The 55,340-nt window shown below is 69.6% G+C and carries 59 protein-coding genes (1 of these 59 running past the window's edge); 30 read left to right on the forward strand and 29 right to left on the reverse strand.

The genetic code is table 11. The features are described 5' to 3' along the window. Positions 1-26 precede the first annotated feature (26 nt). Positions 27-1,196, forward strand: a complete 1,170-nt coding sequence (locus tag EPN98_RS00760; protein WP_293358880.1) for a CoA transferase — start codon at positions 27-29, stop codon at positions 1,194-1,196. Positions 1,197-1,415: 219 nt separating this feature from the next. Here the strand turns inward: EPN98_RS00760 and upp are convergent, their stop codons facing one another. The 3 genes from upp to EPN98_RS00775 are packed head-to-tail and all read right to left on the reverse strand — an operon-like array spanning position 1,416 to position 4,494. Then, positions 1,416-2,045, reverse strand: coding sequence for a uracil phosphoribosyltransferase (gene upp / locus EPN98_RS00765; protein ID WP_293359431.1), 630 nt, complete (start codon positions 2,043-2,045; stop codon positions 1,416-1,418). Positions 2,046-2,070: 25 nt separating this feature from the next. Then, positions 2,071-3,237, reverse strand: coding sequence for a URC4/urg3 family protein (locus EPN98_RS00770; protein ID WP_293358883.1), 1,167 nt, complete (start codon positions 3,235-3,237; stop codon positions 2,071-2,073). Beyond that, entirely contained in the window at positions 3,238-4,494 is a 1,257-nt protein-coding gene (locus EPN98_RS00775; protein WP_293358886.1) for a GTP cyclohydrolase II, read from the reverse strand. Positions 4,495-4,698: 204 nt separating this feature from the next. Here EPN98_RS00775 and EPN98_RS00780 point away from each other — a divergent pair, with 204 nt between their 5' ends. The 9 genes from EPN98_RS00780 to ureG all read left to right on the forward strand — a co-directional run bounded on the left by EPN98_RS00780 (position 4,699) and on the right by ureG (position 10,271). Further along, positions 4,699-5,085 (forward strand): nuclear transport factor 2 family protein, encoded by a 387-nt coding sequence (locus EPN98_RS00780; protein ID WP_293358889.1) that lies wholly within the window; start codon positions 4,699-4,701, stop codon positions 5,083-5,085. A 97-nt stretch (positions 5,086-5,182) separates the two neighbouring features. Further along, positions 5,183-6,016: an urease accessory protein UreD gene (locus EPN98_RS00785; RefSeq protein ID WP_293358892.1), complete on the forward strand. Its 834-nt coding sequence runs from the start codon at positions 5,183-5,185 to the stop codon at positions 6,014-6,016. Then, on the forward strand, positions 6,016-6,318 hold the full coding sequence (locus tag EPN98_RS00790; protein ID WP_293358894.1) for an urease subunit gamma: 303 nt from the start codon (positions 6,016-6,018) through the stop codon (positions 6,316-6,318). The genes EPN98_RS00785 and EPN98_RS00790 overlap by 1 nt, the downstream gene beginning before the upstream one ends. 11 nt (positions 6,319-6,329) lie before the next feature. Then, entirely contained in the window at positions 6,330-6,536 is a 207-nt protein-coding gene (locus tag EPN98_RS00795) for a HupE/UreJ family protein (RefSeq protein WP_293358897.1), read from the forward strand. After that, positions 6,533-6,838 carry an urease subunit beta gene (locus EPN98_RS00800; protein WP_366558445.1) on the forward strand — a complete coding sequence of 102 codons (306 nt, stop codon included), beginning with the start codon at positions 6,533-6,535 and terminating at the stop codon, positions 6,836-6,838. Before EPN98_RS00795 ends, EPN98_RS00800 begins: the two co-directional genes overlap by 4 nt. Then, a complete protein-coding gene (gene ureC, locus EPN98_RS00805) occupies positions 6,838-8,541 on the forward strand; it encodes an urease subunit alpha (protein ID WP_293358900.1) in 1,704 nt (567 codons plus the stop codon). The genes EPN98_RS00800 and ureC overlap by 1 nt, the downstream gene beginning before the upstream one ends. Then, positions 8,538-8,993 (forward strand): urease accessory protein UreE, encoded by a 456-nt coding sequence (locus EPN98_RS00810; RefSeq protein ID WP_293358903.1) that lies wholly within the window; start codon positions 8,538-8,540, stop codon positions 8,991-8,993. Before ureC ends, EPN98_RS00810 begins: the two co-directional genes overlap by 4 nt. Continuing rightward, on the forward strand, positions 8,983-9,639 hold the full coding sequence (locus EPN98_RS00815; protein WP_293358906.1) for an urease accessory protein UreF: 657 nt from the start codon (positions 8,983-8,985) through the stop codon (positions 9,637-9,639). Before EPN98_RS00810 ends, EPN98_RS00815 begins: the two co-directional genes overlap by 11 nt. After that, a complete protein-coding gene (ureG, locus tag EPN98_RS00820; protein ID WP_293358909.1) occupies positions 9,636-10,271 on the forward strand; it encodes an urease accessory protein UreG in 636 nt (211 codons plus the stop codon). Before EPN98_RS00815 ends, ureG begins: the two co-directional genes overlap by 4 nt. Here ureG and alc read toward each other — a convergent pair. From alc to puuE, 4 genes are read right to left on the reverse strand one after another with little or no spacing between them, the layout of a single operon-like run. Then, positions 10,268-11,254, reverse strand: coding sequence for an allantoicase (gene alc / locus EPN98_RS00825; protein ID WP_293358911.1), 987 nt, complete (start codon positions 11,252-11,254; stop codon positions 10,268-10,270). The two genes, ureG and alc, sit on opposite strands and share 4 nt — an antisense overlap. Before the next feature lie 9 nt (positions 11,255-11,263). After that, entirely contained in the window at positions 11,264-11,713 is a 450-nt protein-coding gene (gene uraD, locus EPN98_RS00830) for a 2-oxo-4-hydroxy-4-carboxy-5-ureidoimidazoline decarboxylase (RefSeq protein ID WP_293358914.1), read from the reverse strand. Beyond that, positions 11,710-12,513, reverse strand: coding sequence for a dienelactone hydrolase family protein (locus EPN98_RS00835; protein WP_293358916.1), 804 nt, complete (start codon positions 12,511-12,513; stop codon positions 11,710-11,712). Before EPN98_RS00835 ends, uraD begins: the two co-directional genes overlap by 4 nt. 3 nt (positions 12,514-12,516) lie before the next feature. Then, complete coding sequence (gene puuE, locus EPN98_RS00840; RefSeq protein ID WP_293358918.1) at positions 12,517-13,428, reverse strand: allantoinase PuuE; 912 nt, start codon at positions 13,426-13,428, stop codon at positions 12,517-12,519. A gap of 111 nt (positions 13,429-13,539) precedes the next feature. Between puuE and uraH the strand changes: the two genes are divergently transcribed. The 9 genes from uraH to EPN98_RS00885 are packed head-to-tail and all read left to right on the forward strand — an operon-like array spanning position 13,540 to position 23,955. Next, the gene (uraH, locus tag EPN98_RS00845) at positions 13,540-13,881 is read left to right on the forward strand and encodes a hydroxyisourate hydrolase (RefSeq protein ID WP_293358921.1); all 342 of its coding nucleotides are present in this window, start codon (positions 13,540-13,542) and stop codon (positions 13,879-13,881) included. A gap of 1 nt (position 13,882) precedes the next feature. After that, entirely contained in the window at positions 13,883-15,331 is a 1,449-nt protein-coding gene (gene xdhA, locus EPN98_RS00850; protein ID WP_293358924.1) for a xanthine dehydrogenase small subunit, read from the forward strand. Next, positions 15,324-17,639: a xanthine dehydrogenase molybdopterin binding subunit gene (gene xdhB, locus EPN98_RS00855; RefSeq protein ID WP_293358927.1), complete on the forward strand. Its 2,316-nt coding sequence runs from the start codon at positions 15,324-15,326 to the stop codon at positions 17,637-17,639. The genes xdhA and xdhB overlap by 8 nt, the downstream gene beginning before the upstream one ends. Next, positions 17,632-18,579 (forward strand): xanthine dehydrogenase accessory protein XdhC, encoded by a 948-nt coding sequence (gene xdhC / locus EPN98_RS00860; protein WP_293358930.1) that lies wholly within the window; start codon positions 17,632-17,634, stop codon positions 18,577-18,579. The genes xdhB and xdhC overlap by 8 nt, the downstream gene beginning before the upstream one ends. Beyond that, positions 18,576-19,766 carry a urate hydroxylase PuuD gene (locus tag EPN98_RS00865; RefSeq protein ID WP_293358933.1) on the forward strand — a complete coding sequence of 397 codons (1,191 nt, stop codon included), beginning with the start codon at positions 18,576-18,578 and terminating at the stop codon, positions 19,764-19,766. The genes xdhC and EPN98_RS00865 overlap by 4 nt, the downstream gene beginning before the upstream one ends. Beyond that, on the forward strand, positions 19,763-20,251 hold the full coding sequence (locus EPN98_RS00870; protein ID WP_293358936.1) for an ureidoglycolate lyase: 489 nt from the start codon (positions 19,763-19,765) through the stop codon (positions 20,249-20,251). Before EPN98_RS00865 ends, EPN98_RS00870 begins: the two co-directional genes overlap by 4 nt. Continuing rightward, positions 20,248-21,546, forward strand: coding sequence for a guanine deaminase (gene guaD, locus EPN98_RS00875; RefSeq protein ID WP_293358939.1), 1,299 nt, complete (start codon positions 20,248-20,250; stop codon positions 21,544-21,546). Before EPN98_RS00870 ends, guaD begins: the two co-directional genes overlap by 4 nt. A gap of 55 nt (positions 21,547-21,601) precedes the next feature. After that, positions 21,602-22,630 carry a purine nucleoside permease gene (locus tag EPN98_RS00880; protein WP_293358942.1) on the forward strand — a complete coding sequence of 343 codons (1,029 nt, stop codon included), beginning with the start codon at positions 21,602-21,604 and terminating at the stop codon, positions 22,628-22,630. Then, the gene (locus tag EPN98_RS00885) at positions 22,627-23,955 is read left to right on the forward strand and encodes an NCS2 family permease (protein ID WP_293358945.1); all 1,329 of its coding nucleotides are present in this window, start codon (positions 22,627-22,629) and stop codon (positions 23,953-23,955) included. Before EPN98_RS00880 ends, EPN98_RS00885 begins: the two co-directional genes overlap by 4 nt. A gap of 10 nt (positions 23,956-23,965) precedes the next feature. Here EPN98_RS00885 and EPN98_RS00890 read toward each other — a convergent pair whose 3' ends face one another. Next, entirely contained in the window at positions 23,966-25,432 is a 1,467-nt protein-coding gene (locus EPN98_RS00890; RefSeq protein WP_293358948.1) for a hypothetical protein, read from the reverse strand. A gap of 78 nt (positions 25,433-25,510) precedes the next feature. Here EPN98_RS00890 and EPN98_RS00895 point away from each other — a divergent pair, with 78 nt between their 5' ends. Beyond that, positions 25,511-25,921 (forward strand): cupin domain-containing protein, encoded by a 411-nt coding sequence (locus tag EPN98_RS00895; protein WP_293358951.1) that lies wholly within the window; start codon positions 25,511-25,513, stop codon positions 25,919-25,921. Here EPN98_RS00895 and EPN98_RS00900 read toward each other — a convergent pair whose 3' ends face one another. The 10 genes from EPN98_RS00900 to EPN98_RS00945 form a co-directional block, all read right to left on the reverse strand. Further along, positions 25,922-26,464: a Pycsar system effector family protein gene (locus EPN98_RS00900; RefSeq protein ID WP_293358953.1), complete on the reverse strand. Its 543-nt coding sequence runs from the start codon at positions 26,462-26,464 to the stop codon at positions 25,922-25,924. A gap of 73 nt (positions 26,465-26,537) precedes the next feature. Then, positions 26,538-27,131: a nitroreductase family protein gene (locus EPN98_RS00905; RefSeq protein WP_293358956.1), complete on the reverse strand. Its 594-nt coding sequence runs from the start codon at positions 27,129-27,131 to the stop codon at positions 26,538-26,540. Beyond that, positions 27,132-27,521, reverse strand: a complete 390-nt coding sequence (rutC, locus tag EPN98_RS00910) for a pyrimidine utilization protein C (protein WP_293358959.1) — start codon at positions 27,519-27,521, stop codon at positions 27,132-27,134. An 11-nt stretch (positions 27,522-27,532) separates the two neighbouring features. Beyond that, positions 27,533-28,255, reverse strand: a complete 723-nt coding sequence (rutB, locus tag EPN98_RS00915) for a pyrimidine utilization protein B (protein ID WP_293358962.1) — start codon at positions 28,253-28,255, stop codon at positions 27,533-27,535. Further along, entirely contained in the window at positions 28,242-29,318 is a 1,077-nt protein-coding gene (rutA, locus tag EPN98_RS00920) for a pyrimidine utilization protein A (protein ID WP_293358964.1), read from the reverse strand. Before rutA ends, rutB begins: the two co-directional genes overlap by 14 nt. A 64-nt stretch (positions 29,319-29,382) precedes the next feature. Continuing rightward, positions 29,383-30,186 carry a TIGR00730 family Rossman fold protein gene (locus EPN98_RS00925; RefSeq protein ID WP_293358967.1) on the reverse strand — a complete coding sequence of 268 codons (804 nt, stop codon included), beginning with the start codon at positions 30,184-30,186 and terminating at the stop codon, positions 29,383-29,385. 9 nt (positions 30,187-30,195) lie between these two features. Further along, a complete protein-coding gene (locus EPN98_RS00930) occupies positions 30,196-31,206 on the reverse strand; it encodes a glutathione S-transferase N-terminal domain-containing protein (RefSeq protein ID WP_293358970.1) in 1,011 nt (336 codons plus the stop codon). A 14-nt stretch (positions 31,207-31,220) separates the two neighbouring features. After that, entirely contained in the window at positions 31,221-32,471 is a 1,251-nt protein-coding gene (locus EPN98_RS00935; RefSeq protein WP_293358973.1) for a hypothetical protein, read from the reverse strand. Between the two features lie 9 nt (positions 32,472-32,480). Continuing rightward, positions 32,481-33,485 (reverse strand): hypothetical protein, encoded by a 1,005-nt coding sequence (locus EPN98_RS00940; RefSeq protein WP_293358976.1) that lies wholly within the window; start codon positions 33,483-33,485, stop codon positions 32,481-32,483. Next, positions 33,482-35,722, reverse strand: coding sequence for a TonB-dependent receptor (locus EPN98_RS00945; RefSeq protein WP_293358979.1), 2,241 nt, complete (start codon positions 35,720-35,722; stop codon positions 33,482-33,484). Before EPN98_RS00945 ends, EPN98_RS00940 begins: the two co-directional genes overlap by 4 nt. Positions 35,723-35,979: 257 nt before the next feature. Between EPN98_RS00945 and EPN98_RS00950 the strand changes: the two genes are divergently transcribed. After that, the gene (locus tag EPN98_RS00950; protein ID WP_293358982.1) at positions 35,980-36,678 is read left to right on the forward strand and encodes a hypothetical protein; all 699 of its coding nucleotides are present in this window, start codon (positions 35,980-35,982) and stop codon (positions 36,676-36,678) included. Here the strand turns inward: EPN98_RS00950 and EPN98_RS00955 are convergent. From EPN98_RS00955 to EPN98_RS00965, 3 genes are read right to left on the reverse strand one after another with little or no spacing between them, the layout of a single operon-like run. Next, the gene (locus EPN98_RS00955; RefSeq protein ID WP_293358985.1) at positions 36,675-37,157 is read right to left on the reverse strand and encodes a hypothetical protein; all 483 of its coding nucleotides are present in this window, start codon (positions 37,155-37,157) and stop codon (positions 36,675-36,677) included. The genes EPN98_RS00950 and EPN98_RS00955 overlap by 4 nt on opposite strands. Before the next feature lie 34 nt (positions 37,158-37,191). Next, entirely contained in the window at positions 37,192-37,938 is a 747-nt protein-coding gene (locus tag EPN98_RS00960; protein WP_293358989.1) for a helix-turn-helix domain-containing protein, read from the reverse strand. Between the two features lie 8 nt (positions 37,939-37,946). Then, positions 37,947-39,479 carry a sulfatase-like hydrolase/transferase gene (locus EPN98_RS00965; protein ID WP_293358992.1) on the reverse strand — a complete coding sequence of 511 codons (1,533 nt, stop codon included), beginning with the start codon at positions 39,477-39,479 and terminating at the stop codon, positions 37,947-37,949. A gap of 87 nt (positions 39,480-39,566) precedes the next feature. Between EPN98_RS00965 and EPN98_RS00970 the strand changes: the two genes are divergently transcribed. From EPN98_RS00970 to EPN98_RS00985, 4 genes are all read left to right on the forward strand, one after another. Beyond that, positions 39,567-40,475, forward strand: coding sequence for a LysR family transcriptional regulator (locus EPN98_RS00970; protein WP_293358994.1), 909 nt, complete (start codon positions 39,567-39,569; stop codon positions 40,473-40,475). A gap of 72 nt (positions 40,476-40,547) precedes the next feature. Next, positions 40,548-41,540: an MBL fold metallo-hydrolase gene (locus EPN98_RS00975; RefSeq protein WP_293358996.1), complete on the forward strand. Its 993-nt coding sequence runs from the start codon at positions 40,548-40,550 to the stop codon at positions 41,538-41,540. Between the two features lie 95 nt (positions 41,541-41,635). Further along, the gene (locus tag EPN98_RS00980) at positions 41,636-42,481 is read left to right on the forward strand and encodes an alpha/beta hydrolase (RefSeq protein WP_293358999.1); all 846 of its coding nucleotides are present in this window, start codon (positions 41,636-41,638) and stop codon (positions 42,479-42,481) included. A gap of 82 nt (positions 42,482-42,563) precedes the next feature. Beyond that, a complete protein-coding gene (locus EPN98_RS00985) occupies positions 42,564-43,265 on the forward strand; it encodes an EF-hand domain-containing protein (protein WP_293359002.1) in 702 nt (233 codons plus the stop codon). On the opposite strand, the gene EPN98_RS00990 is transcribed toward EPN98_RS00985, so the two are convergent. The 3 genes from EPN98_RS00990 to hutH all read right to left on the reverse strand — a co-directional run bounded on the left by EPN98_RS00990 (position 43,210) and on the right by hutH (position 46,781). Beyond that, positions 43,210-44,052 carry a hypothetical protein gene (locus EPN98_RS00990; RefSeq protein WP_293359005.1) on the reverse strand — a complete coding sequence of 281 codons (843 nt, stop codon included), beginning with the start codon at positions 44,050-44,052 and terminating at the stop codon, positions 43,210-43,212. The two genes, EPN98_RS00985 and EPN98_RS00990, sit on opposite strands and share 56 nt — an antisense overlap. A 281-nt stretch (positions 44,053-44,333) precedes the next feature. Continuing rightward, complete coding sequence (locus tag EPN98_RS00995; RefSeq protein ID WP_293359007.1) at positions 44,334-45,194, reverse strand: SDR family NAD(P)-dependent oxidoreductase; 861 nt, start codon at positions 45,192-45,194, stop codon at positions 44,334-44,336. Between the two features lie 60 nt (positions 45,195-45,254). Further along, complete coding sequence (hutH, locus tag EPN98_RS01000; RefSeq protein ID WP_293359010.1) at positions 45,255-46,781, reverse strand: histidine ammonia-lyase; 1,527 nt, start codon at positions 46,779-46,781, stop codon at positions 45,255-45,257. 158 nt (positions 46,782-46,939) lie between these two features. Between hutH and hutC the strand changes: the two genes are divergently transcribed. Beyond that, on the forward strand, positions 46,940-47,647 hold the full coding sequence (gene hutC, locus EPN98_RS01005; protein WP_293359013.1) for a histidine utilization repressor: 708 nt from the start codon (positions 46,940-46,942) through the stop codon (positions 47,645-47,647). Between the two features lie 30 nt (positions 47,648-47,677). Here the strand turns inward: hutC and EPN98_RS01010 are convergent, their stop codons facing one another. From EPN98_RS01010 to EPN98_RS01025, 4 genes are all read right to left on the reverse strand, one after another. Continuing rightward, positions 47,678-47,953 (reverse strand): hypothetical protein, encoded by a 276-nt coding sequence (locus tag EPN98_RS01010; RefSeq protein ID WP_293359016.1) that lies wholly within the window; start codon positions 47,951-47,953, stop codon positions 47,678-47,680. A gap of 179 nt (positions 47,954-48,132) precedes the next feature. Further along, on the reverse strand, positions 48,133-48,261 hold the full coding sequence (locus EPN98_RS01015) for a hypothetical protein (protein WP_293359019.1): 129 nt from the start codon (positions 48,259-48,261) through the stop codon (positions 48,133-48,135). A 64-nt stretch (positions 48,262-48,325) separates the two neighbouring features. Then, on the reverse strand, positions 48,326-49,270 hold the full coding sequence (locus EPN98_RS01020) for an ornithine cyclodeaminase family protein (protein WP_293359022.1): 945 nt from the start codon (positions 49,268-49,270) through the stop codon (positions 48,326-48,328). 177 nt (positions 49,271-49,447) lie between these two features. Next, positions 49,448-49,651 (reverse strand): hypothetical protein, encoded by a 204-nt coding sequence (locus EPN98_RS01025; RefSeq protein WP_293359025.1) that lies wholly within the window; start codon positions 49,649-49,651, stop codon positions 49,448-49,450. 117 nt (positions 49,652-49,768) lie between these two features. Here EPN98_RS01025 and EPN98_RS01030 point away from each other — a divergent pair, with 117 nt between their 5' ends. The 3 genes from EPN98_RS01030 to leuB are packed head-to-tail and all read left to right on the forward strand — an operon-like array spanning position 49,769 to position 53,061. Continuing rightward, a complete protein-coding gene (locus EPN98_RS01030) occupies positions 49,769-51,214 on the forward strand; it encodes an aldehyde dehydrogenase family protein (protein WP_293359028.1) in 1,446 nt (481 codons plus the stop codon). After that, positions 51,207-51,965: a glucose 1-dehydrogenase gene (locus EPN98_RS01035; protein ID WP_293359030.1), complete on the forward strand. Its 759-nt coding sequence runs from the start codon at positions 51,207-51,209 to the stop codon at positions 51,963-51,965. The genes EPN98_RS01030 and EPN98_RS01035 overlap by 8 nt, the downstream gene beginning before the upstream one ends. Then, positions 51,949-53,061, forward strand: a complete 1,113-nt coding sequence (gene leuB, locus EPN98_RS01040) for a 3-isopropylmalate dehydrogenase (RefSeq protein WP_293359033.1) — start codon at positions 51,949-51,951, stop codon at positions 53,059-53,061. Before EPN98_RS01035 ends, leuB begins: the two co-directional genes overlap by 17 nt. Positions 53,062-53,064: 3 nt before the next feature. Here the strand turns inward: leuB and EPN98_RS01045 are convergent, their stop codons facing one another. Further along, a complete protein-coding gene (locus EPN98_RS01045; protein WP_293359036.1) occupies positions 53,065-54,405 on the reverse strand; it encodes a carotenoid oxygenase family protein in 1,341 nt (446 codons plus the stop codon). Positions 54,406-54,596: 191 nt separating this feature from the next. On the opposite strand from EPN98_RS01045, the gene EPN98_RS01050 reads away from it, so the two are divergent. Then, positions 54,597-55,340 carry the 5' portion of an acetyl-CoA C-acyltransferase gene (locus EPN98_RS01050; RefSeq protein WP_293359038.1) on the forward strand. It continues 462 nt past the right edge of the window, so only the first 744 of its 1,206 coding nucleotides appear in the window; its start codon is at positions 54,597-54,599; the stop codon falls past the right edge of the window.

Below are 55,340 nucleotides of genomic sequence, written 5' to 3' on the forward strand. Positions count from 1 at the left end.
GAACAACAAGTACGGGAAGGATCGCCATGCTGCTCCAGGGTCTGAAGGTGGTGGAAATGTCCACCTGGGTGGCGGGCCCCAGCTGCGCGGCGGTGCTGGCCGACTGGGGCGCCGAGGTCATCAAGGTCGAAAGCCCGATGGGCGACGTCACCCGCGCCTTCTTCGCCAATCCCGAGAACGGCCAGAGCCCGATCTACGCCAACGAGAACCGCGGCAAGAAGGGCGTGGTGCTCGACACTACCAAGCCCGAGGGCAGGGCCGCGCTGAAGAAGCTGCTGAAGGACGCCGACATCTTCGTCACCAACACGCGACCCGGGTCTCTAAAGAAGATCGGCCTCGACTATGAGACGCTGAAGCCCGAGTTCCCCAAGCTGATCTACGCCGCCGTCACCGGCTTCGGCCTGACCGGCCCCTGGGCCAACGAAGGCGGCTTCGACATCACCGCCTTCTGGGCGCGCAGCGGCGTGGCCCGCGCCATGATCCCCACCGACCAGGAGCCGTTCGCGTCCAGGCCAGGCTTCGGCGACCACGTGACCGCGATAACCACCGTCGCCGGCATCCTGGCGGCGGTGCATGAGCGGCATTCGACCGGGAAGGGCCGCCTCGTGGAGACCAGCCTGCTGCGCGCCGGCAGCTATGCGATCAGCTGGGACCTGTCGCTCCAGCTCTACTATGGCGAGGTGCAGACCAACGGGCCGCGCGACGAGCGGCCGGTCGCGATCTCGGGCTTCTTCCGCACCAAGGACGACCGACACCTCGTCATCGTGCCCAAGAACGTGAACTGCTTCACGAACGTGATGATCGCTATCGATCGGCCGGAGGTGGTCGCCGACCCACGCTTCGAGATTCCCATGCTCGATATGGACGTGGTGCGCGAGGCTCGCGCCATCTGCGACGAGGGCTTTGCCCGGTTCACGCTGGAGGAGATCGGCGAGCGCCTGAACGAACTGGACGTCGCCTGGGGCCCGCTGGGCACGCTGGCCGAACACGCCGCGTCCGAGCGGGCCGAGCTCGCGGGCTGCTTTGTCGAGCTGGAAGACGGCCTGGGCGGCCGCTTCCGGGCCCCCGCAACGCCCGTGCGTTTCCCCGAGGGCGCGCCGCCCGTGGGCGCCGCCGCCCCGCAACTGGGCCAGCACACGCGTGAGGTCCTCGAAGCGGCCGGTCTGACCCCCGAGGAGATCGCCGCCGTTATCTAGCGGGCCTGAAAACAAATGGGCCGCGCAGGTTTCGCCGCGCGGCCCGAAGTTCGAGGAAGGAGAACGCCCCGAGAGGGCTTCACCATCTGAGACCCACTCCCTTGGCGAGGAAATGGCGCGCCGCGCCGCGACTGCGATTTGCCGCACAACGCTCAGGTTCGAAGCACGGTTTGCTCCCGGCGCCCGGTTTCCCGGCAAATGATCCCGGCGAAACCGATCTCATCGGGTGCCGTACATCCGGTCGCCCGCGTCTCCCAGCCCAGGCAGGATGTAGCCGTGGTCGTTCAACCGCTCATCCACCGCCGCGGTCCAGACCGGGACGTCGGGGTGATGGCCGTGGAATTTGGACACGCCCTCGGGCGAGGCCAGCAGGCAGGCCATACGGATCTGCCTGGCGCCGGCCTCCAGCAGCCGGTCGACGGCGGCGATAGCCGTGTTGCCGGTGGCCAGCATCGGATCCACCACAACGACGACCCGCTCGGCCAGGTCGGCGGGGGCCTTGAAGTAGTATTCCACGCAGTTCAGCGTCGCCGGGTCACGGTAGAGGCCGATGTGGGCGACGCGGGCGGCGGGCGCCAGTTCCAGCATCCCGTCCAGCATGCCCATGCCCGAGCGCAACACCGGGGCGAACACCAGCTTCTTCCCGGCCAGCTGCGGCGCCTGCATCACCTGCAGCGGGGTCTCGATCTCGACCAGCTCCACCGGCAGGTCGCGGGTGACCTCGTAGCAGAGCAGCGCGCCGATCTCGCGCAGCAGCTCGCGGAAGCTCTTGGTGGACGTGTCCTTCTTCCGCATCAGCGTCAGCTTGTGCTGCACCAGCGGGTGGTCGACGACCGTGACGCCCTTCATGGCTCGAGCCATCCTGCGTATCCCTCTAGAAAACCGTTCCGTCCGAGATGACGGCGATGGGCGGACCACCGTCCGCCCGCTTCTGCTTCGCGATCCGCCGGCCCGCGGCCCAGGAGCCGCCCTCCAGCACCCGCGCCAGCGGGAACTCGGCCGCGGTGAGGCCCAGCCGCTCGCGCACCATCGGCGCCAACCTGTCCAGCAAGGCCACTGTCAGCGACCGCCAGCCCACGACCAGCGGACTGTCGACAGCGTGCGCCCGATCGGCGTCCGCCGGGTCCTTCACCGTGAGCACGCCCATGTCCACGAACAGACCGCCGTTGCGGTACTCGGCCAGGCCCGTGAGCCCGTCGATGTCGGTGACCTCGACGCCGGCCCACTGCAGCGGCTCGATCAGCGAGTAGCTCATCCACTGGCTCAGCTTGTGCAGCGGCACGTAGCCATCGACGGCCGGATGCTTCCAGCAGTCGCCCAGCGGCTGACCGTCCAGCGACAGGCGCCCAGGCCAGATCGGCCCCAGCGCTTCCAGCAGCACGCGCAGAATCGTCGGCGCCGGCAACTTTCCGCCCTCGGCGTGCTTCACCATGATGTCGAACAGCGCCGCCGGCCGGCCCACCGCGCGGCCCAGGCTGCGCAGCAGCTCGGCGCGCCCCTCAAGGCCCACCATCGGGTTGTCGTCGCGGACCTGGAAGTGCTGGGCCACGCCCGCCGCCGTCACCTGCTCCAGCGCATCGGCCTTCATCGGATCGCCGGGATCGGACGACATCGCGCCAGCCTCGAACATCCGCAGCGAGGCGATGCCCAGGCCCTCGGATCGGCCGACGGTGACGCCGGTGGCCGCGTCCGCGTAGCGCCAGGTCGGCCCTGCGCCCGCGTCCAGCAGCACCGACGGGATCACGAGGTCGAACGCGGCACGACCCAATTCCATAGGATCGGATGGCTTGTCCGCCTCGGCCCACAGATCGCGCCCGTCCGCCACGAACATCCGCCAGCGGGCATGGAACGGGACCTTGAGGTCGGGGTAGTTCGCGCACACCGTCTCGGCCGTCAGGTCCGCCGCCGCCTCCAGCCGTGACAGGTCCACCGCCCATTCGGCCAATCCGCCCGCCTCGGCCAGCGCCAGCATCTGGTGGGCGCGCTCGCGCACTGCGGCGGCGGAGAGAAGCCGGCGCGCCGTCTCAACGTGGGTCGACAACTAGAATTCCTTCAGATCCCGGCCCACGACCTTCTTCAGGTCGTCCTCGGAGGGCGCGCCCTCGGGCGTGAAGTAGCCGGCGGCCTTCTTGGCTTCCATCTCGACGCTGGCGTCGTCCGGCACCAGCTCGTCGGGGATCGGCACCCGCTCGCCGATCTCGATGCCGCCGGTCACCAGGGCGTCGTACTTCATGTTGGACATCGAGACGAAGCGGTCGATCCGGCGGATGCCCAGCCAGTGGATCACGTCGGGCATCAGCTGCTGGAAGCGCGCGTCCTGGACACCCGCCACGCACTCGGTGCGTTCGAAATAGGTGGCCGCCTGGTCGCCGCCCGGCTGACGCTTGCGGGCGTTATAGACCAGGAACTTGGTCACCTCGCCCAGCGCGCGGCCTTCCTTGCGGTTGTAGGCGATGAGGCCCGTGCCGCCGGCCTGGGCCGAACGCGTCGCCTCCTCGATCCCGTGGGTCAGGTAGGGCCGGCAGGTGCAGATGTCGGAGCCGAAGACGTCCGAGCCGTTGCACTCGTCGTGCACCCGGCAGGTCAGCGGCACGCGAGTATCGCCCAGCTTCGTGGCGTCGCCGAAGATGTAGAGCGTGATGCCCCCGATCGGCGGCAGGAACACCTGGATGTCGGGGCGGGTGACCAGTTCGGGGTACATGCCGCCCGTCTGTTCGAACAGCACGCGGCGCAGCTGCTGCTCCTCCACGCCGAACCGGGCGGCGACGCCCGGCAGATGCCAGACGGGATCGATCGCGGCCTTCGTCACGGCCACGTCGCCGGTTTCGTACAGCACCTTGCCGTCGGGCTTCAGCCGGCCGGCGCGGATGGCCTCGGCGATCTCGGGCAGGGTGATGCGGGCCTTGGTCACCGCGATGGTCGGGCGGATATCGACGCCCTCGGCGATCTCGGCGGCGAAGTCCTCGGCGATGCGCGCGCCCCAGGGATCGAGCGAGACGATCTTGCCGGGCTCGCTCCACTGGGGGTGCGGGCCCACCGGCACCACCGGATGGGTGTTCACCAGTTCGGGCCGGACCATCGGGTCCATGGCGCCGGAGGCGACGGCCAGTGCGCGGTAGACCGAATAGGCGCCGCCGTGGGCGCCGATGGCGTTGCGGTCGCTGCCCGCGTTGGCGGTGGCCACGACAGGGCCGCGCTCGCGGGCGGTCTTGGCGTCCCAGTTCAGCGGGAACCGGCTGGGCGTTCCCGCCCCCGGATGCGACGTGAGGCGGATGTGGGATGTCCTGTTCCCGGACATAGGCGTGAACAAACCTCCAGAGTCGAAAAGGCCCCGCCCGGGTCTTCGCCGGCGCAGGGCCTTTGAGGGCGAACACTGATCCTAGTCCGCGGAATTGGCAACATTTCCTGAACCCGCGAGGTCCCAGAGACGCGCGGCGTCTGGACTGCGCCCTTGCCCTGAGCTCCGCCATGGTCGCCAATGGACGCGGCAGAGGAGACGGGCATGCAAAGCCACCTGAAGGACCTGGAAGAGGTCCGCGAGCTCATCCAGCTCTACATCGACGGGTCCAACGGCGACGTCGCCAAGCTGCAGGCCGCATTCCATCCGGATGCCCGGATGATGGGCCATGTGGGTCCGATGGACACCTACATCCCGATCACCGATTTCTTCAAAATGGTCGAGCGCCAGCCGGGCCTGGCCGGGCCGAACTACAACGCCTACGTCCGCAACATCGACCTGGCGGGCGACGCCGGCGTCGCGGTGCTGGTCGAGACCGACTACATGGGCTGCGATTTCGTCGACTACTTCTCCGTCGCGAAGATCGGCGGGCGCTGGCAGATCACCAACAAGACCTACGCCCATACAGGCGGAACGCCGCCCGGAGCCTGAAAGGCGGCGGCGCCCAAAAAACCGGCGCCCGCGATTGACGCCGCCGCCGGGGCCGTCGTTGTCTGGACACCTCCGGGGACCACCGCAGGGTGTGTCGATGATTCAGGGTCCTGCTTCGCTGCCCGACCTGCCCGTCCTGCAAAGGGCGCGCGGCTGTGCGCGGATCGCCGTGCGGGGCGAAGCCGGTCGCACGCGGCTCTCACGGCTGTACCAGGAGGGCTGCGGCAAGATCCGCCTGCCCAAGGACGCCCGCGCCGAAGGACTCGAAGCGGTGCTTATCAACACCTCCGGCGGCCTGACGGGCGGCGACCGGATGGACTGGGCTGCCGAGGCCGTCGACGGCGCGCGCCTCACCCTCACCACCCAGGCCTGCGAGAAGATCTACCGCGCCCGCGACGGTGTGGCCGAGGTCGCCACCCGCCTGGACGTGGGCCAGGGCGGCCGGGTCGACTGGCTGCCACAGGAGACGATCCTGTTCGACGGCGGCGCGTTGTCTCGCCGCCTCGAGGCCGACCTGGCGCCGGGCGCACGCCTGCTGGCGTTGGAAGCCGTCGTCCTGGGCCGCACGGCCATGGCCGAGACGGTCCGGGTGGGCGCGCTGCGCGACCGCTGGCGGGTCCGCACTGAAGGCCGCCTGATCTTCGCCGACGACCTTCGCCTCGACGGCCCGATCGCCGACCGCGCCGCCATGGCGCCCATGCTGGCCGGCGCCCGGGCCTTCGCCTCCCTGCTGCTGGTGGACGCCGAGGCCGGCCGCCTCCTGGAGCCCCTGCGGGCCGCACTGGGCCCCGCGGGCGGCGCCAGCGCCTTCGACGGCAAACTGTTCGCCCGCGTGACCGCTGCCGACGGGTTCGCGCTCCGCCATGTGCTGCTGCCGGCGCTCAGCGTCCTGCGCAACGGCGCGCCACTGCCCCGGGTCTGGAGCACCTGATGAACCTGACCCCGCGCGAGAAAGACAAGTTGCTGGTGGCCATGGCCGCCGAGGTCGCGCGCAAGCGCCTGGCCCGCGGCGTGAAACTGAACCATCCCGAGGCCATCGCCCTGATCACCGACTTCGTCGTCGAGGGCGCTAGAGACGGCCGCACGGTGGCCGAGCTGATGGAAGCCGGGGCCCACGTGATCAGCCGCGCCCAGGTCATGGAAGGCATCGCCGAGATGATCCACGACGTGCAGGTCGAGGCCACATTTCCCGACGGCACCAAACTGGTGACCGTCCACCACCCGATCAGATGAGGAGACTCCGGTTGCGCAGACTTTTGCCTGCCCTGATGGCCCTTACGGCCACCCCCGCCCTGGCCCACGAGGGCCACCACGAGACGCTGACGCTGGCCGAACAGGCGCGGCACCTGCTGACCGAGCCCGACCACATCCTGGCCTTTGCAGGCCTCGTCGTGCTGGCTGTCGCGGGCGCCTGGCAGTGGCGGCGGGCTCGCGCGAAGGCGCGCAAGTGATCCCCGGCGAGGTCATCCCGGCCGATGGCGACATCGAGCTGAACGCCGGCGCGCCGGTCACGGTGCTGCGCGTAGCCAACACGGGTGACCGGCCCATCCAGGTGGGCAGCCACTACCATTTCTTCGAGACCAACCCGGCGCTGCGGTTCGACCGGGCCGCAGCCCGCGGCCAGCGCCTCGATATCGCCGCCGGCACGGCCGTCCGCTTCGAGCCTGGACAGGAGCGCGAGGTGTCGCTCGTGCCGCTGGCGGGCCGCCGCGAGGTCTACGGCTTCCGCCAGGACGTGATGGGCAAGGTCTGATGAGCCGGATCGGACGCGCCGCCTATGCCGACATGTTCGGCCCGACCACCGGGGATCGCGTGCGGCTGGCCGACACCGAGCTCTTCATCGAGGTCGAGCGCGACCTGACCACCTATGGCGAGGAGGTGAAGTTCGGCGGCGGCAAGGTGATCCGCGACGGCATGGGTCAATCGCAGGCCACCCGCGCGTCGGGCGCCGTCGACACCGTCATCACCAATGCGCTGATCGTCGACCACTGGGGGATCGTGAAGGCCGACGTAGGCCTCCGTGACGGCCGCATCCACGCCATCGGCAAGGCGGGCAATCCCGACATCCAGCCCGGCGTGACCATCGTCATCGGCCCGGGGACGGAGGTCATCGCCGGCGAGGGCAAGATCCTGACCGCCGGCGCCATGGACGCCCATATCCACTTCATCTGTCCCCAGCAGATCGAGGAGGCGCTGATGAGCGGCGTGACGACGATGCTGGGCGGCGGCACGGGTCCGGCTACCGGCACGGCCGCCACCACGTGCACGCCCGGCGCCTGGCACCTCCAGCGGATGATCGAGGCGGCCGAGGCGTTCCCCATGAACCTGGGCTTTTCGGGCAAGGGCAACGCCAGCCTGCCCGGCGCGCTGGTGGAGCAGGTCGCCGCCGGGGCCTGCGCGCTCAAACTCCATGAGGACTGGGGCACAACGCCAGCCGCCATCGACTGCTGCCTGAGTGTCTGCGACGAGCACGACGTCCAGGCGATGATCCACACCGACACCCTCAACGAGAGCGGCTTCGTCGAGGACACCATCGCCGCCTTCAAGGGCCGCACGATCCACGCGTTCCACACCGAGGGCGCCGGCGGCGGGCACGCCCCCGACATCCTGAAGGTGGCCGGTCTGCCGAACGTGATCCCGTCGTCCACCAATCCGACCCGGCCCTACACGCGCAACACGCTGGCCGAACATCTCGACATGCTCATGGTCTGCCACCACCTCGACCCGTCGATCCCCGAGGACGTCGCCTTCGCCGAGAGCCGCATCCGCAAGGAGACGATCGCCGCCGAGGACATCCTGCATGACCTGGGCGCGCTCTCGATCATTTCGTCCGACAGCCAGGCCATGGGCCGCGTGGGCGAGGTGCTGATCCGCACCTGGCAGACCGCCGACAAGATGAAGAAGCAGCGCGGCAAGCTGGGCGACGGTCCCGCCGACAATTTCCGCGTGAAGCGCTACATCGCCAAGGTCAGCATCAACCCCGCTATCGCCCACGGCATGAGCGCCCACATCGGCTCGGTCGAGGTGGGCAAACGCGCCGACCTGGTGCTGTGGAGCCCGGCCTTCTTCGGCGTGAAGCCCGATCTGGTGCTGCTGGGCGGATCGATCGCGGCAGCCCCGATGGGCGACCCGAACGCCTCGATCCCGACGCCGCAGCCAGTCCACTACCGCCCGATGTTCGCGGCCTACGGGCGCAGCGTGACGCGCTCGTCCATCGTCTTCACCTCGAAGCTCGCGATCGAGAGCGGCCTGCCCGAGCGGCTCGGCCTCTGGAAGCAGATGGTGGCGGTCGAGAACGTCCGCGGCGGCCTCTCTAAGGCCTCCATGGTCCACAACAGCGCCACCCCGCTTATCGAGGTCGACCCCGAAACCTATGAGGTCCACGCCGACGGCGAACTGCTCACCTGCGAGCCGGCCGACGTGCTGCCCATGGCCCAGAGGTATTTCCTGTTTTGACCACCATCACCGACATCCTGCCCGCGGGGGCCTGGACAGGCGACGCCGCCGACAGCGTGACGCTGGACTACGACGGGCGTCACCGCCGCCGCATCATGCTCACCGGGGCCTCGGGCTCGGAGTATCTGCTGGACCTGGCGGAGGCGACGCATCTCCGCCACGGCGATGGCCTGCAGCTTCCCGGAGGCGGCGTGATCCAGGTTGTGGCCAAGGCCGAGCCGCTGCTGGAAGTCACCGCCCATTCGCCGGCAGATCTCCTGCGCCTGGCCTGGCACATCGGCAACCGCCATCTGGCCGCCCAGGTGTTCCCCGACCGTATCCTGATCCGCCGCGACCACGTGATCGCCCAGATGCTCGAGCACCAGGGCGCGCACGTCCGCGAAATCGAGGCGCCGTTCGACCCAGAAGGCGGCGCCTATCAAGAGCATGGAGGGCATTCACATGCCCACTGAAGCGCGCCTGCTGCGCCTTCTGACCTGGCTGTCGCCGGCGTTCCCAACCGGCGCATTCGGTTTCTCGCACGGACTGGAGACGGCGATCCGCGAAGGGACCGTCAGCGACGTCCGCTCGCTCACCGGCTGGATCGCAGGGCTGATGGAGCACGGCTCGGCCTGGAGCGACGCGGTGCTGGCCAAGGCCGCCTGGACCGCCGTCACCGCCGAGGACCACGTGGCGCTGGATGACGTGGCCGAGCTGGCCGAGGCCCTCTGTCCATCGCTGGAACGGCGCAAGGAGACGATGAGCCAGGGTGAGGCGTTCCTGAAGGCGGTCGCCGCCTGGAACCCGCCGCCGATCCTGAGCGCGCCCTATCCGGTGGCGCTGGGCGCGGCGGCCGGCGCAGCAGGGTTGCCACTCGAGCCGGCGCTGACCGCGTGGCTGCACGCCTTCGGCGCGAACCTCGTGAGCGTCGCCGTCCGCGCCGTGCCGCTGGGCCAGTCCGACGCCCTGCAGGTGTTGGCCGCCCTCGAGCCCGTGATCATCCGCACCGCCAAGCGCGCGGCCGCCTCCACGCTGGACGAGCTCGGCTCGGCCAGTCTTGTTTCCGACATCGCCAGCATGCGCCACGAGACCCTGGACGGAAGGTTGTTCGGCTCATGAGCACCTCCTCCAGCAATGGGCCTCTGCGCGTCGGCATCGGCGGCCCGGTCGGCTCGGGCAAGACCACGCTGGTGGAGAAGCTCTGCAAGGCCATGCGCGACCGCTGGTCGATCGCGGTCGTCACCAACGACATCTACACCCAGGAAGACGCCCTGATCCTGGCCCGCCTCCAGGCCCTCCCAGAGGACCGCATCCTGGGCGTCGAGACGGGCGGCTGCCCGCATACCGCCATCCGCGAGGACGCCTCGCTGAACCTGGCGGCTATCGCCGACATGAACCGCCGCCACCCCGGCCTGGACGTGATCTTCATCGAGAGCGGCGGCGACAACCTGGCGGCCACCTTCAGCCCAGACCTGGCCGACCTGACGCTCTATGTGGTCAGCGTCTGCCAGGGCGAAAAGATTCCCCGCAAGGGCGGCCCGGCCATCACCCGCTCGGACCTCCTGATCATCAACAAAACCGACCTGGCCCCGCACGTCGGCGCGGACCTGTCGGTGATGGACTCCGACGCGAGGAAGCAGCGTGGCGAGCGCCCGTTCGTGTTCACCGACCTGACGCGGCAGTCGGGGCTGGATGAGGTGATCGCGTTCCTCGCGAAGGCGGGCGGCTTGCCGACGGCGCGGGCGGCCTAGCGCACCACCTTGCCCATCAGCCGCAGCCGGCTGACGCCGCCGTCGGGAAAGATGTTCAGGCGTACAAACCGCACCGGGCCCAGCGCGGCGAGCTCGTCGCGGAAGGTGTGCACGTGGTCGGCCTGCAGCTTCACCTCGGGCAGCAGCACCGGCCAGCTGTGGGCCTGCTCTGCGATCTCCGCCGGCGACCCGTGCGCCCGCCGCGTCGCCTGGATCGAGCAGCGGTCGGGGTAGTTGCCTTTGAAGTGGGCCGTGTCGACGATGACCTCTTCGATCGTCCCGAAGGTTCCCAGTTCCAGCACCGCCCAGTCGTGACCCGGCTCGCGCCGCCGCCGCGTCTCCCAGCCGTCGCCCATGTTCACGCCGCGGCCCGGCACCGTCAGATTGCCGACCGCGCCATAGTGCTCGTCGTTGGCGATGATGCCGCGGCCGCCGCGCGCGACAGCCAGCAGGTCCACGACCTCGTCGAGGCCCACCTTCGTCCAGTCGGGATCGACCCGGCCCCAGACCCGCAACCGCGCCACGCCGCCGTCCGGATGGATATGCAGCCGTACATGGGTGATCGGGGTGTCGTGCTCCACAGGGAAGTAGATCCGATCGTCGCCCTTCAGCGACAGGCGGCCGGTGACGTTGACCCAGCCGGCCTCCGGGTTCACCTCGTCCGAACGGCACACCTCGATTTCGGCGCCGGGCGGGTAGTTGCCGGTGAAGTGGCTGGTGTCGATCTCGAAGCCGGCGACCACGCCCGCGACGCCCAGGCGGATGACGCACCAGTCGTGGCCAGGCGTGCGCTTTCGGCGGCTCTCCCAGCCGTCCATCCACTTGCCGTTGTCGTCGTACTTGCCGGGGATGAACACCGGCGGCGCGGGGTCGATGAGCCGGCTCTTGTCGGCGAAGAAATCGTCGGTGGCGTAGACGACTTCGCTGCCCAGGCGCGGCTGGGCGAGGTCCACATATTGGCGGCGCAGGTCGTCGAAGATCATGAGCCCACTCTACAACAGGTCTGCGAGACGAAAGCCTGCGATCCGGTGGATCTGGGCGATCGCCGTCTCGAATTCGGTCTCGGGATCGTTCGTCAGCCGCGCCTCGAAGGCGGCCAGGATTTCGGCGCGCGTGGCGCCCTTCACGGCATAGATGAAGGGGAACCCGAAGCGGGCGTTGTAGGCGGCGTTCAGGCGCTGGAAAGCGTCGAACTCTGCGGGCGTGCACTGGTCGAGACCAACGCCCGCCTGCTCCTTCACGGACGCCTCCGCCATCTTGGCGCGGGTGGCCAGTTCCGGGTGCGCCCGGATCAGCGCCAGCTTCCGTTCGCGGGGCGCAGCGTCGACCGCTGCGCGCATGGCGCCCGCCAGATCCTCCGGCGGCGGCCAGCAGGCCTCCGCGACCCACTGGGAATGCTCGTAGACGCCGCCATACCGGCTCAGGAATTCGTCGCGGGTCACGACGACGCCTTCGCGAAAGCGCCCCGGAACACCTCGACCACCCGCGTACTGGCCGCCGCCGCCGCTCGCGGATCGAATTCGAACCGCACCGGACCGCCCTTGCCATTGTGAGCGTAGGGGTCGTGGATCGTCTTGGACGGCATGTCGCGGTCGAAGGCGTGGGTGGCCCCCGGATGGACCACCAGCTCCACATGCGCCCGGTCGGCCGCCGCCAATCCGCCCAGGAACGCGTCGCAGACCTCCGGCGTGTCGTAGGCGTCCGCGGCCCCAGCGTGGATCAGCAGCGGCGCGCCGGTCAGGTCGCGCAGCTCATGGCCCGGCGCGCGATTATAGCTCCACAGCACGGGATAGAAGGCCGCGTGGGCCGCGAACCGCAGGCCCGGCGGGGCCAGGGCGTCCGCGTAGCGCCGCGTGGCGCTGAGCACGCTGACCACCCCGCCCCACGAGAAGCCCATGATCGCGATGCGGGCGGCATCGACCTCGGGCTGGCGCGCCAGAAACGCCAGCGCGGCAAAGGCGTCCGGCAGGGTCTCCGGCACGGTCTTCGGCCGCCCCGCCGCGCCGCGCGTCGTCCCGCGGGCCGCCCACATGTCCAGCTCCAGCGTCGCGAAGCCCGCCGCGTGCAGCGCCCGTGCGTGGTAGCGGCCCCGCGCGTCGACCCCGTCCGACCCATGGCAGATCACCACCGCCGGCACGGGCGCGATCGCCTCATCCGATGTCGGCACGTCCAGCCGCGCGGCCACCGTCAGCGGCGGCTCGGCCCCGGTTTCGAACGCCACGTAGCAGGTGCGGAAGTCCATGATCTAGGCCTCGTACGGATGCGTGGCGCGCCAGTGCCGCGCGATGTCGATGCGGCGGCAGAACCAGACGTCCTGATGACTCAGCGCGTGGCGGATGAACCGCTCCAGCCCCGCCAGCTTGCCGGGCCGCCCGGCGAGGCGGCAATGTAGCCCCACGCTCATCATTTTCGGCCGCTCGGCGCCTTCCTCGTACAGCACGTCGAAGGTGTCCTTCAGATACTGGAAGAACTGCTCGCCGGTGTTCAGGCCGGTCCCCGAGAAGCGCATGTCGTTGCACTCCAGGCTGTACGGCACGATCAGGTGCTGCCGGCGCTCGACCGTGCTCCAGAACGGGAGGTCGTCCGAATAGTCGTCGGCGTCGTACAGGAACCCGCCGTCCTGGGCGACCAGGCGGCGCGTGTTGGGGCTGGTGCGGCCCGTGTACCAGCCCAGCGGCCGCTCGCCGGTCAGCCGGCGGTGAATGTCGATGGCCCGCAGCATGTGCTCGCGCTCGGTGCGCTCAGGCACGTCCTGGTAGTTGATCCACCGCCACCCGTGACTGGCGATCTCATGGCCGGCCTCCAGGAACGCGTCCACCAGCGCCGGATGCCGCTCCAGCGCCATCGCCACGCCGAACACCGTCACCGGCGTCTCATACTTCCGGAACAGGCGCAGCAGCCGCCAGACCCCGGCGCGGCTGCCGTACTCGTAGATCTGCTCCATGCTCATGTGCCGCGCGCCCATGACCGGCGCCGGGTTGATCATGTCGGACAGGAAGGTCTCTGCCCCGGCGTCACCGTGCAGCACGGAATTCTCGCCGCCCTCCTCGTAGTTGAGCACCATCTGGATCGCGATCCGCGCGCCGCCCGGCCAGGCCGCGTGCGGCGGCTCGGCGCCATAGCCGATCAGGTCGCGGGGATAGGAATGCTCGGGCATGGATGACCGCTTAGCAGGCTTCTATTGGCCTTCACCGTCGCAATCCTGCGCCAGTGTTGCAATTCCGAGCCTCCGGGCGGATTCTGAGCGGCCGCGTGCAACGGAACCCAGATGAGCGGCCTGACCACCCACGTCCTCGACACCATGCGCGGCCAGCCGGCCTCGGGACTCTCGCTACGCCTGCGCCGCGGCGGCGAGACGCTGGTCGAGGCCATCACCAACCTGGACGGCCGCGTGGACAAGCCCCTGCTGACGGCGGCGACCCTGACCCCTGGGACCTATCGCCTGGAATTCGACGTCGGCGAGTACTTCCGCGACCTGGGCGTGGCCCTGCCCGATCCGGCTTTCCTCGAGACTGTGGTGATCGACTTCGGCATCGCCGACCCGACCGCGCACTATCACGTGCCCCTGCTGGTGAGCCCGTACGCCTACTCCACCTACCGGGGCAGCTGAGGTGACCCGCCCGATCCGTTTCCTGCTGGACGGCGAGATCCGCGAACTGCCGGCCGATACCGATCCGACGCTCACGGTCCTGAACCTGCTCCGCTACCACCTGCGCCGCACCGGCACGAAGGAAGGCTGCGCCGAGGGCGACTGCGGCGCCTGCACGGTCGTGCTGGGCGAACTCTCCGAGGACACCGTCCGCTTCCGGGCGGTCAACGCCTGCATCCTGTTCGCGCCGATGCTGGACGGACGCGCCCTGTTCACGGTCGAGAGCCTGGGCCGCGAGGGCCATCTCCATCCGGTCCAGCAGGCCATGGTCGACTCCCACGCCAGCCAGTGCGGCTTCTGCACGCCGGGCTTCGTGATGAGCCTCTACGCCGCCCAGCGCGAAGGTGCGGCAACCGATGCGGCAAACCTCAAGGACGTGCTGGCGGGGAACCTCTGCCGCTGCACCGGCTACGGCCCGATCCTGGCGGCCGGCCAAGCTATGGGCCCGGATTCGCACGCGGCCGACCTGCCCGCCCTGACAACGGCCCTGGCCGCCCTACAACCGACCGAAGGCCTCGCGCTGGAGCACAAGGGCCGTCGCTTCTTCGCGCCCCGCTCGGCGGACGATATGGCGGCGGTCCTGGAAGCGCATCCGGAGGCCACGGTGCTGGCGGGGGGCACCGATGTCGGGCTCTGGGTGACCAAGCAGCATCGCGATCTGGCGACCATCGTGTCCCTGAACGAAGCGGCCGACCTGCGCGCCATCGACGAATTCGGCGACACGATCCGCATCGGCGCCGCGGTCCGCTATGCCGATGCGCATGCGACCCTTGCCCGCCTGCATCCCGCGTTAGGCGAACTCCTGCGCCGGCTGGGCGGGCTTCAGGTGCGCAACCTCGGAACCCTCTCCGGCAACATCGCCAACGGTTCGCCAATCGGAGACATGCCGCCGGCCCTGATCGCGGCCGGCGCGACGCTGGTCCTGCGCAAAGGTCGCGTGCGCCGTGAGATGCCGCTGGAGGCCTTTTTCCTCGCCTACGGGCGACAGGACCGGCAGCCGGGCGAGTTCATCGAAGCTGTGATCGTTCCCAAGATTCCGACCGGTCGCATCTTCAAGATCGCCAAGCTTTCCAAGCGCTTCGACCAGGATATTTCAGCAGTCTGCATGGGCCTTTCGGTCGGCGTCGAAGCCGGCCAGGTGACCGACGCCCGCATCGCCTTCGGCGGCATGGCCGCGACGCCGAAGCGCGCCACCGCCGCGGAAGCCGCCCTCACCGGCCGCCCCTGGACCGCCGAGACTGTCGAGGCCGCCGCCGAGGCCCTGGCGCAGGACTTCACGCCGATCACCGACATGCGCGCCTCGGCCGACTACCGCCTGGAAGCCGCCCGCAACCTTCTGCGCCGCGCGTTCCTGGAGGTGGCCGGCGCTGCGTCCAGCGTGCGCGACGCGGAGGCGGTGGCCTATGGCTGACTCCGGCGCAGGGGTCCGCGCGCTCCCCGTCCTGAACACGCCCATCGGCCACGATAGCGCCCCGCGCCATGTCTCGGGCGAGGCGCTCTACATCGACGACATCCCCGAGCCGCCAGGCCTGCTGCACCTCTATGCCGGCCAGTCGGCCCACGCGCATGCCAAGGTCACGAAGCTGGACCTCTCGGCCGTCCGCGCGGCCCCCGGCGTCGTGGCCGTTCTCACCCCCGCCGACGTCCCGGGCAAGAACGACATCAGCCCCTTCGCCGGCGACGATCCGTTGTTTGCCGAGGGCGAGGTGAAGTTCCTGGGCCAGCCGCTGTTCTGCGTCGCCGCCGAGACCCTGCCCAAAGCCCGCGCCGCTGCGGCCCTGGCCGTGGTCGAGTACGAAGACCTGCCAGCGCTCCTCACCGCCGACGCCGCTCTCGCCGCAGGCTCGTTCATCGAGCCCAGCCAAAGGATGATTCTTGGCGACGCTCGCGCCGCCATCGCCGGGGCCCCCCACCGCGCGTCCGGCCACCTGCAGGTCGGCGGCCAGGAGCACTTCTACCTGGAGGGCCAGGTCGCCCTGGTGATCCCCGGCGAAGGCGACGATCTCCATGTCTGGACCTCGACCCAGCACCCGACCGAGACCCAGCACATCCTGGCCCGCGTCCTGGGCTGCCAGGACTCCGCCGTCACCGTCGAGGTCCGACGCATGGGGGGCGGCTTCGGCGGGAAGGAGACCCAGTCGGTGCAATGGGCGGCCATGGCCGCGCTGGCCGCGAAGGTCACCCGCCGCCCCGCCAAGATCCGCCTCGACCGCGACGACGACATGGCGCTGACCGGCAAGCGCCACGACTTCGAGATCGACTGGGAGCTGGGCTTCGACGCCGACGGCCGCGTGGCCGGCGTCGCGTTCGAGTTCGCCTCGCGCTGCGGCTTCTCGGCCGACCTTAGCCACGCGATCAACGACCGGGCGATGTTCCACGCCGACAACGCCTATGCGCTGCCGGCGGCCGAGATCGTCAGCCACCGCACGCGCACCCACACGGTCTCCAACACCGCCTTCCGTGGCTTCGGCGGCCCGCAAGGGATGATGGCGATCGAGCGGGCGTTGGACGCCGCGGCGCTCCAATTGGGCAAGGACCCGCTGGATGTGCGCCTGGCCAACCTCTACGGCATCGCCGGCGACCTCACGCCCTACGGCCAGACTGTCACCGACGCCGTGATCCATCCGATCATGACCGAGCTGGCCGCGTCCTGTAACTACCGCGCCCGCCGCGACGCGATCCAGCGCTGGAACGCCGCCAACGACCATCTGAAGCGCGGCCTCGCGCTCACGCCGGTGAAGTTCGGGATCTCGTTCACGACCACCCACCTGAACCAGGCCGGCGCGCTGGTGCATGTCTACACCGACGGCTCGATCCTCCTGAACCACGGCGGGACCGAGATGGGCCAGGGGCTGAACATAAAGGTCGCCCAGGTCGCCGCCGACGCGTTCCAGGTCCCGCTGGCGTCCGTCCGCATCACCTCAACCCGTACCGACAAGGTGCCCAACACCTCGGCCACCGCCGCCTCGTCGGGCAGCGATCTCAATGGCATGGCCGCACTGGACGCCTGCGAGCAGATCAAGGCCCGCCTCGCCGCCTGGGCCCGCGCGAAGTGGGGTCACGACCCGGTCTTCACGGCCGACGGCGTGCAGGTCGGCGCAGACCGCTTCAGCTTCCGCGATTTCGTGAACCAGGCCTACCTGGCCCGCGTCTCGCTCTCGGCGGCCGGCTTCTACAAGACCCCCGACATCCACTACGACCGCGCCACCCACAAGGGCCGGCCGTTCTACTACTTCGCCTATGGCGCCGCCTGTTCCGAGGTCGTCGTCGACACCCTGACCGGCGAGAACAAGGTCACCCGCGTCGACATCCTCCATGACGTGGGCCGCTCGCTGAACCCGGCCATCGACCTGGGACAGATCGAGGGCGGCTTCATCCAGGGCATGGGCTGGCTCACCACCGAGGAGCTGGTGTTCGACGCCAAGGGCCGCCTCACCACCCACGCGCCGTCGACCTACAAGATCCCCACGGCGGGCGAGCGGCCCGATGTTTTCAACATGGCGATCTGGCAGCCCGGCGAAAGCCGCGAGAACACCATCCACCGATCCAAGGCCGTGGGCGAGCCGCCGCTGATGCTGGCGATCTCGGTCTTCTCGGCCCTGACCGATGCGATCGCCAGCGTCGGCGGCCACAGAGTGATGCCCAACCTGGACGCCCCGGCTACGCCGGAGCGGATCCTGGCGGCGATCAACGACGTGCGGAGGCGCGCCGATGGTTGAGTGGATCGCAGACGCGTTGGCCTCCGCCCGCCGCGGCGAGGCGCTGGCCATGGTGACGGTCGTGGGCGCGCAGGGTTCCACCCCGCGTGAGGCGGGCGCCCGGATGCTGGTCTGGCCCGACCGCTTCACCGGCACCATCGGCGGCGGCTCGCTGGAGCGCCAGGGGCTGGACCAGGCTCGCAAGCTGCTGAGCCAGGCCACCCGTCGCCATGCGCTCCAGGACTATCCGCTGGGCCCGCTGCTGGGCCAGTGCTGCGGCGGCCACGTGCGGCTGCTGGTCGAGCGCGTCGACGAAGGCAGCCTCGACTGGCTGGAGCCGGCCGCCGCCGCGCGCGCGCCGTTCGCCTTGACCGCGAGGTTCGAAGCGGGCGGCATGCGCCGGGTGGTCGGGGGGCCGGGGCCGCACGGCTCGGACGGCCCGCGCACGCCGCTGTCGGAGGTCCGCTGCTTGTCCGAAACCATCCGCCCCGCCCTGCCCCGCCTCGTGATCTTCGGAGCTGGCCACGTGGGCCAGGCCGTGGCCCGCGCCTTCGCGCCGCTGCCCTTCCACCTCGATTGGCTCGCCAGCCGCGAAGACCTTCGTCCCGAGGCCGGAGGCACGCGCGCGACCATCCTCTCCGAAGACGAACTGGAGGAAGCTGTCGAGGCCGCGCCGGCTGGGACACTGGTGGCCATCTTCACCCACAGCCATGACCTGGACTACCGCCTGACCCGCGCTGCGCTGGCGCGCCCTGACCTTGCCTACATCGGCCTGATCGGCTCACGGACCAAGCGCACGCGGTTCGAGCACCGGCTGCGCGACGAAGGCCTGGGCGACGCCGACCTCGCCCGCCTGACGTGCCCGATCGGTCTCGCCGAGCTGAAGGGCAAGGAGCCGGCGGTCATCGCCGTGGCGCTGGCCGCCCAGCTGCTGCAACTGACCGAAGAGGTCCCCGCTTGATCGCCGACCTCGAGGCCTGGGCGAACCTGGCGATCCGCTGGCTACACCTTGTGGCCGGCATCGCCTGGATCGGATCGTCGTTCTATTTCATGTGGTTGGACAGCCACCTTAAGAAGCCGCCCGAAGCTCCGGAGGGCATCGCGGGCGAGCTGTGGAGCGTCCACTCCGGCGGCTTCTACCGGCAGATGAAGTTCATGGTGGCCCCGGCCGACATGCCCGAGGAACTGCACTGGTTCAAATGGGAGGCCTACACCACCTGGATCTCGGGCTTCCTGCTGCTCAGCCTGATCTTCTACGTCGGCGCCGACCTCAACCTCATCGACAAGACCAAGGCCGACCTCGCGACGTGGCAGGCCATCGGTCTCGGCCTGGGGACGCTGGTCGCCGGCTGGCTGGTCTACGACGGCCTCTGCCGCTCGCCGATCGGACAGAACCTCAAGCTTTTCAGTGCTGTGTGGTTCGCTGTTCTCGTCGCCGCCGCCTACGGCCTGACCCGCGTCTTCGCCGACCTCGGCGCCTTCATGCACGTGGGCGCCATCATCGGCACGGTCATGGCGGCCAACGTCTTCATGATCATCATCCCCAACCAGCGGAAGGTGGTGGCCCAGGTCCTGGCGGGCCAGACGCCGGATCCCGCGCTGGGCAAGCAGGCCAAGCAACGATCCGTCCACAACAACTACATGACCCTGCCGGTGCTGTTCCTCATGATCAGCAACCACTACCCGATGATCTTCGCCGCCCCGCTCAACTGGCTCTGGGTGGCGGGCCTGGGGATCGCCGGCTGGACGATCCGCCACTTCTTCAACCTCAAGAACGCCGGGCGTTTCGAGCCCCAGGTGCTGGCTGCGGGCGCACTGGCATTCGTGACCGTGGCGGTGCTGAACGTGGCCGCGCGGCCAAAGCCGCCGACCGTCGAGGAGGTCCCGAGCTACGCCCTCGTCCGCGCCATCGTCGACAAGCACTGCATCGCCTGCCACGCCGCACACCCCACACACCGCGGCGTGCCGGTGGCGCCGAACGGCGCGGCTTTCGACACCGACGCGGGCCTCGCAAAGCACCTCGACAAGATCTACGCCCGCGCCGTGGCCACCCAATCCATGCCTCAGGGCAATGAGACCGGCATGACCGACCTGGAACGTGCCCAGCTCGGCGCCTGGATCAAGGCCGGCGGGAAGGTCGGATCGTGAGGACCATCGTCCCGGAACCCCTCACCGCCGACGCCTTCGCCCCATTCGGCGACGTGATCGAGGTGTCCGACCAGGCCGAGGTGATCCCGATCAACTACGGCTGGACCACGCGCTTCAACGCCCTCACCGACGTGGCGGTGGGCGATGGCCAGGCGATCATCAGCATCTTCCGCTCTCGGCCGCTGACCCCGCTGGTGCTGAAGATCTTCGAGCGCCACCCCCTGGGCAGCCAGGCCTTCATGCCGCTGCAGAGCCGGCCCTTCCTGGTGGCCGTAGCGCCGCCGGGCGATTTCGACGCCGCCAGGGTCCGCATCTTCCGCGCCGGCGCCGGCCAGGGCGTGAACTACGCCAAGGGAACCTGGCACCACTTCCTGCTCGCCCTGGACGCCGAGAGCGACTTCCTGGTGGTCGACCGCGAGGGCCCCGGAGAGAACCTGGACGAGGTCGAGCTGCCCGAGGCCGACTGGATCGCGGTCGCGCAATGACCCGCCAAGCCTACCGCGCCGCCCTGCTCCACGCGCTGGACGATCCCTCGCGGTCGCCCGACGCCGTCGACTATCACGCAGACGGGCTGCTGATCGTCGAGGATGGTCACGTGGCGGCCTTCGGCGCCTACGCCGATCTCGCCGCCAGTCTTGGCGACACGCCGGTCGAGCCCCTGCCCGGCCGCCTGATCACCCCGGGCTTCGTCGACGCCCACGTCCATTACCCACAGGTGGACGTCATGGCCGCCTGGGGCGCCCAGCTGCTGGACTGGCTCCACACCCACACCTTCCCCACCGAACAGGCCTTCGCCGACAGCGCCCATGCCGATGCGGTGGCGCAGGTTTTCCTGGACCAGCTGCTGGCCAACGGCACGACCAGCGCGCTCGCCTTCTGCACCGTCCACAAGACCTCGGCCGAGGCGCTGTTCGAGGCGGCGCTGGCGCGGAACATGCGCCTGATCGCGGGGAAGGTGCTGATGGACGTGAACGCCCCCGACGGCCTCACCGACACCGTCGAGACCGGCCGCGCCGACACCGAGGCCCTGATCCGCGCGTGGCGGAACAAGGGCCGCCTGGGCTACGCGATCACACCCCGCTTCGCCGTCACATCGTCTGACGCACAGCTGGCCATGGCCGGCGAGGTGCTGGCCGCCAACCCCGACGTATTGCTCCACACCCACATGTCGGAGAACACCGGCGAAATCGCCGAGGTCGCCCGCCTCTTCCCGCGCGATCGCGACTACCTGGCCGTCTACGAGCGCCACGGGCTGGTCGGCCCGCGCTCGGTCTTCGCCCACTGCGTCCACTGCGATGACGAGGCCTTTCGCCGGCTCGCCAAGGCCGGCGCATCGGTCGCCTTCTGTCCATCGTCCAACATGCTGCTGGGCAGCGGCCTCTTCTCGCTAAAACAGGCCTGCGCCCAGGGAGTCTCGACCGCGCTCGGCACGGACGTCGGCGCCGGCGGATCGTTCTCGCTGCTGCAGATGATGGGCGAAGCCTACAAGGTCGGCCAGCTTCGGGGCGACGCGCTGGACCCGCTCCACGCCTTCTACCTCGCCACGCTTGCCGGCGCCCGGGCGCTCCATATCGACGACAAGGTCGGCAACCTGACGCCCGGCAAGGAGGCCGACTTCGTGGTCCTTGACCTGGCCGCCACGCCCCTGCTGGCCCGCCGTGCGGCGAGCACGCGCTCGCTGGCAGAGACCCTGTTCGTGCTCGCCGTGCTGGCGGACGACCGCGCCGTGGAACGCACCTACGTCATGGGCGACCTCGCTCACGCCCGCGGCTCCACCTAACGCTTGCCTCCGCGTCTGCGCCGCCGACTATGCGGCGAGGCCTTGGGGGAATCGTGTGCTGCGTCTGATCGTCTTCATCCTGGCCCTGCTCGCGCCAGCGGCCGCGCTGGCCAGGCCCATCCCGATCAAGGTCGTGGTCGTCATAGCCTTCGAGATTGGCAAGGACACCGGCGACGCAGCCGGCGAACTCCAGCTGTGGGTCGAACGCTTCCCGGCCACCGAGACCGTCAACATCCCCGGCGTCGAGCGGCCCGCCCGGCTTACGAAGGATGGCGTGCTGGTGATCAACACCGGGATGTTCGGCCGCGCCCGGACTTCGCTGTCGTCGCTGATCGTCGACCCGCGCTTCGACCTGTCCAGGGCCTACTGGCTGATGGCCGGCATCGCCGGGGTCGACCCCAAGGCGGGCTCGATCGGCAGCGCCGCGTGGTCCGACTGGGTCGTCGATGGCGACCCGCTCTACGAGATCGACGACCGAGAGATCATCGCCGGCTGGCCCTGGGGCCTCTATGCCGCCAACTCGAATGGCCCCGGCGAAAAAGGCGACCACGCCGGCGCCAGCGGTATGGCCTGGCGGCTGGATCCCGGCCTGACCCGCTGGGCTTTCGAGCAGACGCGGAACATCCCGCTGGCCGACAACGCCCATCTGGCCGCCGACCGCGCCGGTTATCCCGAGGAGCCTGCGGCGCAGAAGCCGCCGCATGTGTTCGTGGGCGCCAGCCTGGGGACCGTCCGGTTCTGGCACGGCGAACTTCGCACCCGGTGGGCCCGCGACTGGGTGCGCGTGCAGACCGACGGCCAGGGCGTGCTGGCCATGACCGACGGGGAGGACCAGGCCGTACTCGACACCCTGACCCTGTTCGCAAGCTCCAAGCGGGTCGATCCGCGCCGGGTGCTGATCCTGCGCACGGCCAGCAACTACTCGCGCCCCGGCGCGGGCAAGCCCAACCGGATCACCTTCGCCGACGGTGGCCTCGAGGCCGGCGTCGAGGCCGCCTACCGGGTCGGCGCGCCGGTGGTGAAGGGCCTGGTCGCGGGCTGGTCCACCTACGCCGACACCATCCCGCAAGGAGCCGCCAAATGAGCTTCCTGGAAAGGACCTTCCAGCTCCGCGACCGCGGGACCAACGTCCAGACCGAGGTGCTGGCCGGGGCCACCACCTTCCTCACCATGGCCTACATCGTGCTGGTGAACCCGGCGATCCTGTCGACCACCGGCATGCCGCTCGCGGGCGTCGCGGCGGCCACCTGCCTGGCGGCCGGGATCGGCTGCCTGCTGATGGGCTTCCTGGCCAACTACCCGATCGCGCTGGCGCCCGGCATGGGACTGAACGCCTACTTCGCCTTCACAGTTGTGGGAGCCATGGGGGTGCCTTGGCAGACCGCCCTGGGTCTTGTCTTCATCTCGGGCGTCCTCTTCATCCTGCTGACGGTCGCGGGCGTGCGTCAGCTGATCGTCAACGCCATCCCTCGGGCGCTGTTCTCGGCCATCGCCGCCGGCATCGGCCTCTTCATCGCGTTCATCGGGCTGCGTGGCGCAGGCGTCGTGGTCGACAACCCCGCCACCCTGGTCACGCTGGGCGAGGTGAAGGCGCCGACCACCCAGCTCGCCCTGCTGGGCCTGGCGATCCTTTCGGTCCTGATGGTGCTGAAGGTGCGCGGCGCGATCTTTATCGGCATCGTCGCCACCGCCGTCCTGGGTTGGATCCTGGGCCTCGCCACCTGGAAGCCCGAGCCCTACAGCCTGGAGCAGATGACGGGTACGGCGCTCAAGCTCGACATCCCCGCCGCCCTCGACATCGGCGGCGGCACGATCGGCCTGGCGCTGCTCGAGATCCTGTTCGTCTTCCTGTTCGTCGACCTGTTCGACAACGTCGGCACCCTCGTCGCCGTCTCGAAGAAGGCCGGCCTGATGCAGCCCGATGGCACGATCCCGCGCCTGAACCGCATCCTCTTCGCCGACGCGGGCGCCACCGTCGTGGGCTCGCTGGCCGGCACGTCGACCGTTGTCAGCTACATCGAGAGCGCCTCTGGCGTCTCCGCGGGCGGGCGTACCGGACTCACCGCAATCGTCACCGGCCTGCTGTTCCTGGCGACCCTGTTCGTGGCGCCATGGGCCCAGGTGATCCCGGCCGCCGCCACGGCGCCCGCGCTGATCCTGGTGGGCGGGATGATGATGGCGCCGCTGACCGAGATCGACTGGGACGACCCGGTCGTCGCCATCCCCGCCTTCCTGACCCTGATCACCATCCCGCTGACGTTCTCGATCGCCAACGGCCTCGCCTTCGGCGTCATCGCCTATGCTGTGCTCAAGCTCGCCAGCCGCCGCATTGCCCGCGCCGACTGGCTGCTCTTCGCGCTGGCGGCGCTGTTCGTCGCCCGGTTCGTCTACATGGCGGTGGAGGGGTAGGCCTTAGGCCTTAGTTCGCCGCCTCGAAAGCCCTCAGCAAACGCTCATGTCGCCACTGTTCGCGGGCTTTGTCGCTCGTGGCGACCAGATCGGCGCAGGCGCCCTTGGGCTCCGCGGAACCCACCTGACCGGCGCAGGCCGCGACGGGCTTCCTGTAGACGTTTGGATCGGCCCAGAGCCCCTCACCCGCCAGGAAACTGTAGGCGATGCCATTGCGCGCGGCGGTCTTCAGGTCGTCGTATGTCGCGCCATTCCGGACGGCGAAGGCGTAGTCGCCCCAAAGCTCGTGCCGACTGATCCCGCTGTCGTCCGTGGACAGGGCGGCGGGAATGCCCATTTTACGGAACCAGGCATACGGGTGCTCCTCGGGCGGCACCTCCAGGATCACCGAGTTCGAGACCAGGTTGGTCTCGATCAGCACGCCCTTGGCCGCCATCTCGCGCGCCACCGCCACAGCGTCGGTCTCAAGCGGCAACGCCGTCCCGTGGCCGATCCGCCGTGCGCCGGCGATGCGGACGGCGTCGGTCACGCGGTGGCTGACCGACTTCGGAGACACCAGCTTCAGGGTCACCTCGCCGGCATGCAGCGCCACCGGGACCTTGCGGCCCTGATCGGTCAGTTCGGCTACGATGCGCATGTGGACGTCGTAGTAGCGGGTCGCGTCATACCCATCCTCGGGCGCCACCAGTTGCAGCCCCACCCAGCGCTTGTCGGCCGCGACGACGGCCACGCCCAGCTGCAGCTGGGCCATGGTCTGCTCCGGCGGCCCCTCCCGCATGGCCTGGAAGAGGAAGCGGACGGTCACCTGGCAGCCCGCGCTGGCGTCAGGCGTCCCGCACCTCATCACCTCGCGCGCGCGCTTCTCCAGGGCGTCGGTGTCGGCGATCACCGCCGGGACAAGCTTCTCGATCCCCGCTTCGCTCAGCGCCTTCCTGGTGGATGCCGGATCACCCTTCCAGCCCACCTGAGCGCCCAGCGAGCGCGAGGCCAGGAACTGCGGCGTGACCATCTGCTCGGCGTAGAATGTGTTCTGCCGGGCCAGCCCTTCCATCACCTCGGCCAGCGCATCGCCCTGGCGCCTCGGCGAGACGCTGCGGCGGCTGAAGGCGGTGAAGAACTGGTCGTGCCCCGATCGGTCACGGAAATCCGGATGGCGCGTGGTCAGGCTGTCGATCATGGCCGAACGCAGCGCTTCGCTGGTTCGGATGTCCGAGGCCGGCCGCAGTCCCTCCCCCGTGCAGCTCAGGCGGATCGCCAGCTCGACGGGGTCAATGCACGCCTTGTCCTCGATCGCCCACTCCAGGATCAGCTCCGGCGGCGTCCCCCCGCCCAGGTGGTTGTGCAGCTCGCCGCCCTTGGGAAAGGCCTTCAGCGTGGCGGCGAGTTCGGCGGGCGACATCCTGGCCAGGTCGGGGCCCGCCAAAGCGGGGGTCGCCACCGCAAGGGCGGCGGCCAGGGGAATGGAGATTCTTCGCATGGCCTAAAGCGGCCCGAGCTTGGCCGCGCGGTCAAGCATGCACTGGCGCAATGCCGCGCGTTGGCGTCTCTTCAGGGCATGGACGCCGCCGACCTGATCAAGCGCCTGAAGCTTCAGCCCCACCCCGAGGGGGGCTGGTATCGCGAGACCTGGCGCTCGGACGCGGCGCTGCCGGATGGCCGCGCCGCGGCGACATCGATCCTGTTCCTGCTGGAGCAAGGCCAACGATCGCGCTGGCACCGGGTCGACGCCGAGGAGATATGGATCTTCCAGGCGGGCTCGCCGCTCAAGCTGCGCACGGCGCAGGGTCCGGAAGTCACCGAGACGCGCCTGGGCCCCGGCCCCGGCCAGTCTCCGCAGCACGTGGTCCACAAGGACGAGTGGCAGGCCGCCGAGGCCGACCGCGGCTGGACCCTGGTCGCCTGCATCGTCAGCCCCGGCTTCCGCTTCGAGGGCTTCGAGCTGGCCCCGCCGGGGTGGGAACCTTAGCTAGATGTGGGCGACGCCGCTCAGCCGGAGCACGTAAGGCGCCAGGAACGCCACCAGCGCGCCGATCAGCCCACCCAGAAGAATGCGGTAGGCGAACCCCAGGAAGCGATACTTCTTGAACGCGAGCACCCGGCCGTTCTGATAGATGTCGTGGGCGAAGGCCTCGAAGCTCTGGCGAGGATCCTTGGCGACCGTCATCAGCCGATCGATGAACTCGTCCTCGGAGACCTGTGTAAACGAGCCGAAGAACAGGATGTTGGCCGGGCCGTCCGGGCGGGGCGGAACCTTCACCGACGGCAGCACCGCCAGCACGGCCAGGCACGCCGCCGCAAAGGCCGCCGCACCCAGGATCATCAACGGCAGCGGGCGCGCGCCCGTGTTGCCCAGGCTGATGCTCACCGTGAAGATCACGAAGCTCGCGCCCAGCACCATATTGGCCTTCTGATCGGCCATCTGGCTCAGCTGGTACTGCGCCTGCATCGTCGTCCGTAGCAGATGCACGGAATCCGGATGGAATCCGCCCCGCGCGGGATCACCACTCATCTCAACTCCCCCCGAGCCCGCCCCTCCACAGAGCGGTTCCCGAACACACAAAAATATGGCCTTGGCCTTGTTGTCAGACCTTCAGCCGTCCCTCGAACGCGTAACTCGACACCGGATTGCGCCCACTGGGAACTTCCCGCGAACGGTAAGGCTCGTCCAGCACTGAAGGATCGGCGAGCTTGCCGACCGCGATCGCGGCCTCGACGTTGAACTGTTCCGGGTCGGCGCCGACGGCGGCGAAGGCCTTGTCCTTGTCGAACCCGGCCATCCCGTGCGTCACCCAGCCCAGCATCTGCGCCTGCAGCGCCAGATAGCCCCAGGCCGCGCCCGCATCAAACGCATGCCAGGGATTGGCCGACGGCTCGGCGCCCTCCCGCCGACGAAAGCGGTCGGACACAACAAAGATCAGCACCGAGGCGTTCTTCACCCACATCTGATTGAAGGGGATCAGCGCGTCGAACAGCGGCTCCCACTGCGGCGTCTCGCGATGCGCATAGACAAACCGCCACGGCTGGCCGTTGAACGCCGAGGGCGCCCAGCCGGCGGCCTCGAACAGGGTGTTCAGCGCATCCTGGGGCATCGTCTCGCCAGTAAAGGCGCGAGGCGACCAGCGCTCGAGGAACAGGGGATCGGCGCCGTGGTTGGCGGCGCGGCCGGTCGTGGTCATCTACTGTTTTCCGATATGGGCGATGGTGGCGATCTCCACCAGAAAATCCGGGCGGACAAGCCCGCACTGTATGCAGAACCGCGCCGGCTTCTCGCCGGGGAAGTACTCCGCATAGACCTTGTTGATCGCCGCGTAGTCGGCCCAGTCTTTCAGGAAGATGTGGTTCATCGTGACATCGTCCATCGTGCCGCCGGCGGTTTCGATGACCGACTTGATGGTCTCCAGCACCTGCCGCGTCTGGGCGGCCGCGTCGCCCACGTGGGCCACGTTGTTGTCCTTGTCGAACGCCAGCGTGCCCGAAACATAGACCACGCCGTCGGCCAGCGTTCCCGGCGAGAAGGGCGCGATCGGCGTGCCGGTCCCCGGCGGCGTGATGACGGTCTTGGGCATGTCTACCTCTCTCAGGATTCGGGCGGGGCCTGGCTCACCGCCCCGCAGAAGTCGGCGGTGTTCGACACCCAGCCGAAGAATCTCTCGACGTTGTAGACCGTGGCCTCCTGCAGGAAGGGCGGCCCCGCCTGGTGGGTGGCGTCCTCGATCAGCACGCCGAAGAACTCGCGATGATAGCCGTCTCGCAGCGTGCTCTCGACGCAGACGTTGGTGGCGATCCCGCAGAAGGCCAGGTTCCGGATGCCGCGCGCCCGCAGCACCGAGTCCAGCGCGGTGTTGTAGAACGCCGAGTACCGCGGCTTCTCGATCACGATGTCGCCGGCCTGCGGCTGCAGGCGGTCGACCAGGGCATAGTCCCACGTTCCCTTGGCCAGCAGCTTGCCCTGCAGATCGGGGTTGTCGCGCATGGTCTTCAGCGCGTTGGACTTCCACCAGTTGGGCGACCCCGGCCCACCGGCCTCGACGTAGTCGGGATCCCAGCCATTGCGGAAGAACACCACGGTCACACCCGACTGGCGCGCAGTCTCGACCAGCACGACGATCTTCTCGATCACGCCTGCCGCGCCCTCGATATCGAAGCCGGCCAGGTCCAGATAGCCGCCCGGCGAGGCATAGGCGTTCTGCATGTCGACCACGAGCAGCGCGGTGGCCTTCGGGTCGATCGGCAGGTTCTCGGGCCGCGCCGGCAGGGTCACCGCGCCGGGGATAGGGACGGTGGGTCTAGGGTCCGACATGCGCCCGGCTCTTCATCTTGGGCTGGATCTTCGACCCGAAGGCCTCGACGCCCTTCTCGAAGTCGTCGAACACCAGCAGCACGCCTGCGGTGCCCGGCACTTCGGCGACCTCGTCCAGCATCCGCGCCACGCTGTCATAGCTGCCCACCAGCGTGCCCATGTTCAGGTTCACGGCCGACTCCGGCGCGGCCAGCTGGGTGGTATTGGTGTTGGACGTGCCACCCTGCGCATTCGGCGCCGCCTGGTTGGTCAGCCAGGCCAGGGCGTCCTGGTCGGCCCCGTCGCGATACAGCTGCCATTTGGCCATCGCCGCCTCATCCGTCTCGTCGGCGATGATCATGAAGAGGATGTAGCTGGCCACGTCGCGGCCGGTCCTGGCCGCCGCCGCCTCCAGCCGCTGGTTCACCGGCGCGAAGGCCGTAGGCGTATTGGTCCCCTTGCCCAGAGCGAACGAGTAGTCGGCGTACTTGGCCGTGAACGCCAGGCCCTCGTCGGATGATCCGGCGCAGATGATCTTCACGCCCGGCGTCGGCTTGGGCGAGACGCGGCAGTCCTGCATCTGAAGGTACTGGCCCTTGAAGTCCGAGACGCCGGTCTCCATCAGCTCCTTCAGCACCGTCGCGTACTCGGCGAGGTAGTTGTAGCGGTCCTTGTAATGGCTCTCGCCCGGCCACAGGCCCATCTGGTCGTACTCGGCCTTCTGCCAGCCGGTGATCAGGTTGATGCCGAACCGGCCGGGCGCGATCGAGTCGATGGTGGACGCCATCCGCGCCACGATCGGCGCGGGCATGGTGAGCGTGGCGGCGGTCGCGAAGATCTTGATTCGGCTGGTCACGGCCGCGAGCCCCGCCATGAGCGTGAAGCTCTCGAGGTTGTGCTCCCAGAACTGCGTCTTGCCGCCGAACCCCCGCAGCTTGATCATCGAAAGCGCGAAGTCGAAGCCGTAGTGCTCGGCCCGCTGCACCACGGCTTTGTTCAGCTCGAACGTCGGCATGTACTGCGGCGAGGTCTCGGAAATGAGCCAGCCGTTGTTCCCGATCGGGATGAAGACGCCGATGTCCATGTGCCCTGCCCCTCCTGCACGGCCCGCCAGTTGGCGCCGCTGCGCCGAGGTGCGCAAGCCCGCCCTACCAGGAGGGCGCCACGTCGGCCGGCGGCGGCTCGGGCAGGTCTTCGTACGGGCGCAGGCCGCCCGCCAGGAGGCATTCCCACACCTGCTCGGGCGTTTCAGCGAAGCGGAACAGGCCGAGGTCTTCCCGCGCGATCATCCCGTGCTCGATCAGTGACTCGAAATTGACCACCGAGCGCCAGTAGGCCTCGTCGAACAGCACGATCGGCATCGCGGGCGACTTGTCGGTCTGGCGCAGGGTCAGGATCTCGAACAGTTCGTCCAGGGTTCCGAAGCCGCCCGGAAACACCACCAGGGCGCTGGCCCGCATGGCGAAGTGCATCTTGCGCATGGCGAAATAGTGAAAGCGGAAGGTCAGTTCGGGCGTCGAATAGCTGTTCGGGAACTGCTCGTGCGGCAGGGTGATGTTGAGGCCTATGGACGGTGCGCCGACGTCGGTGGCCCCGCGGTTCGCGGCCTCCATGATCCCGGGGCCGCCGCCGGTGCAGATCACGTTGTAGCGCTCGCCCTTCGCCGACAGGTGCGCCCCGCCTTCCTTCGAGGCGATCGCGGCGAACTTCCGGGCGGCGGCGTACCAGCGCGGGTGCGGCTCGGGCCCGTCCTCGCGGATCCGGGCGCTGCCGAACACCACGATGGTCGACCTGACGCTCCAGTTGCGCAGCGCCTCGTCGACCTTGGCGAACTCCAGCATGAACCGGACCCCGCGCATGGAGGGGCCCATGATGAAGTCCTGATCCGTGGAAGCCAGGCGGTAGGTGGGTGACGCGGCCTGCGGGGCGCTCGGGTGGTGTGTTTCGCTCATCCCACCCTTTTAGGCCGGTTGCGCGCTCCGCGTCAGCGCTGAGAGCGCGCCGGCCTGCTCCAGCATCGGCGTCACCCGCGCGCTCGCCTCGGCCGGCAGGTCGGCGTAGGCGCGGCGCAGGTTCTCCAGGCACTTCGCCTGATACCTGAACGTTCCTTGGGAATAGGGCCGACCCAGCAGCTCGACGGTGAAGGTCTCCTCCCCCGCTCGCAGCGCCGCGTCGTTGGCCAGCAGGAAGGGCATGTAGACCTCGCCGGCGAAGGCCAGAAGCTGTTGCACGGCGGGCGCCAGCGGCTCGCCCGCCGCTCGCCATTCCCCCTCGATCCCCGAGGCGTCGTCCAGGTGCATCAGCCAGCGATAGGTGAAGGGCGCGATCTCGCGCATCAGCTCGGCCGGCGTCGGGTCGTTGGCGAGCTGAGTGAATTGGCCGTACCAGCCGAACTCGGCCAGCGAGGGACGCGAGCCGAAGAAGTAGGGCCGCTCCAGCACATGCGCCTCGAAGATCGCGCAGAGCCGGCGCATGGCGTCCTCGATGACCGGCGCGTTCTCCTTGGTGCAGCCCACGATCGGCATGCGCCCCACCTGACGGTCGCGGAAGAAGTCGGCGAATTTCTTGATGCCGTCGTACCCGGCGACGCCCCGGTCGTAGGCCAGCCACTCGCTCATGCGGATCTGGTCGCGCTCAGCGTCCCAGCGGTAATGGAACATCAGCTTTGTGCCGAACTCGTCGGCCATGTCCTCGAGCAGGTAGGCCAGGAAGGCGTCGCCCGGATCCGGGGGCACTATGCCCCGGCCCTCGTGGCGCGCCTCGAGGTCGAAGATCATGGGCGTTGAGTCGTTGTGGTAGTCCCCTTCCGGATACTGGATCACCGGGATCACGGCGGGCTTCACCAACGCCCGCTCGGCGTCGTTCTGCGGGGTCATCTGAATCCAGTGAAACGGCAGCCGCCGATAGCGCAGGATCGCCCGCATCTTCATCGAGTACGGCGAGCCCAGCCCACCCAGGATGCGATAGGTCACTGTGGTCCTCCTCCCTACAGGGCGGCGGCGATCACTTTCGCAAAGGCGTCGACCACCGGAGGAACCAGGGCCGGCGACACGCAGCGCAGGTCGTCGCTCTTGGTGTGGTGATACCGGTGCGAGCCAAAGATGCCCATCGCCGGATCGTAGCCCGCGGCGAGGATGCTACCCAATTCGCCCGCAGCGAGCTTCGGATCGGCCGGATAGGGGGTCTCCAGGCCTGGCAGTCCGGCGAAAGCCGCCTTCATCGCCGGGACCAGCTTGGGCGCGCCCAGCAGGAACCGCTGGGGATCCGCGCTTGGCAGGGGTGACAGCAGGGCGCCGCGCTCGTGCCAGTCGCGCGTGGCCACGTTGGCGCCCAGGTGGACCCAGAGCGCGGTGTCCTGCGGCTTCGGCGCCCAGCCGTGGATGTAGAGCTCGCCCCCCTGGTACTCGTACTCATGCCCGCTGGTGGCCACGAGCGCGACGTTGGCCGGCAGCTTCGTCTTCGCCGCCCAGGCCGTCAGCATCAGCCAGACCGCGAGGCCCGAGCCCCGCTCGCCCACGCATCCGAACCAACCCGAGCGTGGCGTCGACAGCACCAGCCAGCGGCCAGCGCCACGGTCCAGGGTGGCGGTCACGTTGTAGGCCGGCCGGCGGTACGAGCGGCCCGACATGTTGAGCGTCGCCGTCTCGCCCTTGGCGGCGGCCGCCAGGAAGGGCGCGGCCTCCTTCGGCGCCAGCACCGCCACGGGCCGGCCAAACAGCTTGCGGTCGGCTGGAGTATTCAGCGCGACAGCCTCGCCCGTGGGCCCGGTGGTCACCAGGACGACCGCGTCGCCCTTCACGGACTTCAGCCGCTGTTCGACCGCCAGCGCCGTCGACCAGCGGGCGTAGGGTAGGACGACCACGGCGATGCCCCCGTCCCGGTCGCCGGCGTGGAGCGGCCCGGTGATCCCGCCGGCCGGCGTGGACGTCACGATCGCCTGGGGAATGACCCCCGCCGTCGTCGCGCCCATCGACAGCGTGGCCTCGCCGTCATAGGCCGGAGCCTCGAACGACTGGCGCTTGACGGCGTAGCCCAGGGCCTTGAGTTCCCCCTCCAGCCAGGCGCCCGAGGCCTCGTCGCCCGGCCCGCCCGAGGCCTTGTCGCCGAATGACTGATAGCGTTCGAGGATGCGCTTGGCCTCGGCCTCAGCGTTCGGCCCGGAGGCCATGGCGGGTCCCGCGGCGAGTAACGCGCCCGCGCCCAGGACAGCGCGGCGGGAGGCGGTGAGAGGGTCCATGCCGCGACGCTAGCGCAGGCCGTCCACCGGCGCGATGGGCGTCGGAGGTCCGCAGCGCTGAGCCTTTACATAGCCGTCGCCCGCCGGGTCCAGCCGCTTGGGCAGCGTGCAAAGCTCGGCCAACGCCGCCTTGTCGCCCTTGAGGTAGGCGTTCCAGAATCGGATGGTCTCGGCCTTCACGATCTCCATCTGCGGCGGGTCGATCGGCTTCAGCTGGCCGGTGACGACGCGGCGGCCGCCGAACAGCGCGTGGTCGGCGTCGTCGAGGATGATCAGATACTGGTCGGCGCCCGAAATCGCCTGGTACGGCGTGGTCCGTTCGAACGGCGTCCTTTCGAGGTCGAAGGGCGTGGAGTCCGCCGTCCCTGTAAAGTGGAGCATCGGCGTCTTGACCCGCGCGAACGCCCCCTTCGGATCGTCGCCCCGCGGCTTGTTCGGGCTGTAGGCGATCGCAGCCTTGATCCGGGGTTCGGCGAAGCGGGTCTCGCCCGGCGCCGAGGCCAGCCGCTGGCCCACCGCCGTCAGGGTCGACAGCGCGCCGAACGAATGGCCCGACATTCCGATGTGGGCCAGGTCCACCCTGCCCTTCAGCGCCGGATCTTTCGCAATCTGGTCCAGCGCGAACGGCAGGTCGCCGTAGCGGCCCTGTGCCGCCTCAGCGGTCATGCCGGCCCGGCCTGCAGCCACGACCCCGGCCTCGGTGGCCGGTCGGCCGCCCCCGCCCAGGATGCCGCTGTCCGACCCCGCATGCTGCAGGGTCACCACCACATAGCCCGCCTCGGCCACCGTCTGCAGGATGTAGGTCGAGGCTTCGCGGTTGCCGCCCAGGCCGTGGCTGTGCACCACCACCGGGAACGGCCCCGCGCCCTTCGGCAGGTACAGCTTGTAGGGCACGACCCGCCCGCCCCGCGCCGCGTCGGTCCATTCGCCTCGCACGACGTCGACCTCGACGGCCCGGGCGGCGAGCGGCGCCAGAACAAGCGCCGCCGCCAGGATCAGCCCGCCAAGTCTCACCACTTGTACCGCAGCTGGGCGCCCCAGGTGCGGGGCAGGTTGTAGCGGCGCACGTCGCCGGTGGCCGACGGCGCATGGAACACGAGGTAGTTCTCCTGGCCCGCGTTGTTCACGAAGCCGGTCAGGTCGAACTGCTGCCAGGTGACGCCCGCGCGCACATTGAACAGCACGTAGTCGTGCAGCAACGTGGTCTGGTTGGCCTCCTGCACGCCGCCCTGCCGCGCGCTGCCGTTGATGTTCACATAGCCGCTGACGTCATCGGTGATGTCGCGGCGATAGTTGACGGTGAACGTCTCGGTCCACTTGGGCTGCTGCGGCTGCTTGAAGCCATCGTAGCGGCCCGCAGTGACGTGGCCCCCCTGACGAGAGCCGCCTACCGTGACCCGCAGGTTGCCACCCGCCAACTCGGCTCGCGCCGTGGCTTCCAGTTCGATGCCCCACAGCCGTGCAGGGCCGGCGTTGAACGCGTACGAGGTCGCCTGGACAGGGCACGCCGGATTGTTGGCGCGGCAGCCGTTGTCGCCCTGGATGACGAGGTTCTTGTACTTGTTCGAGTAGGCGGCGCCGGTGACGTAGACGCTGGGGCCCAGGTTGCCCTTGAACCCGACCTCGTAGGCCGTGACCGTCTCGTTGTCGAACTCCGGCGGCGGGGCGAGTGCGGGGTCCTGGCGCGGGTCGCCGAGATTGCCGTTGAAGCCGCCGGCCCGGTAGGCCGAGCCGATCTTGGCGTACATCATCATCAGCGAGGTCGGCTTGTACGATACCGTGGCGGTGTACGAGACGTTGCTTTGCGTCCGCGACCCGGTCGGGTTGACCGCCGCGCCGACGACCGGGATGTCGGTCACATAGAGGAACTGGCGGGCCAGGAAGTTGCGGTCGTCGTGGGTGTAGCGCAGGTCGCCCGAGACCTTCAGTTGCTCCGTCAGGTCACGGTCCACCGAGCCATAGACCGCGTACGACGAATAGCGCGACCGGCCGCGGGTGATGGTGCCGAAGTTGTTGCTCGCCGCCGTCGGCGACTTGCCCAGGATGTTCGAGGTGGTGTCGTTCAGCAGGTACCACTCGCCGCCGGCCACCCAGTTGAAGCCGTTCGTCTCACCGACGAGATGGGCGTCGTAGTAGCTGATCCGGGCGTGGTCGATCTGGTCGCCACCTTGGTTGTAGTCGGCGTTGCGGATCTGGGTTAGGCCCGAGGCCGACACGCGCCCCGGCATCGCCGCCAGCTCGTCAAAGAACGGTCGCGACAGCGCGTCCCGGTCATACTGGTTCTGGCCCCGTCGGTCGCGCAGGTTGACGATGGTCGACAGCGTCGCCCAGCCGAGGTCGGTCTCGGTGGTGAATTCCAGGTTGCTGAGGCGCTGCTTGCCCGTGGAGTCGGTGTTCCAGGGCGTCCGGTACTTGTCGGTGAAATAGCCCTGGGGGAAGTTCGCGTTGGCGAAGGCGACGACCTGGTAGACGAGGCCCGGCACACGCTCGTTCGACCGCTCGAGCATCAGGTTCGCCGTGAACGGGCCGCTGTCGTAGCGGACCTGACCGCGGAAGAACTGGCGGTAGGTGGCGTCGGCGTACCGGTCGATGGTGTAGAGGTGGTAGAAGCCCTTGTCCTGGTCGCCCAGGGCGACGCTGAGGCGGGTGGACCAGTTCTCGTTGATGGGCAGGTTGGCCACCACCTCGACTTCGCGCTTCTGGTGCGAGCCGACAGTGCCCAGCACATAGCCCTCGAACTTGTCGGTCGGCCGGGCCGAAACGACGTTGATGGTTCCGCCTGAGGCGTTGCGGCCGCCCAGGCCCCCCTGAACGCCGCGCAGCACCTCGACGCGCTGGATGTCGAACAGGTCGATGCCGCTGAAGGTGCGCCCCGCCACGTTGCCGCCGCCGATGAACGCGCCGTTCCGGAACAGGCCGACGCCGGCTTCGGCGTTGGTTGCGCGCGAGGTCCCCGATCCGCGGATCGAGACATCGGACGTCAGGGCGTTGGACGTGTTGGCGAAGTTCACGCCCGGCGAATTCGAGAGCAGCTGCTGGGCGTTGGCCAGCCCGCCCTGCGCCTGGATGTCCTCGGCGCCCAACGCGGTGGCCGCCACCGGCACATCGCGCAGACGCTCCTCGCGCTTGCGGGCCGTGACCAGCACTTCCTCGACCTGGCTGTCGTCCGAGGCCTGCGCCAGCGCAGGAGACGCGATCGCGCAGCACAGCGCCACGATCGACGCGCGCGCTGTCAGCATCCGTTGGTTCATGTCTTCCCCCTCACTCACAATGGCCCCTTGAACGGAGGGCCCTGGGTAGATTTTTATTCCCATCAAATCAGTAGGAATAAAGTTTCGCCGCCCACAGATTTTCTCGATTGCCCGGCCCCGGCGACCGACCGTTACCGAAGCGTGACAGCGATCCGACGCTATCGGCGGGGACCGGCGATTTCCAATGCCTGCGGGGCTTGGAGCCATAGCGCCCTGTCCCCTTGACGCGTGCGCGACGCGGGCGGGACTGTCGGATCATGACCGCCATCGATCGCCGCCGCTGGCTCGCCGCCGCTGGCGCTGTCCTGCTCGCACCGGCCGCCAAGGCAGCGGAGACACGTGTGTACGACTACCTGTTGCTCGACCTCGACGCGGCGCCCGGAGCGCCGCCGACCCGCGCCTTCGCCGACCACGTCCGCGCGGCAGGGCTGGACAACGCGGGCGGAACGCCGCTGGGGCTCTTCAGCCCGCAGATCGGTTGGCATGCACGGCAGGCGGCGCTGCTGGTCGGCTGGTCGCCCGACGCAAAGGGCCGGGACAAGGCGATGGCGGCGCTCGCCACGGCGCCGGGCGTGAAGTCCGTCGGGCGCCACCGCCTGCAGGCGACCGCGCGGCCCTCGCCCACCGACCGGCTCAAGCCCGGCGGGATCTACGTCCACCGCTGGTTCGTCATCGCCACGAAGGACCTAGCCGAGTTCGTCGAGCTGTCGACCACCGGCTGGCGCGACTTCGAGGCCCGCTTCGACACCAACATCTTCGGCCTGTTCACCGCCGAACAAACCGCCGCCGACAAGGCCGCCGGCCAGACGCGTCTTCTGCTGCTGACCCGCTACAAGGACCACGGCGTCTGGGAAGCGTCCCGCAACCCCGACACCGCCGCCATGGCCGCCTTCCAGCGCCGCCAACTGATCACGCGCGACACCTGGAACGACTCGACCCTGCTGGTGCCGCTCTAGGGCGCGAAGCTCGACCGGCCCTGGATACCCCAGCGCCCGTCCACCCGCGTCACGATGTAGACGGAATCGAAGCCGCCGATCACGCTGCCGTCCTTGCGGTAGCGGTTGAACCGCGTGTCGATATGCACCTTGTCGGCGCCGGCATGGATCACGTCACGCCGGGCCCAGGCCGAATGGTCCCAGTCGGCCAGCGAGCCGGTCGTGAACATCTCGGGCTTGTGGAAGCCGGGGTTGATGATCGTCACCCTGCCGGACGCGAAGCGCACATGCGGGAAGTTGAACGTCGCCTCGTAGGCCGGGATGTCGCGGGCGTTGAACGCGGTCATGAACGCATCCAATCGCCCCTGCGCCGCGGCGATCTCGGCGGCGAACTTCGCATGTTCGGGCTTCACGGCCGGCGCCTTGACCGGCTGGCCGGCGGCGTCCGTCGCCGCGGCCATAGCGACCCCGGCCCCGATCAGGGCTTCCCTGCGGCTCACCATGCTGCTCCTCCAAGCTCTCTGGGGCCGCCGCTCACGGGAGCAGGCCCTCGGTGTCGAACGGCCATTCCTGCTCGGGCGAATCCAGGTCGAGCAGCTCGGCGGCGTTGTGCCGCCACGCGCGGATCATCTGGCCGCACCAGCGGATGAACAGCTCGTCCTTCTCCGGGTCGCCCTGTTCGACCCAGTAGGCCAGGGCGTCGTTGCAGAACGAGATCATCGGCTCGAGCGACAGCTCCAGCAGCGCGGGCCGGCGGCCCCGGGGCGGCGGCGGGTCGGGATACCAGAGCAGCGACCGAAGCCGCAGGCCGGTGCGCAGCCGCAGCGCCGCATGGCTGGCCTGGTAGGCCGGGTTCTGGTCGCCGTGGCGCACCAGCAGGATGAAGCCGTCCTCGAAGCTGCGCGCGGCCGCCAGCGCGCGCCGCATGCCGCCGCCGTAGCCGGTCCAGGGCTTGGCGTCCTGGGCCTTCAGTCTGCGCACAGCCTCGGCGAAAATCGCCAGGATCAGCGCGTCCTTCGAGGGGAAGCGTCGGTAGAGCACCACCTTGGTCACCCCCGCCGCGGCGGCCACCTGCTCCATCGTGGCGCGCGCCAGGCCGTGCTGGCGGAACACCGCGGCGGCCACCCGCATGAACTGCTCGCGGCGCTCGGCTTCGCGCTCGGTGACCGGCGGGGCGGGATCGTTGGCGGCGGTCAGCGACTTGGGCAGGGTCGAACTCCGGGTGTCGGCGCAAGCTGGCACAGGCCCACGCGCGCCGCCACGCCATCGCCGGATAGCCATCGGCTATGTCAGGGATACAGCTTCACCAGCTCGCCTTCGATCCGCCGCGTCGACTGCCGCATGCTGGTCCACTGCGCCGGCACGTTGGCCTTGTCCCAGGCCTCGATCTTGGCCTGAAGACGCGCCACGACGTCCGGCTGCTCCTTCGCCAGGTTCCGGGTCTCGCTGGGGTCGTCCTTGAGATTGTAGAGCATCACGAACCGCCCCAGCGGCGACATCGTCGCCTTCACGCCGTCCGGCGTGATGCTGGACCCGGTGCTGGCCTGCTCGGTCGGGTCGGCGCGGTTGACCATCCACATCTTCCAATCGCCGTCGCGGATGGCGAAGTTGGGGCCCGAGCGCCAGTACAGCGTGGGGTTTGGCGTCGCAGCGTTCTTGCCGGTCAGGTACGGGATCAGGTTCACGCCGTCCGAGCCCTTGGGCATCGTCGCGCCGGCAAGCGCCGCCGCGGTGGGCGCGATGTCCAGGCTGGACACCACCCGCGTCTCCACTTTCGGCTGGATGTGGCCCGGCCAGGCCATGACGAAGGGCACCCGGACGCCCCCCTCCAGGTGCGTGCCCTTGTAGCCGTTGAGCGGCGCGTTTGTGCAGGCGTCGCCGATGTAGCCCGCGCAACCGTTGTCCGAGAGCAGGACGATCAGCGTGTCCTTCTCGATCCCTTCGGCTTTCAGCTTGGCGCGCACGGCGCCCACGCTGTCGTCCAGCGCCGAGACCATGGCGGCGTAGACCCGCTGCCCCTTGTTCGGCACGTCCTTGTAGCGATCGATGTATTTCGCGGGGGCCTGCAGCGGCGTGTGTGGCGTGGTGTGGGCCAGATAGAGGAAGAATGGCTTGTCCTTGTTCGCCCCGATGAAGCGCACCGCCTCGTTCGTGAAGGCGTCGGTCAGGTACTCCTTCACCTCGACCGGCTCACGCCCGCGCGTGATCGGCGAGCGTTGGCGCAGGACCACCATCTGGGCCGCCTCCGAGCCCGGGCCCAGGCCCGTGCCGCCCTCCGCCGTCCCGTAGGTGGCCTCGGCGCCCGGCGGGGTGTGGAACTCGTCGCCCGGTCTGGTGTCGACGATAAAAGCGTTCGCGCCGGCCGTCGTGCCGAAGTACTCGTCGAAGCCGCGCGCCACCGGATGGTAGTCGCCCGACTGGCCCAGATGCCACTTGCCCACCATCCCCGTGTGATACCCGGCCTTCTGCATCACCTGGCCGATGAAGGTCTCGTCCAGCGAGACGCCGCCGTTGCGGTCGCGGCCCACCGGATTGAACTCGTAGCCGAACCGGGTCTGGTAGCGGCCGGTCAGCAGCGCCGCCCGTGACGGGGCGCAGACGGGATGGCTCACATAGCCCTGCGTGAACCTCACGCCGTCGCGCGCCAAGGCGTCGATGTTGGGCGTCTTGACGATCTTGCTCCCATAGACGCCGGTGTCGCCGTAGCCCAGGTCGTCGGCCAGGATCACGATCACGTTCGGCTTGCGCGCCGGCGCGGCGTGAGCGGGCATGGCGGCCAGCGCCAGACCAAGGGCGGCGGTGGCGACGAGGGTCTTGCGCATCGGTTGAGCTCCGGTTTGCCTTGAAGCTAGCGGGAACGACGCGCGTGATCTGCACAAGCCTGCGCGGCGATGCTATAGCCTCAAGGCATGGAGCTTCGGCATCTCGAACAGATTCTGGAAATCTGCCGTGCGGGCGGGTTCTCGGGGGCTGCCCGAAAGCTCCAGATCTCCCAGCCCACACTCTCGAAGAGCATCGCCCGGCTCGAGGCGCAGCTGTCGTTGAAGTTGTTCGACCGCAACGGCGGCGCGGCGCGGCCCACCGCCTACGGCGCCTTCGTGGCTCAGCGCGCCGAGACCCTGCTCCAGGGCGTGGCCGCCCTGTCCCGAGACCTGGAGCAGCTGGCCCGCGGCGAGGAAGGCCGCGTTCGCATCGCCGTCGGCCCCGCCTCGCGGCTGAAGCCCCTGCCCGAACTGCTGCGCCGCGTCGCCCTGCGGTTCCCCAAGCTGCACGTCGAGACGATCCAGGAGACCGGCCCCGGCGTGATGAAGGCCCTGCACGACGGCCGGGTCGACATGGCCTTCGGCTATTCCGAGCACGCCGCCCGTTATGGCGAACTGATCCGCAAGAAACTGTTCGAGGACGCCATCGTGCTCGCTGTCCGTCCGGGCCACCCGGCGCTGGCGTTGGCCGACGCGGGCCCGCGCGAGCTGTTGGCGTATCCCTTTGCGCTGCCCAACGTGCTGCCGGGGATCGAGCGGTGGGCGGGCGACATGACCCGCGAAGAGGCCGACAACCTCCGGGCCTTCGTCAGCGACGACTATGCCTTGATCATCCAGCGCGCGATCGACACCGACACCATCGCCATGGGCGCCTCGTTCCTGTTCGAGCCGCAGCTGCGCGATGGCCAGCTGAAGATCGTCTCCTCGACCCTCGACGTCCCGTATGCCTGCTGGATGCTGACCACCGCCGAGCGCTGGCGCTCGCCGCTGATCAAGGCCATGGCCGAACTGTCCAAGGCCGCTGTTACTCAAAACCCCCGCATGGCGGCCGCCTGATAGCTGTCAGCTATGGCGGCGCACAGGAAGCTCGGCCATATCTGACCTCCCATTGCACCGCGAGGTCCCGCCATGTCCCGCCTGATCGCCGTCCTCCTGCTCCTCCTGCTGCCCGCCACGGCGAAGGCTCAGGCGTTCGACGGCCTGCGCGTGGTCTTCTGCGGGACGTCGGGGCCCCTGCCGATCGCGGGCCGCGCCAAGCCCTGCACGGCCGTCCAGGTCGGTGGGGCCCTCTACCTCGTCGACGTCGGGCCGGAGTCCACCGAAAACCTGATGAGCTGGCGCGTGCCCGTCGCGACGGCCAAGGCGGTGTTCATCACCCACCTTCACTCCGACCACATCGGCGACCTCGGCGAGTTCAACATGCAGAGTTGGGTCGGCGGCCGCGCCCAGCCGCTCGCCGTCGTGGGGCCGGCCGGGGTCGACAAGCTCGCTAAGGGCATGAACCTCGCCTACGAGGACGACCATCGTTTCCGCAAAGCGCACCACGAGCACGGCGCCACGTTCGAACTGCCTGCCGGCCTGCTGCAGCCCAAGGTGGTCACCATCGCCAAGCCCGACGGGGTGGCTGTGGCCTGGAAGGACGGCGACCTCACCGTCACGGCCATCCGCGTCGCCCACGACCCGATCGACCCGGCCTTCGCCTACCGCTTCGACTACAAGGGCCGCTCGGTGGTGATCAGCGGCGACACCCGCAAATGGCCGCCCCTCGCCGCGGCCGCCAAGGGCGCCGACGTGCTGATCCATGAGGCGCAGAACAACGCGATGACCCGGCAGATGGCCGCGGGCCTGAAGACCATGGGCAATGCGCGGCTGAGCTCGATCATGGCCGACACGGTCACCTACCATACCGAACCGGTCGAAGCGGCCGATCTCGCCCGCGCCGCCGGCGTGAAGGCGCTGGTGCTGACCCACCTGACCCAGGCGGGCCTGCCCATGTATTCGCCCGAGACGTTCGCCAAGGGGATGGAGGACGGCGGCAAGCTGGACTGGCGCCTGGCCAAGGACGGGATGACGATCGAGCTTCCCGCAGGCAGCAGTGACGTGCGTTTCGGCGCCTACTGAGGTCGCACGAAGGTTTTACCGGCCCGGCCCGGGCCAGGGTTGGAAGCGTCACAGGCCGTGCGCAGGGTGAGGCTCCCCAACACACGGAGCCCCCCATGCCCACGATCGCGGTCCAGCCCGGCGTCGATATCTTCTACAAGGACTGGGGCGCCGGACAGCCCATCGTCTTCAGCCACGGCTGGCCCCTGTCGTCCGACGACTGGGACGCCCAGCTGATGTTCTTCGCCAACCACGGCTACCGGGTGATCGCCCACGACCGCCGGGGCCATGGCCGCTCGACCCAGACGTGGGACGGCAATGAGATGGACACCTATGCCGACGACCTGCGCGCGCTGGTCCTGGCGCTGGACCTGAAGGACGCCATCCACGTCGGCCACTCCACCGGCGGCGGCGAGGTCGCCCGCTACCTCGGCCGCCACGGGAGCGACCGGGCGGCCGCCGGCGTCCTCTTGGGCGCGGTGCCGCCCATCATGCTGAAAACCGACGCCAACCCCGAAGGCCTGCCGATGGAGGTGTTCGACGGCATCCGCGACGGCACGCTCAACGACCGCTCGAACTTCTTCAAGGTGCTGCCGACCGGTCCGTTCTACGGCTTCAACCGGCCGGGCGCGAAGGTGAATCAGGGCCTCATCGACAGGTGGTGGCTGCAGGGGATGATGGGCGGGATCAAGCCGCACTACGACTGCGTCAAGGCCTTCTCCGAGACCGACTTCACCGAGGACCTGAAGACGATCGACGTGCCCGTCCTTCTCATGCACGGCGACGACGATCAGATCGTGCCCATCGCCGATTCCGCGCTGAAGGCGATCAAGCTCCTGCAGAAGGGAACGCTGAAGGTCTATCCCGGCTTCGATCACGGCATGGCCGCCACCCATCCGGACGTGATCAACGCCGACCTGCTGGCCTGGCTGCAGGGCAAGGACATCGGCGCGACCGCCTGACGCGTGCGAATTGTGGCGGCGGCGACATTGCGTCGCCGCCTTCGGCGTGGAACCTGATGCTCTCACCGTCGGGGAAGGTCGTATGCGTTCAAGCTTCTGGGTCGGCGTCCTGGCGTTCGGCGCCTGTGCGTGGCCTGCGGCCGCCTTCCAACCTCCGCCGCCGGACGAGGTCTATGTCCGCCCGCAGGAGCCTCGGGGGCCGCCTCCGCCTCGGGCCCAGCTGTTCATCAGCCCCGCAGGACAGCCCTTCCGCGCCCCGCCCGACCAGCCCTACCCCGTCGCGGCCTGGTTCGCCCAGGCCGACGCCGACCACGACGGACGCCTGACCCGCGACGAGTTCCGAACCGACGCCGAGATATGGTTCAAGGCGCTGGACGCCGACGGCAATGGCCAGCTCGGCATGATCGAGGCCCAGCGCTGGGAAGAACAGCTGGTGCCCGAGATCGCCCGCGACGCCCTGGGCGGCGGGCCGCCCGTGGGCCGACGCGGTCCCCCCGGCCGCAACCAAGCCGACCACCGCCATCAGGGCGCGGCCGTCTACGGTCTGGTCAACGAACCCCATCCGGTGCGCGGCGCCGACGCAGACTTCTCGATGAGCGTCAGTCCCAAGGAATGGCGCGCGGCCGCTGACCGCCGCTTCGCGGTCCTGGACCCCGACGGCGACGGCGTGGTGCTGGCCATCGACCTCAAGCCGACGCCGGCCCAGGCCGGCCCCGGCAGGGATGGTCCTAGGCCCGAGCGCCGTCCGCCCACAGCTCAGAGGAGGCCTTCATCAGGCGGATGACGAACTGCACGCACCCGACGTCGTCGCCGGTGGCCGGGTCGGCGATGACGACATCGTACCAGACGTTCTCGGCCTTCGGGCTCTCGGTCAGCCGAAGGATCCTGGTGCGGCCCACGTAGTCGACGCCCGCACGAAGCGGCCCGCGGTACTGGCGCACCTCCAGCGAGCCGAACAGCCCGACCGAGCTCCCCACTTTGGACAGCACCCGCGAGCGTGCGCCATGCGCCAGACGGACCAGGTGCGACGGCGGCAAGACATTCTCCTCGGCGTACAGCCGGTGCGGTTCGGTGATCCGCTCCAGCGAGCTCCTAAGGTCTTCCACCTCCACCCGCAGGGGGATGTCGAACGCCTCCTCGCCCACGGTATGGTTGGCCAGGATTCGCAGCCGCCCCGGCTCGGCCGGCGTCTGCATCGGCAGCTTGCGGGCCAGCTCGGACAGCGAGTCCGGGGCGTTGGCGCTGGCCGTGCCCTCGCAGATCTTGGCGCCTCCCTCGTTGAACATCGAAAGGCGCGCCCGGCCTTCGCCAGGCGCCACCACAGCCCGCACCTTCTCGGCGTCGACGGTGGCCTGTGTGAAGTGCAGTGACATGTCCCCGCGCTGGAACCAGCGCTCGCCGTACAGTTCGAGCAGCATGGGCACGAACTGGTCCATGTGGACCGATCCTGGCACCGTGCCGCCCTTGAAGCCCAGCTTTGAGGCCACCGCGTCGTTGTGGATGGACCCTGGGGCCTGCTGGAACGCATTGCGCGGTACGCGGAACTCGCCCGTCAGTTCAGTCACGGCCATGGCGTCCTCCCTTGTTCTGGTTGGACGCATCCTGACTCCGAACCGAACTTTCGAAAAGCCTTACCTCCCCCGCGCAGCGGCGGGAGGGGGACCGGTCGCCGAGGCCGGCGCAAGCCGGCTGTAGAGCGATTGGTGGAGGGGGCGAACTTCAGGCTCGGCGGATCGATCGGCTGTTTTGAGTTCAGCGGAGGAGGCTCGCCCCCTCCACCATCCGCTCTTCGCTGCGCTCGGCGGACGGTCCCCCTCCCGCCGCTTCGCGGGGGAGGTGAGCCGTCGAACCTCTACCCGATCAGCCCCAACCGCTTCCCGACGATCCGGTCCATGGTCCGCTTCGGCAGCACGTACTCGCTCATGAAGACCTGCATCGGGCTGGGCGACACGGTGTAGCGAACCTTGGGCTTCGCCGTCGTCAAGGCCGTGTGGATCACCTCGCCGATGCGCTCCGGCGGCAGGCCCGAGCGGCCCAGCTGCAGCATGTAGCCGCGCAGCCGGTCGAGCGCCGGCGCATAGACGGTGTTGGCGTAGCGGCTGGTGTCGGTCTCGTCGGCCTTGTCCCAGATGGGCGTGGCTACCGCCCCCGGCGCGACCACGATCACATCGACGCCGAACGGCAGCAGTTCCCGGCGCAGCGCCTCGGACAGGCCCTCCAGGCCGAACTTCGAGACGTTGTAGGGCGCCATGAACGGGTTGGCCGTCTTGCCGCCGACCGACGAGATGTTGACGATCCGGCCCGGGTCCTTCGCCACCGGCGAACCGGCGCCCAGCAGCGGCGCGAAGGCCTGGGTGGCGATGACCACGCCGGTCAGGTTCACCTCCAGCTGTTTGCGGAACTCATCCACCGGCAGGTGGATCAGGGGCCCGGCCACCGCGATGCCAGCGTTGTTCACCAGGCCCGCCAGGGTCGCGCCGCCCAAGGCCGCCTCGACGGTGCGCGCCGCGGCCTGGGCGCCAGCCTCGTCGGTGACGTCGAAGATCAGCGGGGTGAAGGCCGGACCCACCTCAGCGGCGACCCGCTCGGCGTCGGCCGCCTTCCGGACGCTGCCGAACACCCGGAAGCCCTTGGCCGCCAGCACCTTCGCCGTCGCCAGTCCGATCCCTGTCGACACGCCCGTGACGACGACCGCCTTGCCCGCCTGAGCCATTCTGTTCCCCGCCCGATGTTCCTCCCCCTAAGGTGGGGGCAGCGGGACGGTCGGCAAGGCTTAGACCCCCGGCAGCGTCCGCGCCGCCGCCTCCACGACCGCCCCGTCAGCGACCAGCGCGTTGGCGGCCATCAGGTCGGGATGGAAATGGCGGTCGTCCTCCAGGTGCGGGACGCGGGTCCGTAGAAGCCGCCGCACGGCCTCCAGGGGCGGGCTCGAGACCAGCGGCGCATGGAAGTCACAGCCCTGGGCGGCGGCCAGCAGCTCGATGCCCACCACCGCCTGCACGTTTTTCGCCATCGCCAGCAGCCGCCGCGCGCCGTGCGCGGCCATGGAGACGTGATCCTCCTGGTTCGCCGAGGTGGGGATCGAGTCCACGCTGGCGGGATAGGCCATCTGCTTGTTCTCGGAGACCAGGGCCGCCGCCGTCACCTGCGGGATCATGAAGCCCGAGTTCAGCCCCGGCTTCGGAGTCAGGAACGCCGGCAGGCCCGACAGCGCGGGGTCCACCAGCATGGCCACCCGCCGCTCGGCCAGCGACCCGATCTCGCACAACGTCAGCGCGATCATGTCGGCGGCGAAGGCGACGGGCTCGGCGTGGAAGTTGCCGCCCGACAGCGCTTCGTCCGTATCCGAGAAGATCAGCGGATTGTCCGAGACCCCGTTCGCCTCGTAGCCCAACGTCGTGGCCGCCTGACGCAGGACGTCCAGCGCCGCCCCCATCACCTGCGGCTGGCAACGCAGGCAGTAGGGATCCTGCACGCGCTCGTCGTCCTTGAGGTGCGAGGCCCGGATCGCCGAGCCGGCCATGAGCGCTCGCAGCGCATCGCCGGCCTCGATCTGCCCGGGCTGACGACGAAGGGCGTGGATGCGGGGATCGAACGGCGTGTCCGAGCCCTTCGCCGCCTCGGTCGAGAGGGCGCCCGTGATGAGGGCCGTCTGGAATACGCGTTCGGCCTCGAACAGGCCGGCCAAGGCGTTGGCGGTCGAGAACTGCGTGCCGTTCAGCAGGGCCAGGCCCTCCTTGGGCCCCAGGGTCAGCGGCTTCAGGCCCGCGGCGGCCAGCGCCTCAGCCGCTGGGGTGCGCACGCCCGCCACGTCGATGGCGCCGACCCCGATCAGGGCCGCGGCCATGTGCGCCAGCGGGGCGAGGTCGCCCGACGCGCCGACCGAGCCCTGCGCCGGGATCACCGGCGTCAGCCGTCTGGCCAGCAGGGCTTCCAGCAGCGCGATGGTGGTCGGCGATACGCCCGAGGCGCCCTGCGCCACGCTGGCCAGCTTCAGCGCCAGCATCAGCCGCGCAACCGGCTCGGGCGAGAGCTCCCCAACGCCGGCCGCGTGGCTCAGAACGATGTTGCGCTGGAGCGTCGTCAGGTCCTCGGCCCCGATCCGCACCGACGCCAGCTTTCCGAACCCGGTGTTGATCCCATAGGCCGGCTCGCCCCGGGCCACGATCCGCCCCACCGCCTCGGCGCTAGCGGCCACAGCGGCGGCGCAGGCTGGGTCCAGGCGCACGTCGGCGCCGCGATAGATGGCGCGCCAGTCCTCCAGGGGAACGTCGCCGGGGCGGAGCGTCACCGCGGGCATGGTCTGATCTCCGAGAACGCGGACGTATGGGAACGGCGTGCATGGGCCGGGCGAGCCCGCCATTTGCGACGCGCTCGAATAAGTCTAGACATATTTGGACCGCCCCGGAGTTGTCCAGTGACCGATGCTGGCGTCTTTTCGATCACGGCCGTGCGCGCGTGACCGCGCCCCTGCACCAACGCATCCGCGCCGACATCGAGGCCCGCATCCGCTCCGGCGAATGGGCGCCCGGCCACCGTGTGCCGTTCGAGACCGAGCTGGTGGCCCAGTACGGCTGCGCGCGGATGACGGTGAGCAAGGCCATGGCCGGCCTGGCCGAGGCGGGCCTGATCGTACGTCGTAGACGCGCCGGCTCGTTCGTGGCGATGCCCAGGATGCACGCGCCGGTCCTGAACATCCCCGATATCCAGGCCTCGATCCTGGCCCGTGGCGAGACCTACGCCTTCCGCCTGCTGTCGCGCCGCGTCCGCGCCGCCCGCCGCGACGCGCCTGAGGACGTCGAGTTGGCCGCTGGTGGCGAACTCCTCGAACTTGAAGGCGTGCACGATGCCGCCGGCCGCCCCTTCGCCCTGGAGCGGCGCCTGGTCAGTCTGAATGCCGCGCCCGCCATGGCCGCCGCCGACTTCACCTCCGCCTCGCCCGGCGCCTGGCTGCTGGAACATGTCGCCTGGACCGAGGCTGAGACCCGCATCAGCGCCGCCAACGCCGACGCCGATGTCGCGCGCCTCCTGGCGCTGGAGCCCGCCACCGCCTGCCTGATCGTGGACCGCCACACCTGGCGCGGCCCCGACCACGTCACCCGTGTCCGCCAGATCTTCCCCGGCGACGCCTACGACCTCGTCGCGCGGTTCGGGCCGGGCGCCTGACGCGCTCCAAGCTTCAACAGTGAGGAACGGCTAAGCCGCCGCCCTCTCCGGCTGAGTCCACCCGATCGCCACGCCCAGCACCAACGGCATCCCGCGCAACCGCCGCACCAGCGTCTCGGCCCGCCGGGTCGACAGCCCGTCGGCCTCGATCCTGATCCGCACGCCATGCGGCCCACGCTCCAAGGTCACGCTGGCCAGTCGCGCCGCCTGCACCGCGAACGGCGTCAGCACGCGGATCAGCGCATCGAATTCATCCGTCGCCTCGACCACGAAGCAGTGGCGGCGCGCGCAAAGGCTATCGGTCATCGCCTCGCCTGCTCCCGCTGGCGGCGTCGCGCGCCATCCGGATCGGGCGGATCTCAAGGGCGATAATCATCATGGTCATGGTCGGTCTCCTGTGGACTTGAGGGGGACCGGCAGGGCGCAACAAAAAACCCCGCTGCCTTTCGGAAGCGGGGTTCTGATCTTGCAATCCGCCGGAGGTCTTAACTCGCGTGCGTTCGCCCCGCTTCGGAAGTGGCGGTGGTAATGATCATCATCGTGGAGGCGGGACGGCCGACCGCGACCGGCGCAACGCCGGCGAAGGTTTCGGTCATGTCGAGGCGATAGGCCACGGCGTCCACATCCTGCGGTTCGCCCGCGCTCTACCCGCTCTAGGCCTCAGGCGCAACGATGGCCTCAGTCAGACGCCTCGTACAGCGCCTTGGCCGCGGCCAGATCCTGCACCACGTGGCCCAGCGACTTGTAGACGGTGATCTGTTCGGCCGACTGCCGGCCCTCGAGATCGCCGGCCAAGACCTCTCCGATCTCGCCCACGACGTGGTCGTCGCCGATCAGGCCGGCCGCCTTGGCGTTCAGGAACTCCGCGCCCTGCGCCAGCACGCCCTCGCGGCTATCGGCGATGAACCGCGATCTCACCACCAGGTCGTGATCCACTTCCACCGACCCAGGCCCGCTGGACCCCACCAGGTTCACGTGCGTCCCGGGCGCGACCCAGGCGCCCATAAGGATCGGGTCTCGGGCGTTGGTCACGGCCGTGACGATGTCGGCGTCGGCCACGGCTTCGCGGACGCCGGACGCCGCGGTGACAGCCAGTCCCAGCTCCGCCCCAATCCGCTCGGCGAACGCGGCGGCGCGGGTCGGATCGCGGCCCCAGACGGTGATCTTCGACAGCGGGCGCACCTTGGAGATGGCGCGTGCGTGGGTCTCGGCCTGTTCGCCGTAGCCCAGGATCGCCATACGGTGGGCCTCGGGCCGGGCCAGCGCATCCGTCGCCACCGCGCTCGCCGCCGCGGTCCGGATCGCCGTGATCTCGCCGGCGTGGGCGATGCACACCGGCGCGCCGGTCTCGCCCTCGAACAGCACGACCACGCCCTGGTGCGACTGCAGTCCCTTGGCGAAGTTGCCGGGATAGACGCCGATCAGCTTGGCGCCGAACATCCCGCCCTCGGCCAGCGCGCCCGGCATGATCCCGAATACGCCGTTCGGCCCCAGCGGCAGGATCGAGCGCAGGTGCTGCAGCGTCTCGCCCTTCGAGAATGCGATCATCGCTTCGCGCACCAGCGGGATGCACAGCTCGTACGTCAGCCGCCGCCCAACCTCTTCACGATCGATGATCCGCATGGCCGCGCCACGACTCCACGAGCAAGCAAACGGGAGCCGCGGCGGCCCTTTGGGGACGACCGCCGCAGCCCAGCGATCCGATACGCTGCCGACCGCGTTGTCCAGGACCTGGCGTCCTGGCCCACGACGTCGCGCCGGCCCAGGATTTCGCCGTGGGTCGCTGCTCTCCGGTGTCGGTCAGCGAGGGAACGCGCCACCGGGTTGGGAGCCGACGCCGCTCGCCGCGGACGCGCGATACTCTTCGGCCATCGCCTCCAGCCGCTCGGCCTCGAGGCGCAGGAGCTCGACGACGCCAGGCGTCGTCTGCCGCGGGATCGCGGCGCGCAGCGCACGGGCCTGCTGGAGCAGATCTGGCGGAGCCCGCCGGTCTCGGATCGACATCACAACGTCACCGTGACGCTGCCAAACGACAGTCTCGTGACAGTCCGCCGTCAGACCCCGCGGCGCCGGGTAGGCGCGGCGTCCGGCGCATGGCTTAATCGCGCCGGGGGAAACGGCGTGGCGGTCGAGCTGAACAGGAACGGCTTGCGGATCGGCGGCGACTGGCGCAACGGCGCCGGCGGTCGTCTGCCTGTCGAGAACCCGTCCAGCGGCGAGCGCGTCGGCGATATCGCCGCGGGTGACTCCGACGATATCGACGCCGCCGTCGGCGCCGCCCGCGCCGCCCTGGACGGCGACTGGGGCCGACTCAGCGCCACCGAACGCGGCCGGCTGCTGGCGCGACTGGGCGGTCTCGTCGCCGAGCATGCGGAACGCCTGGCCCTGATCGAAGCGCGCGACGTCGGCAAGCCGCTCCGCCAGGCCCGCGCCGATGTCGCCGCCCTCGCCCGTTACCTCGAATTCTACGCCGGCGCGGCCGACAAGGTGCTGGGCGAGACCATCCCCTACCTGCCCGGCTATACGGTCCACACCCGGCGCGAACCCCACGGCGTAACCGGCCACATCATCCCCTGGAACTATCCGCTGCAGATCATCGGCCGCTCGGTCGTGGCGGCCTTGGCCATGGGCAACGCCGCGGTCGTGAAGCCCGCCGAGGACGCCAGCCTGTCGGCGCTGGCCTTCGCGGCCCTGGCGGAGGCGGCCGGGCTGCCGTCCGGCGCGGTGAACGTCGTCACGGGCCTGGGCGAGACCGCCGGTGCGGCGCTGGCAGGCCATCCCGGCATCGACCACCTCTCGTTCACCGGCTCCGGACCGGTCGGCGCCCTGGTGCAGGCCGCGGCCGGCCGCAACGGCGTGGGCGTCACGCTCGAACTGGGCGGCAAGTCGCCCCAGCTCGTCTTCGACGACGCCAACCTGGACAAGGCGCTGCCGGTGCTGGTCACGGCCGCGATCCAGAACGCCGGCCAGACCTGCTCGGCCGCCTCGCGCATCCTGGTGCAGCGTGGCGTCCACGACCGGGTCGCGGCGGCGCTGGCGGAACGCTTCGCGGGCCTGGTCGCCGGTCCCGCCGAGGCCGACCTCGACATCGGTCCGTTGATCTCGGCCCGGCAGAAGGCCCGGGTGGAGGCCTTCATCGTCCAGGGCCGCACGGACCTGACGCTGGTGGCTGAGGGCCGTATCGCGCCAGACGCGTCGGCGGGCGGACACTACGTCGCCCCGGTCCTCTTCACGGGCGTCCCGGCCGACCATCCGCTGTTCCAGGAGGAGCTCTTCGGCCCCGTCGCCCTGGTCACCGCCTTCGAGGACGAGGCTGAGGCCCTCGCGCTGGCCAACGCCACCCGCTACGGCTTGGTGGCCGGCGTCTGGACCCGCGACGGCGACCGCCAGATGCGGCTGGCGCGCGACCTGCGGGCGGGGCAAGTGTTCATCAACAACTACGGCGCGGGCGGCGGCGTCGAACTGCCGTTCGGCGGCGTGGGCGCATCGGGGCACGGGCGCGAAAAGGGGCTGGAGGCGCTCTACGGTTTCTCGGCCTTGAAGACGGTGGCGCATCATCATGGCTGATCCGGGCAAGCTCAGCGGCCAGGCCGCGGTCGTCACCGGCGGCGCCTCCGGGTTCGGCGAGGGCATCGTGCGGCGGTTCGTGGCCGAAGGCGCCCGCGTCGCCATCGCCGATCTCGACCTGGCGGCCGCCCGGCGGCTGGCCGACGAGCTGGGCTCCGCCGCGGTCGCTCTGGCGGTCGACGTCTCTGTCGCCTCTCAGGTGGACGCCATGGCCGCCGAGGCCCGAGCCCGGCTAGGACCGATCGGCATCGTCGTGAACAACGCGGGCATGCCCCAGGCGCCGGGCGCGCTCGCCGAGATGTCCGAGGACGCCTTCGACCGGCTGTTCGCGGTCAACGCCAAGTCGGTTTATCTGACCAGCCGCGCCTTCGTACCCGCGATGACCGAGGCGGGCGGCGGGGCGATCCTCAACATCGCGTCGACCGGCGGCGTGCGGCCCCGGCCGAACCTGACGTGGTACAACGCCTCGAAGGGCTGGATGATCGCCGCCACCAAGGCCATGGCGATCGAGCTCGCGCCCGCGGGCATCCGGGTCAACGCGCTGAACCCGGTGGCCGGCGACACGCCCATGCTGGCCACCTTCATCGGCGGCGACACCGACGAGGCGCGCGCCCGCATCGTCTCGACGATCCCGCTGGGCCGGCTGTCGACCCCGGCCGACATGGGAGCGGCGGCGGCCTTCCTGTGCTCGGCGGACGCGGCGATGATCACCGGCGTGGCCCTGGAGGTGGACGGTGGCCGCTGCATCTGAGACGCCGCTGAAGCTCCTGGTGCTGGCCGGCGACGGCATAGGACCCGAGGTCACCGAGCAGGCGCTGCGGGTCGTGGACTGGTTCGCGCCCCGGCTGGGCCGGCCGCTGCAGATCCGCCACGGCCTGGTGGGCGGCGCCGCGATCGAGGCGTGCGACGAGGCGGTCAGCGACGCCGTGGTCGCCGAAGCGAAGGCCTCTGACGCCGTCCTCTTCGGCGCCGTCGGCGGCGAGCGTTGGGACGCGCGGCCGGTCGGGCGGCGTCCGGAGTCGGGCATCATCCGTCTGCGCCGCGAGCTCGACGTCTTCGCCAACCTGCGCCCGGCCATCGCCTACCCCGAACTGGCGGACGCCTCGGCGCTGCGGCCCGAGCTGGTCGACGGCCTCGACATCGTCGTCGTCCGCGAACTGACGTCGGGCGTCTACTTCGGCCAGCCGCGTGGCCAGGAGACCACCGCGACCGGCGCACGCCGCGCCTTCGACACCCAGGCCTACACCGACGCCGAGATCGCCCGGGTCTGCCGCGCCGCCTTCGAACTGGCCCGGGGCCGCTCCGGCCGGGTCTGCTCGGTGGACAAGGCCAACGTCATGGAGACCGGCCGCCTCTGGCGCACGGTCGCCGCCGAGGTCGGCGCCGAGTTCCCCGATGTCGAACTCAGCCACATGTACGCCGACAACTGCGCCATGCAGCTGCTGCGCCGACCCAAACAGTTCGACGTCATCGTCACCGACAACCTGTTCGGCGACATCCTGTCGGACGCCGCCGCGATGCTGACCGGATCGCTTGGCCTGGCGCCCTCGGCCTCTCTGGGACGGCCTCGCACCGACGGTTCGGCCCTGGGCCTCTACGAGCCCGTGCACGGCTCGGCCCCCGACATCGCCGGTCAGGGCGTCGCCAATCCGCTGGCGGCCATCCTGTCGTTCGCCCTGTGCCTGAAGCACTCCTTCGGTCGCCCCGACCTGGCGCTGCAGTTGGACGCCGCGGTTCGCCGGACGTTGAGCCAGGGCTTCCGCACCCCCGACATCGCCGGCCCTCAGGCGCGTCCGATCGGCACGGTCGCCATGACCGACGCCGTCCTGGCCGCGCTCGACACCTGAGCTTCAGGCGGTAAACCAGTTCCCGTGTGCGCCGTAGGGCACGCGCCTTGGCAGTTGGACCTCGGCGACCGGCCCGGAGTCGAAGGCCTGGGCGTCCAGGATCGACAGGCGCGAGACCTGGTCGTCCTCGTCGTGGCTCAGGGCAAGGACCCAGCCGTCGTCCTCGCCGCGGGCCGCCGGCCTCGGCACGAAGATCGGTTCGCCAAACCGCCGGCCGGCGCCGCCGTCGTAGGTGCTGCGCGCGCCCGTCTCCAGGTCGTACTTGAGAAGGTGCTGGCCGAGGGTGAGCGTCGGAGCCTTCGAGTTCAGGGTCGCCATGTAGCCCCACCGCGCGCGCAGGCCGACCAGGCCGTCGTTCACGCGCGGGAAATCGCAGGCCATGTCGTCCAGCTGTTCCTCGGTCACGGTTCCGGCGGCCTGATCGATCGTCCACTTCCACAGCCGGCCCGTGGTGGCGTCGCCGTCGTAGAGGTTGCCGAACCCGCCGGCCATCGCCTGCTCCTGGCGGCACACATGGATCACGATCCGCTCGCCGTCCTCGTAGGCGTTGACGGGGTGGAAGACGTAGCAGGGATTGATGTCGAACCAGCGCACCGCGCCCCCCGCCCCGTTGCGCTTCATCACCCCCAGCCGCGCGCCGGCCTCGGGCTTGAACCGCAGCGGCGGCAGGCCCCGCATGGCGTCCTGCAGGCTGAACACCACGGGGAGGTCCATGAACACCACGTGGTTCCGGGTGATGTTCCAGTCGTGCATCATCACCGGGTTGGGGATGTCGATCGGCTGGCTCTCGACCAGCACGCCCGCCGCGTCGGCGCGGTAGTAGGTCAGGTAAGGCGCCTGAGCCAGCTGGTAGCCGAAGAACAGGAGTTCGCCCGTCGCCGGGCACACCCGCGGGTGGGCCGTCATCGCGCCCTTCAGGCGTCCGCCGAAGTCGTGCGCCCCCAGGGTGGCGAGGTCGCGATCCACCGCCCACGGCAGATGGGCCTCTTCCAGAGCGAGCATCCGGCCGGCGTGGCCCACAATGTTGGTGTTCGCCGGCGAGGCGCTCAGGTCGAACCGCGCCGCCATCTGCCCCATATCCTGCTCGTAGTAGGGCGTGCGGACGTAGCGGTTGCGATAGTGCGCCTGACCGCCGCCCAGTCGGACGGCATGCAGCATGCCGTTGCCGGCGAACCAATGCTCGCTGGTCCCCGACCGCGGGTTCATGCCCGCCCGGATGTAGTCGCCCTCCAGGTCCTTGGGGATCTCGCCCTTCACCTTGAGCGGACCGGCGTCGATCTCGTCGAGGACGGGCGCCCAGTTGCCCTGCAGGTGCCAGGCCGGCGCGTTGGACACGTCGTTCATCTCGACCTCCCCGCGCCGGATCGTTCGGGCCGGCGGCCAGACCGTCTGCAGCGCCCGGCGACGCTAGGCAGGGGCCCAAATGCCGTCAAGCTTGCCCGGATCGGGCGACCGGGCCGCCGCCCACCCCGGATCGCGCTTTCCGCCGCAGGATAACTTCGCTTACAAGACTGACTCTGGGTGGGAGGAGCGGCATGTCGGTCTACATCTTCGACGCCGTGCGGACGCCGCGCGGAAAGGGACGGCCGGATGGCGCCCTGGCCAGCGTCAAACCCGCCCGGTTGGTCGCCCAGCTCGTGGACGCCCTGCAACGCCGCAACGGGGCCGAGGCCGTCCGCTCCGCCCGGCACTTCACGCTGGGCTGCGTGACCCAGGCCGGCGTTCAGGGCGGGCACATCGCCCTGTCGTCCCGCATCCAGGCCGGACTCCCGGACGAGGTCGCCTGTCTGACGATCAACAACTTCTGCGTCTCGGGCCTGAGCGCTATCGCCGATGCTGCCCGCCGGATCGAGAGCGGCCAGGTCGAGATCGCTCTGGCAGGCGGCGTCGAAAGCATGTCGCAGGCGCCGTTCCTGGCCGATCAGGCCGACTACTACAGCGACATGGAGATGGCCGCCGCCATGGGCTGGGCGCCGGTGGGGCTGGCCGCCGACCTGCTGGCCACCACCGAAGGCATCACCCGCGCCGAGATGGACGCCGCAGTCCTTCGCTCGCATCGCCGAGCGGCCGCCGCCTGGGCCGAGGGTCGCTACGATGACCGGGTCATCCCGGTGACGGACGCCGATGGCGGCGTCGCGCTGGCCCGCGACGAGAACATCCGCGACTTCGGCGAAGGCGCGGTCCTGGCCAAGCTGGGCCCCATCTTCGCCGCCACAGGCGCCCAGGGATATGACGAGATCCTGCTGGCCCACCGGACCGAGCTGGACGCCGTCCAGCAC

The organism is Phenylobacterium sp. (assembly GCF_004299445.1).
GTDB lineage: Bacteria > Pseudomonadota > Alphaproteobacteria > Caulobacterales > Caulobacteraceae > Phenylobacterium.

Coding starts and splice junctions, on each gene's coding strand:
- EPN98_RS00760 (WP_293358880.1), top strand. CDS start 27: ATGCTGCTCCAGGGTCTGAAGGTGGTGGAAATGTCCACCTGGGTGGCG.
- upp (WP_293359431.1), bottom strand. CDS start 2,045: ATGAAGGGCGTCACGGTCGTCGACCACCCGCTGGTGCAGCACAAGCTG.
- EPN98_RS00775 (WP_293358886.1), bottom strand. CDS start 4,494: ATGTCCGGGAACAGGACATCCCACATCCGCCTCACGTCGCATCCGGGG.
- EPN98_RS00780 (WP_293358889.1), top strand. CDS start 4,699: ATGCAAAGCCACCTGAAGGACCTGGAAGAGGTCCGCGAGCTCATCCAG.
- EPN98_RS00785 (WP_293358892.1), top strand. CDS start 5,183: ATGATTCAGGGTCCTGCTTCGCTGCCCGACCTGCCCGTCCTGCAAAGG.
- EPN98_RS00790 (WP_293358894.1), top strand. CDS start 6,016: ATGAACCTGACCCCGCGCGAGAAAGACAAGTTGCTGGTGGCCATGGCC.
- ureC (WP_293358900.1), top strand. CDS start 6,838: ATGAGCCGGATCGGACGCGCCGCCTATGCCGACATGTTCGGCCCGACC.
- EPN98_RS00815 (WP_293358906.1), top strand. CDS start 8,983: ATGCCCACTGAAGCGCGCCTGCTGCGCCTTCTGACCTGGCTGTCGCCG.
- ureG (WP_293358909.1), top strand. CDS start 9,636: ATGAGCACCTCCTCCAGCAATGGGCCTCTGCGCGTCGGCATCGGCGGC.
- alc (WP_293358911.1), bottom strand. CDS start 11,254: ATGATCTTCGACGACCTGCGCCGCCAATATGTGGACCTCGCCCAGCCG.
- EPN98_RS00835 (WP_293358916.1), bottom strand. CDS start 12,513: ATGGACTTCCGCACCTGCTACGTGGCGTTCGAAACCGGGGCCGAGCCG.
- puuE (WP_293358918.1), bottom strand. CDS start 13,428: ATGCCCGAGCATTCCTATCCCCGCGACCTGATCGGCTATGGCGCCGAG.
- uraH (WP_293358921.1), top strand. CDS start 13,540: ATGAGCGGCCTGACCACCCACGTCCTCGACACCATGCGCGGCCAGCCG.
- xdhB (WP_293358927.1), top strand. CDS start 15,324: ATGGCTGACTCCGGCGCAGGGGTCCGCGCGCTCCCCGTCCTGAACACG.
- xdhC (WP_293358930.1), top strand. CDS start 17,632: ATGGTTGAGTGGATCGCAGACGCGTTGGCCTCCGCCCGCCGCGGCGAG.
- guaD (WP_293358939.1), top strand. CDS start 20,248: ATGACCCGCCAAGCCTACCGCGCCGCCCTGCTCCACGCGCTGGACGAT.
- EPN98_RS00885 (WP_293358945.1), top strand. CDS start 22,627: ATGAGCTTCCTGGAAAGGACCTTCCAGCTCCGCGACCGCGGGACCAAC.
- EPN98_RS00890 (WP_293358948.1), bottom strand. CDS start 25,432: ATGCGAAGAATCTCCATTCCCCTGGCCGCCGCCCTTGCGGTGGCGACC.
- EPN98_RS00895 (WP_293358951.1), top strand. CDS start 25,511: ATGGACGCCGCCGACCTGATCAAGCGCCTGAAGCTTCAGCCCCACCCC.
- EPN98_RS00900 (WP_293358953.1), bottom strand. CDS start 26,464: ATGAGTGGTGATCCCGCGCGGGGCGGATTCCATCCGGATTCCGTGCAT.
- EPN98_RS00905 (WP_293358956.1), bottom strand. CDS start 27,131: ATGACCACGACCGGCCGCGCCGCCAACCACGGCGCCGATCCCCTGTTC.
- rutC (WP_293358959.1), bottom strand. CDS start 27,521: ATGCCCAAGACCGTCATCACGCCGCCGGGGACCGGCACGCCGATCGCG.
- rutB (WP_293358962.1), bottom strand. CDS start 28,255: ATGTCGGACCCTAGACCCACCGTCCCTATCCCCGGCGCGGTGACCCTG.
- rutA (WP_293358964.1), bottom strand. CDS start 29,318: ATGGACATCGGCGTCTTCATCCCGATCGGGAACAACGGCTGGCTCATT.
- EPN98_RS00925 (WP_293358967.1), bottom strand. CDS start 30,186: ATGAGCGAAACACACCACCCGAGCGCCCCGCAGGCCGCGTCACCCACC.
- EPN98_RS00935 (WP_293358973.1), bottom strand. CDS start 32,471: ATGGACCCTCTCACCGCCTCCCGCCGCGCTGTCCTGGGCGCGGGCGCG.
- EPN98_RS00945 (WP_293358979.1), bottom strand. CDS start 35,722: ATGAACCAACGGATGCTGACAGCGCGCGCGTCGATCGTGGCGCTGTGC.
- EPN98_RS00950 (WP_293358982.1), top strand. CDS start 35,980: ATGACCGCCATCGATCGCCGCCGCTGGCTCGCCGCCGCTGGCGCTGTC.
- EPN98_RS00960 (WP_293358989.1), bottom strand. CDS start 37,938: ATGGCTATCCGGCGATGGCGTGGCGGCGCGCGTGGGCCTGTGCCAGCT.
- EPN98_RS00965 (WP_293358992.1), bottom strand. CDS start 39,479: ATGCGCAAGACCCTCGTCGCCACCGCCGCCCTTGGTCTGGCGCTGGCC.
- EPN98_RS00970 (WP_293358994.1), top strand. CDS start 39,567: ATGGAGCTTCGGCATCTCGAACAGATTCTGGAAATCTGCCGTGCGGGC.
- EPN98_RS00975 (WP_293358996.1), top strand. CDS start 40,548: ATGTCCCGCCTGATCGCCGTCCTCCTGCTCCTCCTGCTGCCCGCCACG.
- EPN98_RS00980 (WP_293358999.1), top strand. CDS start 41,636: ATGCCCACGATCGCGGTCCAGCCCGGCGTCGATATCTTCTACAAGGAC.
- EPN98_RS00985 (WP_293359002.1), top strand. CDS start 42,564: ATGCGTTCAAGCTTCTGGGTCGGCGTCCTGGCGTTCGGCGCCTGTGCG.
- EPN98_RS00990 (WP_293359005.1), bottom strand. CDS start 44,052: ATGGCCGTGACTGAACTGACGGGCGAGTTCCGCGTACCGCGCAATGCG.
- EPN98_RS00995 (WP_293359007.1), bottom strand. CDS start 45,194: ATGGCTCAGGCGGGCAAGGCGGTCGTCGTCACGGGCGTGTCGACAGGG.
- hutH (WP_293359010.1), bottom strand. CDS start 46,781: ATGCCCGCGGTGACGCTCCGCCCCGGCGACGTTCCCCTGGAGGACTGG.
- EPN98_RS01010 (WP_293359016.1), bottom strand. CDS start 47,953: ATGACCGATAGCCTTTGCGCGCGCCGCCACTGCTTCGTGGTCGAGGCG.
- EPN98_RS01020 (WP_293359022.1), bottom strand. CDS start 49,270: ATGCGGATCATCGATCGTGAAGAGGTTGGGCGGCGGCTGACGTACGAG.
- EPN98_RS01025 (WP_293359025.1), bottom strand. CDS start 49,651: ATGTCGATCCGAGACCGGCGGGCTCCGCCAGATCTGCTCCAGCAGGCC.
- EPN98_RS01035 (WP_293359030.1), top strand. CDS start 51,207: ATGGCTGATCCGGGCAAGCTCAGCGGCCAGGCCGCGGTCGTCACCGGC.
- EPN98_RS01045 (WP_293359036.1), bottom strand. CDS start 54,405: ATGAACGACGTGTCCAACGCGCCGGCCTGGCACCTGCAGGGCAACTGG.